This is a genomic window from Streptomyces sp. CWNU-52B (assembly GCF_047444975.1).
GTDB lineage: Bacteria > Actinomycetota > Actinomycetes > Streptomycetales > Streptomycetaceae > Streptomyces.
Genome location: NZ_JBLFJV010000020.1, coordinates 55,882 through 112,760, shown reverse-complemented (window position 1 = coordinate 112,760; position 56,879 = coordinate 55,882). Strand labels below are relative to the sequence as shown.

Below are 56,879 nucleotides of genomic sequence, written 5' to 3'. Positions count from 1 at the left end.
CGTGGACCTCCGCAGGGACACGAGGTCGGACAGGTCACGGTCGGTCAGTTCCGTCAGGGACGCCTCGCCGGAGCCGAGGATCGCGTCCGCCAGGGCCCGCTTGGAGGCGAGCATCTCCGCGATGCGGTCCTCGACGGTGCCCTCGGTGATGAGGCGGTGGACCTGGACGGGCTGGGTCTGGCCGATGCGGTAGGCGCGGTCGGTGGCCTGCTCCTCCACGGCGGGGTTCCACCAGCGGTCGAAGTGGATGACATGGCCCGCGCGCGTGAGGTTGAGTCCGGTGCCCGCCGCCTTCAGCGAGAGGATCAGGATCGGCGTCGACCCGCTCTGGAAGCGGTCCACCATGTGTTCGCGCTCCGGCACCGGTGTGCCCCCGTGGAGCAGTTCGACGGGGACCGCGCGGGCCGCGAGGTGACTGGTGATCAGCCGGGCCATCCCCACGTACTGGGTGAAGACGAGCGCCGAACCGTCCTCGGCGAGCAGCGTGTCCAGCAGCTCGTCGAGCAGGGCCAGTTTGCCGGAACGGGCGGCCTGGCGCGCCGTGCCCGAGCCGCTGGGGCGCCCGTCCGGTTCCTCCTTCAGGTACAGCGCGGGGTGGTCGCAGATCTGCTTGAGCGCGGTGAGCAGCTTGAGGACGAGGCCTCGTCTGGCGATGCCCTGGGTGGTCTCGATGGCGAGCATCGACTCGCGGACCACGGCCTCGTACAGGGAGGCCTGTTCGCGGCTGAGGGGCACCGGGTGGTCCGTCTCCGTCTTGGGCGGCAGCTCGGGGACGATGCCCGGGTCGGACTTCTTGCGCCGCAGGAGGAAGGGCCGGATCAGCCGGGCGAGGCGGGCCACGGCCTCCTCGTCCTCGCCGTTCTCCACGGCGCGCGCGTGCCGGGCGCGGAAGGACTTCAGCGGGCCGAGGAGCCCGGGGGTCGTCCAGTCGAGCAGGGCCCACAGCTCGGAGAGGTTGTTCTCCACCGGGGTGCCGCTCAGGGCGACCCTGGCCGGTGCGGAGATCGTCCGCAGGGCCTTGGCCGTCGCCGAGTACGGGTTCTTGACGTGCTGGGCCTCGTCCGCGACGACCATACCCCAGGTCTCCTGGGCGAGCAGCGGCGCCGTCGAGCGCATCGTCCCGTAGGTGGTCAGGACGAAACCGCCGGCCATGTCCGCCAGGGAGCGCTCCGGACCGTGGAAGCGGCGCACGGGCACACCGGGGGCGAACCGCTCGATCTCGCGCTGCCAGTTGCCGAGCAGTGAGGCGGGGCAGATCACGAGGGTCGGCTCGGTGCGGGCCCGCTTCAGATGGAGGGCGATGACGGTGACGGTCTTGCCGAGACCCATGTCGTCGGCGAGGCAGCCGCCGAGACCGAGCGAGGTCATGAGGTCGAGCCAGGCGAGCCCGCGGAGCTGGTAGTCGCGGAGGGTCGCGGCCAGGCCCGGGGGCGGTTCGGCGGGCCGCGGTCCGGCCGTCAGGCGGTCGCGCAGGGCGGCGAGCGCTCCGACCGGCACCGCCTCGACACTCTCCCCGTCGACCTCCACGCTGCCGGAGAGCGCCGCGGAGAGGGCGTCGACCGGGTCGAGCAGGCCCAGTTCGCGCTTGCGGGCCTTGCGGACGAGGGCCGGGTCGACGAGCACCCACTGGTCCCGCAGCCGGACGACGGGACGGTGCGCCTCGGCGAGGGCGTCCATCTCCGCCTCGCTGAGCGGGTCACCGCCCAGGGCCAACTGCCAGCGGAACTGGAGCAGTTCCTCGCTCTCGAAGAAGCCGGTGCCGTCCGTGGCCGAGCCCGGCGCGGGACGGACCACCGCCGCCGCGCTCAGGTCCTGGGCGAGGTCACGCGGCCAGTGCACGGCGACCCCGGCCGCGCCGAGGCGGTTCGCCGCGACCCCGAGCAGGTCCGACAGCTCGTCCTCGGACAGGGCCAGTACGTCCGGCACGTCCTGTGCGGAGAGCCGGTCCAGGGGCGGCCACACGCGGGCCGCGCGGCGCACGGCCAGCGCGGCGTCGACACGGGCGCGCGAGCCGAACGTGGCGTCCGCGGTGCCCGCCCACAGGGCCGCCGCGTCGGCGACGAGCGTGGGGTCGGCGAGGCTGTGCACCTGGACCACGGCGGCGCCCGCCCGCCGCGCGTCCTCGCTGTCGTCGAAGAGCTCGTACGCGGACAGGTCCAGGCGCAGGGAGATCCGGACCCCCGCGTCCATGCCCGCGGCGACCTCCGCCGCCCAGTCCTCGGCGCCCGGCAGCCGCTGGGCGCCGCTCGCCGCGAAGGGTCGCCCGGCGGCGTACGGAGCGGCCGGGGTGCGGGGCAGGGCGTCGGCGACCGCGTCCAGGAAGGCGCGCGTCAGCGCGTGTGGATCGGGCAGCCGGAGCGGGCCGCGGCCGGGCAGGGGGACGGCGTGGCCCTCGTACGGGAGGGCCGCGGAGACGGCTCTCAGGTGGGCGATGTCGTCCGGGTCCAGGGGGCCGGCCCGCCACGCGTCGAATCCGTCGGGCGTCAGACCGGGAAGCAGTCGGCCGCGCGCCACGAGCCGCAGCGCGTGCAGGGCGGCGGCGCCCCAGCAGGCCGTGGCGGGGTGCGCGGTGGGGTCCCGCCTGGCCCGCACCAGCAGCGGCAGGGCGTCGACGACCGGCAGGGTGAGCGCGGGGACCGTCAGCCGTCGTGGCCCCGTCCCCGTCCTGCCGCTCCCCGTCGCGTGCGGCTCTTCCGCCCCCTCAGGCGTCCGGTCGGGCGTCCCGTGCGGCCGGACGACCGTGAGCTCGGTGTCCGGCGCGGGGATCGGGATCCCGCCGTCCGGGTCCCAGAAGGCGAACCGTCCGCCGCGGGGCAGCGCGGCGGGCAGGAACACCGCGGCCAGCCGGACGGACACCTCGGGTGCCCCGGGCGCGGTGGCCGGATCGGCACGCGTCTCCCCCGCACTCGTGCTCGGGCTCACAGCCACCTCCCTCGCCTTGTCCCGCCTCGGCCGGATCGATCGTCTTCGACTCTACGGGCCGGGTCTGACAACGCGGCTCGACGTCGGGACGGGCGGGGCCGGCTGGGCGGGTCGGTGCGGGTCAGGGCGTCGTTCTGGAGACCACGTAGACCATGGGATGGCCGGGCTTCGACCAGTCCACGACGATGTGATGGGTGGGCGCCGGGTTCTTCCGGTTGTGGCTGAGGCCCGACCAGGGGCCCGGTCCGGTGAACTCCCAGCCGACGACCTTCTGGTCGCGGGCGCCCACCGTGAAGTCGTCCTTCTTCAGGGCGTCCCGGCTGCTCCCGATGGTCTTGAGGAACTTGTCGAGGCCCTCGTCGCTGGTGAGGAACTGGACGTAGAGACGGCTGGTCTTCCAGTTGTTCGTCTCGTAGTACGCGACCTCGGCGGAGTAGCCCGGGATGGGCACCTTGTACAGGCGGCGCTGGACACGGGAGGGCCAGCCCGGGGTGAGTCCGGTCGCCGAGTACTTCGCCTCCTTGTCCTTGCCGCTGTCGCGGCTCTGGTTGGCGGAGATCACCAGATAGCCGGCCGGGACCCCGATGAGCAGCACGATGATCAGCAGGGTCAGGGCGCGCCGCCTGATCCGGTGACCGCGGTCCTCGGGGGGCGGCGGCGGTGGCTCGTCCGGGGGCGAGGCCTGCCGCGGCAGTGAGGCCGTCATCGGGTCTCCTGTGCCTCACGGCGCGACTCGGCATAGCGCTCGTAGCGTTCGTACCGCTCGACCCGGCGCCGGTTGGCGCGCCGGAAGCGGCGGGCGACCAGCCGGGCGAGGTCCGCGGCGCCGACCATGCCGGCCTCGGGGCCGAGCTGGGCGCGGGCGATCCGGGCCTCGGGGCGGTAGCCGCGTCCGGTCAGCTGGCGTCGGAAGGCGTCCCGCGCGGGGCCGATCAGCAGGTCGTCGGCCGCGCTGACGCCGCCGCCGATGACGAAGCAGGAGGGGTCGAGGGCGGCCGCGAGGTTGGCGATGCCGACGCCGAGCCACTGGCCGATGTCCTGGAGCAGCTCGATGCACATCGCGTCGCCCTCACGGGCCAGCTCGGTGATCATCGGGCCGGTGATCTCGGCGATGTTGCCCTTGACGTGCTCGATGATGCCGTAGGCCACCGGGGAGTCGGCGGCGGCGAGTTCGCGGGCCTCGCGGACCAGGGCGTTGCCCGAGCTGTACTGCTCCCAGCAGCCGCGGTTGCCGCACGGGCAGCGGTGGCCGCCGGGCACGACCTGCATATGGCCGAACTCGCCCGCGACGCCGAACTTGCCGCGCTTGACCTGCCCGTCCTCCAGGATGGCGCCGCCGATGCCGGTGCCGAGCGTGATCATGACGAGGTGGTCCTCGCCGCGGCCGGCGCCGAAGCGCCACTCCGCCCAGGCGGCGGCGTTGGCGTCGTTGTCCACCAGGACGGGGACGGCGAGGCGGCCCGCGAGGCGGTCCCGCAGCGGCTCGTTGCGCCAGGAGAGGTGGGGTGCGAACAGGACGCGGTTGCGCTCCGCGTCGACCCAGCCGGCCGCGCCGATGCCGACCGCGTGCACGTCGTGGCGGTCGGAGAGGTCCAGGACCAGTTCGAGGATGGTGTCCTCGACGACCCGGGGGCTCTTGGACTTGTCGGGGGTCTCGGTACGGATCTTCTCCAGGATGTTGCCGTCCGCGTCGACGACGCCCGCCATCACCTTCGTGCCGCCGATGTCGATGCCGACGGTGGGGACGCGCGGCGCCGTCAGGTGGGAACGGCGCTCACGGGTGCCCACGGTGCGCAGGGCGGTGGCACGGCGGGAGCCGATGGGGGCGCCCGCGGCTCTGGCGGAGCCGAGCGCCCTGGGCAGGGCGAGGTCGCGGTAGGTGCTCATCGCGCCGATTCTGCCGCACGGTGCCGCTCGGGCGCACGGCGGCGTACCCGCTCCGCTCGGCGCGCGCGTCAAATGTACCGGTCCGTCGTCGAGTGCGGGGCCGTCGTGGCTGGTCGCGCCGTTCCCCTCGCCCTTGAAAGAATCGTGGCCGGTCTGAGCCCGCGCGGCGGAGCCGCAGCCCCGCGCGTCGAAGGCGCGGTCGGGGCCCCGCGGTGAAGGAGTCGCCGGGTCAGGGGCGTACCAGGAGTTGGAATTCGAAGGAGTAACGCGAGGCTCGGTAGGTGTGGGAGCCGAATTCGACGGCTCGGCCCGTGTCGTCGAAGGTGGTGCGCTGCATGGTGAGCAGCGGGGCGCCGGTGGCCTCGTCGAGCCGTTCGGCCTCCAGGGCCGTGGCGGCGCGGGCTCCGACGGACTGGCGGGCGCTGTGCAGGGTGATGCCCGCGCCGCGCATCAGCCGGTACAGACCGGTGGCCTCCAGCTGTGTGCTGTCGAGGTCGAGCAGGCCGGGCGGCAGATGGTTGCAGAGGTACGCCATCGGCTCGCCGTGGGCCAGCCGCAGCCGCTCCACGCGGTGCACCTCGCTGCCCTCCGCCACCGACAGCGAGGCCGCCACCTCCGCCGTCGCCGGGACGACGGTGTTGACGAGGACGTGGGTCCCGGGTCGCTGGCCGGCCGCCTCCAGGTCGTCGTAGAGGCTGCTGAGTTCCAGGGGCCGTTTGACCTGGCTGTGCACGACCTGGGTGCCGACGCCCCGACGGCGTACGAGGAGGCCCTTGTCCACGAGGGACTGGATGGCCTGGCGGACCGTGGGCCGGGAAAGACCCAGGCGTCCCGCGAGTTCGATCTCGTTGCCCAGCAGGCTGCCCGGGGTCAGGGCACCGCGCTCGATCGCCGCTTCGAGCTGCTGGGCCAGCTGGAAATACAGCGGCACAGGGCTGTTCCGGTCGACGCTGAGCTGGAGCGGCGCGGTCGGGTCCACATCTGGTTTGGGCACGGGGCCGAGCGTAACTCCGGCGCATGATGACGGGAAGTTGTGAGGTTCGATTGTCCGGACAAAGCGTTGACAGGGTGTAGGGTCCGCCCTCAGTTTGGTCCCATGCGCATCGGACTCATCGGGACGGGTCGTATCGGTACATTTCATGCGACCGCCCTCAGCCGCCACCGCGAGGTGGGCGGCTCCCTCATCGTCACGGACGCGGATCCCGCACGGGCACGCCGGCTCGCGGACCGTTTAGGTGCCACCGCGGCACCCGGCGTGGACGAGATCTTCACCTGGGGTGTGGACGCCGTGGTCATCACGGCGGCCACCTCGGCACACGGCGAACTGATCGGTCGGGCAGCACGGGCCGGACTGCCCGTGTTCTGCGAGAAGCCCATAGCTCTCGACCTCGCGGGCACCCTGACGGCCATCGCGGAGGTCGAAGCGGCCGGAACCATCCTTCAGATGGGCTTCCAGCGTCGCTTCGACTCCGGCTACACGGCAGCGCGCGAGGCGGTGCGTTCGGGCCGGCTCGGCCGGCTGCACACCGTACGGGCGATGACCTCCGACCAGGAACCGCCGTCGCCCTCGTTCCTGCCGCTCTCCGGCGGGCTGTACCGGGACACGCTGGTGCACGACTTCGACATGCTGCGGTGGGTGACCGGACAGGAGATCACCGAGGTCTACGCGATGGGGTCGGACGCCGGGCCCGCGATGTTCCGCGACGCGGGCGACATCGACACTGCGGCCGCCGTCCTCACGCTGGACGACGGCACGCTCGCCACGGCCACGGCGACCCGGCTGAACGGCGCCGGGTACGACGTCCGTATGGAGCTGGCCGGGGAGCTGGACCAGATCGGGGTCGGGCTCGACGACCGTACGCCGATCGCCTCCACGGAACCGGCGGGGCCGCCCGCCGCGACCAAGCCGTGGACGGGCTTCCTGGAGCGGTTCGGGCCCGCGTACGAGGCCGAGCTGCACGCGTTCGTCGAGGTGGTGCGCGGTGAGCGGGCCAACCCGTGCGACGGGCGCGAGGCGCTGCACGCGCTGCGGATCGCGGAGGCCTGCGAGCTGTCCCGGCGGGGGCGGCGGTCGGTCCCGCTGTCGGAGATCCCCGGCGGGCGGGAGTGACACCTCTGACACCTCTGAAGGTGTGTCCGTAGCTGCGGCGCCGTCGTGGCTGGTCGCGCCCACGCGGCGGAGCCGCGGATCGGCACAGCCCCGTGCCCCTGAGAGCCGGGGCTGTGCTCCGGCTCTCGCCTTTCAGCGGTCGTTCTCCTCCACGAGGCCCGCGTCGTACGCCAGCAGCGCGATCTGCACACGGTTGTTGAGGTCGAGTTTGGCCAGGATACGGGAGACGTGCGTCTTGACGGTGGCCACGCTCATGAACAGTCCGGTCGCGATCTCCGCGTTCGAACGGCCCCGGCCGACGGCCACGGCGACCTCGCGTTCGCGCTCGTTGAGCTCGGCCACGCGCGTACGGGCCCGCGCGTGCCGGGTGTCGGGCGCGGCGCCCGCGGCGTGTTCCATCAGCTGCCGGGTCACGGCGGGCGACAGCACGGGATCACCGGCCGCGACCCGGCGCACGGCGTGCAGGATCTCCGTGGGCGGGGTGTCCTTGAGGACGAATCCCGCGGCGCCCGCGCGCAGCGCGCGCAGCACCTGCTCGTCGGCGTGGAAGGTGGTCAGGACGATGACCTGGGGGGCGTCCGGGCGGCCCCTGAGCCGTTCCGTGGCGACCAGTCCGTCCACCGTCGGCATCCTGATGTCCATGAGGACGACGTCGGGGCGGGTGCGGTCGACGAGCGCCTCGACCTCGCTGCCGTCGGCCGCCTCGCCCACGATCTCCAGGTCCTCGGCGCCGCCCAGCATGAGGGAGAGGCCGGCCCTGACCAGCGGGTCGTCGTCGACGAGGAGCAGACGGATCGGAGTCATACGCCTACCGTAATGACGACCGGCTCAGCACTCAGCCCCAGGGCAGCGACGCGTGGACGAGGAATCCGCCGTTCCGCTCCGGCCCGTGGATCAGGTGGCCGCCCGCGAGCGTGGCCCGTTCGGTGAGACCGATGAGGCCCTGGCCCGAACCCGGGACAGGGGGGACGTCTCCGGGTGGCGGCGGGTTGCGTACGGAGACGGTCAGGCCGGCGCCCGGCGCCCCGGCCACGGTGACCGTGACCTCCGCGCCCGGGGCGTGCTTACGGGCGTTGGTCAGACCCTCCTGGGCGATGCGGTAGGTGGTGCGGCCCACCGAGGCGGGGACGTCCGCCGCGTCGGGAACCCGGTTGTCGAGGACGACCTTCATGCCCGCCTCGCGGCTCTCGGAGACCAGCCCCTCCAGGGCGTCGAGCGTCGGCTGCGGTCGCCCCGTGTCGTCGCCGTCGTCGTCCCCCGCCGCCCTGAGCACACCGATGATCTCCCGTAGGTCCTGCAGGGCTTCGTGCGCGCTCTCGCGGATCACTCCGGCGGCCCGTGCCACCTGCGCGTGCGGGGCGTCCGGCCGGATCTCCAGCGCTCCGGCGTGCACGCTGAGCAGCGTCAGCCGGTGGGCGAGGACGTCGTGCATCTCGCGCGCGATCGCCTCCCTGGCCAGCCGCTGCGCCTGCTCCGCCCGCAGCGCGGCCTCGGTCTCCGCCCGCCGCGCCCGGTCGCGCAGGCTCAGCATGAGCTGCCGCTTGGAGCGCGCGAGCATGCCCCAGCCGATCACCGCCGAGGTCAGCAGCGCGCCGAGGCCCACGGCCACGACGTACGGGACGCCGGGTTCGGGACGCAGCCAGGAGAAGACGGGGAGCAACACGAAACTGGCACCGCCCGCCCAGGCGACGTATCTGAAGGGTCTGTGCACGGCGAGCGCGAACAGGGCGACCAGGCCCGCGCCGGCCGCGGTGTTCGAGACGAACGAGACCGGGATCAGAGCCACGGCGAGGCCGACCGGCCAGCGCCGCCGCAGCCAGACGGCCGCGATGGCGAACGCGCCGAGCCACATGTCGAGGACCTCCAGCCACCGCGGGAGGTTCGGGTCGCCGTCCACCTGGTCCGCGCCGAGCGCGCCCACCCCGACGGCGATCAGGAAGAGGGCGAGGTCGACGGCCCAGTCCCGTGCGGTGCGCCGGGGGCGGCCCTTGCGGTCGGTGTGCTCCGGGTCCAGTTCCGAGGTGACGGCCGACGGCAGGAACCACCGGCGTACCGGGGGGTTCGGGGACTTCGGCGACGGCGCGGTCTGGCTCACAGTCGTCAACGCTACGCACCGGCGGCCGCCCGTACCGCCCCGGTGGCCCGATCGCCTACCAAAGTCGCAGGCACTCCAGACTTTCGGCGTGCCCCGCGCGCCCTACGCGCCCTGGGACGGCTCCTGCGGGAGCTCGTACGTGCCGTACTCCGGGCGGCCCGCCAGGTCGTACGTGTGGATGGCCACGCCCTTGCCGGTGACGCGTGCCGCGGTGTGCCGGAACGCGGTCGGTACGGCGCCCTCGGCGAAGAGACGGCGGCCCGTGCCGAGGACGACGGGGAACGACAGGAGGTGCACGGTGTCGATGAGGCCGAGCGCCAGCAGGGACTGCGCGAGGACGGCGCTGCCGTGGATCTGCACCTCCCCCTGCGTCCTCTCCTTGATCTCGCCGACCTCCTTGGCCAGGTCGCCGCCGATCACGGTGGTGCCGGCCCACTCGGGCTCCTTGAGGCTCGACGAGGCGACGTACTTGGGCAGGGAGTTGAGCTTCCCCGCGACCGGGTCGGCCGGGTCGGTCACCTTGGGCCAGTACCCGGCGAAGATCTCGTAGGTGCGGCGGCCGAGCAGGAAGGCGCCCACGCCGGCGAAGACCTCGTCGACGAACCGCCCGAAGTCCTCGTCGCCGTACGGGACGGTCCAGCCACCGTGCGTGAAGCCGCCGCCGCGGTCCTCGTCGGGGCCGCCCGGGGCCTGGTGGACGCCGTCGAGCGTGACGAACGCGGTGAGGGTGAGCTTGCCCATGACGGGTTCCTTCCATCGGGACCGCAGGACCAGGTGTCCTGCCATCAGCTCAGACTCTCCGCGCGCCCGGAACTCATCGCCCCGCGCCCCCTCAGATGTCCGCGGCCAGATGGCGCGGGGGACGCCGGTGGCGGCCCTCGGGCTCCGGTGCGAGCGCGATGCTGACGCGGGGAACGCGCCGGGTGATCAGCGACACCGACATCGCGCGGGACGCCGTCATCACCAGGACGACCACGAGGACGACCGCCGTCACCGCCGCCCCGCCCAGCGCGATGGCCGTACGAGGGCCCCACGTCTGCGCCACCCAGCTCGCGCCCAGGGTGCCGAGGAACCAGCCCGCGCGGTACACGAGCTGGAAGATCGCCACCACCCGGCCGCGGAACTCCGGCATCGTCTGGAGCTGCGCCAGGCTGAGCAGACCCGCCCGCAGGACGAGGGAGACCGCTCCGACCGGGAGCAGCACCGTGCCGAGCGTGAGCAGCGACGGCATGGCCGCGGTGGCGAGTTCGAGCATCCCGAGCAGCACGCTGCCCACCAGCACCGTGCCCAGCACGACGTCGGCGCGCCAGGTCAGCCAGCCCCCGACGAGGGAGCCGACGGAGATGACGCCGAGCAGGACGCCGTACGCCCCGGCCCGCTCCGGGAACTCATCGGCCGTCAGCAGGAGCAGCAGCGAGGGGAGACTCGTACCGAAGAGGCCGACGGTGCCGATGACGAGCAGCAGGAGCGTGAGGCCGGGGCTGTGCCGTACGTACCCCCAGGCGCCGAGCACCCGGGGGCGCCCGGCCACCCGCCGGGGACGGGTGTGCAGCTGCGCCGGGCGGACCAGGACGAGTGCGGTGAACATCGTCAGGTAGGAGAGCCCGTTCAGCAGGACCACCCCGCCCAGGCCCAGCGCTCCCAGGAGCGGGAGCGCCACGGCGGAGCCGACGACCAACGACAGGTTGAGGATGACGTTGTTCAGGGTGACCGCCCGCCGGAGCAGGGCGTCGCCCGCCATCTCCGAGACGAAGACCTGCTCCGTCGGCAGACCGATCGCGTTGATGCTGCCGACGCAGAGCGCGCTGACCACGAGGTGCCACACCTCCAGCGAGCCGCTGTACGCCAGCAGTCCCAGCAGCAGGGCCGACAGGGCGAGCAGGGAGTGGCTGCACAGCAGCACCCGGCGCGGCCGGAAGCGGTCGGCGGCCAGCCCTCCCACCTGGCTGAACAACAGCATCGTGAAGATCGGTGCCGCGGTGACGACACCGAGCACGAGGGCGTCGTGGCTGAGTTGGTACGTGTACCAGCCCAGTGCCACGAGCTGTGTGTTGGTGCCGGTCTGGGAGACGATCAGCCCGGTGTAGTAGAGCCGTGCGTTGCGGAACGAGAGAAGCCCCGGCGCCGGCTGGTCGGTCGGCTCGTCCGTCGGCTCGTCGGTTGACTCGTTCGTCATCCGGTGACCTGGGCGTACAGGTCGGACACGCTCTCCAGGAAGGCGTCGGCCGACAGCCGTTCCTCCGCCAGCGCTCGCACATGGCTCCGGTCACTGCCCAGCGCCTCACGGATGTCCGGCATCACGAGGGACGGATCGCGGTCGCTGACGGCGCCGGTGAGGTTGTACCGCATGAGGGAGGTCATGTTGTCCGCCGTGATGGGGCCGGCGTAGTGGTGGCCCGCGCAGAGGGTCGGGATACCCGTCGCCATGGCCTCCATCGCACCCCTCCCGAGGGAGATGACCACGTCCATCTCCCCGAGCAGCTGGGGTATCGACTGGCACGGCACATGGTTGATCAGGACGATCTCGCTGCCGAACCGGTCGCTCATGTCCCAGAACCCGGGGCCGTCGCCCACCACGTGCACGAGGACTTCCTCGCGGTCGATGTTCTCGACGATCCGGCCGAGGAACGCCTCGCGCCCGGAGTCCAGCCGGCAGTAGAGCAGCACCCGCGGTCGCCGCGCGCCGCTCCCGGCGAGGACGGCGGGGAAGCGTTCCATGTCCACGCCCTGGTGGACGAGGACGGCGCGGTCCGGGGGCAGGTATCCGCGTTGCAGCGACAGCGCGTTCTCCGTCATGCACAGGAAGCGTTCGCAGCGCGAGACGAGGTAGTCGGACGAGCGGCGGCCCGCGTGGTGCACGATCCTGAACGCCGGTACGTGCTCGTCGAACCGCGTCAGCATCTCGTCGGGCACCTCGTCGACCAGGATCAGGTCGGTCTTGCCCGACGGGTCGACCTCCTCCGTCACCGTGACGGAGTCCAGGCCGCGGAACGTCGAGGTCAGGGCGAAGCTGGAGAGGGAGTCGACGACGAGCCGCACGGCATGGCCCGCTCTGCTCATGGTCCTGATCAGGTCGAGGACGAAGCTCTGCTGACCGTAGGTCTGGTAGCGGCCGCCCCGGCTGTACTTTCCGTCGTAGATCGCGTTGCTGCCGGTGGCGAGCAGGTAGGTGATGTGCACGCTTCCTCATCGGGTCGCTGGGTGGGGGGCCAGGCGGCCGGACCGTCAGACGGACTTCGGGTACTGCTCGAAGCCGAACCGCCGGTCGAACTCGGCCTGGCGGTCCTTGTCGAAGAAGCGCACCATCTTGACCATCGGTCCCCAGCGCTCGTCCAGGCTCATGCCCTCGATGCTGAATCCGTGCTTCAGCTGGAAGATCATCGCCGTGCGGTTGCTCGGGTGGTGCTCGGACGTCACCCGCTCGTATCCGAGCGCCTCCAGGTACTCCAGCAGCTTGACGTAGCAGAGGGCGGCGACGCGCTGCGCGCGGTACTCGGGCAGCATTCCGCTCGTGCCCAGGTAGAAGGTGTCGGGGTCGGCCATCCGGCCCTTGAGCCACCCCATCAGCTTTCCGTCACCGTCCTCGATGAGGATCCGCTCCTGATGGAGTGTCCGGTACTGCGCGGTCAGCTCTTCCGACTTGGGGCGGTACGGGTAGGCGTCCCGCTCGGGGAAGACGGAGGCGTAGATCTCGCCGACCGCCTCCCGGAACGTCGCCTCGTCGACACACCGGCCGACTCCGTCGCTCACGCCCGGGAGGCGCACGGGAAAGAAGCGGGAGCGTATGTCGTCGATGGTGTCCGCAGTGCCGGGGATGCCGGGGGTTTCGAGGGTGTCGGACGAAGGCATGAGTCAGTTCACCTGGGTCTGTTCTGTGTCAGGTACGGATAGGACCGTGGCCGCGACGGACAGGGGAGGCCGGACGCGCGAGGGTCCCAGCGGTCAGCTGTTCGGACGTTCGGCGGTCGGGGATCTTCGCTGCGCGTGTCTGCGGCATCCGGTCCGCCGCTCGTGCCGCTGCCGGGTCGACGTGTCGTCGTGCAACTCGTCAACTCCCCGCCGCCGGCTGATGTCCCGTTCCGTTTTTCGCGTCACAAGATCTGATGGCCGATGCGACGGAACGGTTCCCCGCCGGGCCCAACAGTCCCGTTCGTCTCACCTGTTGGCTCCGCTGACTCAATGGCGGGCAGACAGAGGTGAAGGACACACCTCAGGAACGTGAACTCCCGTGGACCGCAAGGAACTTGACGCGCCCCCGCCCAGGCGGAGCCGGAGGCTCGGCGAGGGCGAGGGGTAAGGAGTTAAGGGGTGAGGAGTAAGGGGTGAGGAGTAAGGGGTGAGGCCGGCTGGGGCGGCAGGGGGGGCGGAGAAGGGCTCTCCGCCCCGCGTCCGTTCTCAGTCCCCGAGTTCCCGGTGCCGGGCCCTCATGTGTGCCGCGCCGTCCTCCGTCAGCGCGCCGAACAGCCGCAGCCGCGAGATCCCGCCGTCCGGGAAGATGTCCACGCGCGCGTGGGTGCCCACGGCAGGCTCCCCGAGGACGAACCGGTGGTTCGTGTCGGGCTGGAGACGGGTCCGCGGCAGGACCTCCGCCCACTCGCCGGACGAGCCGTCCCGCACACAAACGGACGCCCAGCCCGCCGAGTTGCCCTTCAGGTACGCCGTGTCGATCTCGATCGCACGGATCTCGGACCGCGCAAGCAGCCGGTAGCGGATCCAGTCGTTGCCCTGGTCACGGCGCCGCCGTGTCTCCCAGCCGTCGTCCATCTTGCGGGAACGGCCGGGCTGGACGGTGTTGGAGGCCGGTGAGTAGAAGCGGTCGGACGCGTCCTCGACCTGGCCGCCGTTCTCCAGGGCCACCACGTCGAAGGTGCCGAGGGCCGACAGCCACCGCGGGTCCGGTACGACCTCGCCGTGCACCCGAAGACGCGCGATGCCGCCGTCGGGGTGCTGCTTGACTCGGACATGGGTGATGCGCTGCTCGACGTCGACGGCGAACCCGTTGGCCGCGTGGCCGCCGACCTCCGTACGGGGGACGAGAGTTGTCCACTTGACGTCGTCGGCGAGGAGTTCCTCCGGGGACGGGAAGCCGGGGACCGAGGTCCCCTCGACGGACACCGCCTGCGGGTAGTTGCCGCGGAAGTGGGCGGTGTCGACGACGATGCCGCGTACGACACCGGGGGCGCCGAGGCGTACGAGGGCCCAGTCGTGGTCGTCGGCGGTGGGCCACGGATGCCCGGCGGAGGCACCGCGCCTGCGCCGTGTCTCCCAGCCGTCCATGATCTTGCCCTTGTGCCCGAAGTGCTCGGGGTCGAACTCGGCCCGTCCGGGCAGCAGCAGGTTCTCACGCTGGGCGAAGAACTCGTCGTTGGCGGCGATGACCCCGGCGCCGAGTTGCCGGCCCGCGAGGTCGGCGTACCGGGTGAAGGGGAAGTCGGCGGTGCGGTGGTCCGCGTACGGGTCGCCGCCCCCGTAGGGCTTCGCGTCGCCGGTGAAGCGGGTCGAGGCGGGTCGCTGCTGCTCCGTCACGGTGATCAGGTCTTCCTTTCGGGGTCGGCCGCCGCGCGGACGTTCGTGCCCGCGCGGATACGCACTACGCCTGGCGGGAGAGGAGTCGCCCGCTCGGTTCGGTGAACTCGCCCTCGGCCGCGACGCGTTCACCGCGCAGCCAGGTGGACCTGACGACGCCGTGCAGGGTGCGGCCCGCGTACGCGGTGATCCGGTTGCGGTGCTGGAGCGCCGCCGGGTCGACGGTGAAGGTCTCCTCGGGTGCGAGAACCGCGAAGTCGGCGTCGCGGCCGGCCTCGATCGCACCCTTGCGGTCGTCGAGGCCGACCAGCCGGGCCGTGCTCGCCGACATCCAGCGGACCACGTCCTCCAGGCCGTGTCCGCGCCTGCGGGCCTCGGTCCATACGGCCGACAGGCTGAGCTGGAGCCCGGAGATGCCGCCCCACGCGGTCGCGAAGTCGTCGGTCTTCAGGTCGGCCGTCGACGGCGAGTGGTCGGTGACCACGCAGTCGATCGTGCCGTCGGCCAGCGCCTGCCACAGCAGGTCCTGGTTGGCGGCCTCACGGATGGGCGGGCAGCACTTGAACTCGCTCGCCCCGTCCGGGACCTCCTCGGCGGTGAGGGTCAGGTAGTGCGGACAGGTCTCCGCCGTGACCCGTACCCCCTCGCGCTTGGCGGCCGCGATGAGCGGGAGCGCGTCGCTGGACGACAGATGCAGGACATGGACGCGGGCGTCGAGGAGCTTCGCCTGGGCGAGGAGGTTCGCGATGGCGGTGTTCTCGGCGTCACGTGGCCGCGAGGCCAGGAAGTCGGCGTACTTCCGGCCGCTCCTCTGCGGGGCCGCCGCGAGGTGGTGCGGGTCCTCGGCGTGCACGATCAGCAGTCCGTCGAATCCGGCGATCTCCGCGAGGGAACGGGCGAGTTGGTCCTGGTCCAGTTCGGGGAACTCGTCGACCCCGGAGGGCGACAGGAACGCCTTGAAGCCGAAGACTCCCGCGTCGTGCAGGGGGCGCAGGTCCTTGACGTTGCCGGGCAGGGCGCCGCCCCAGAACCCGACGTCGATGTGTGCCTTGGCGCGGGCGACGTCCTTCTTGGTGCGGAGGTGGCCGGCCGTCGTGGTCGGCGGGAGGGAGTTGAGGGGCATGTCGACCAGCGTCGTGATGCCGCCGGCCGCCGCGGCGCGCGTGGCGGTCCAGAAGCCCTCCCACTCCGTGCGGCCCGGATCGTTGACGTGCACGTGGGTGTCGACGAGACCGGGCAGCAGGACGTCGTCGCCGAGGTCCTCCAGGCGGGCCCCGGCGGGCACCTCGGCGTCGTGCGCGAGTACGGCCGTGATCCTTCCCGCGGCCACGGCGACCGAGGCCGCGCGTGTCCCTTCGGGGGTGATGACGCGCGTCGAGCGCAGAACCAGTTCGACCAAGCCGCCACCGGACACCGGGACCCCTTTCGCCGTTTACGTCCACGTAACGGAATTCAACGTTCTGTTGAAGGAGTCTTCACTCCGCGCCGCACGCCGTCAAGAGTCACTTCCTCCCGCCGCAACCCGACCGGCGATCACTGGACGTTTCCACTCACCGGAAATACACTTCCGCACGGCAGAATTTAACCACGGGAGGCCATGCGGTCAATCAACTGCCGGGTAGGCTTCCCACCTGCCTGCCCGCCTGAAAGGACCCGCACCCGTGCCGACGTCCAGCGCCAGCGACGCCCCTGCCGATGCCGCCGCCAAGCCGGCCGTCGGCGGTGGCGTCCAGTCCCTCGAGCGCGCCTTCGACCTGCTGGAGAGGATGGCGGACGCGGGCGGCGAGGTCGGGCTGAGTGAGCTGTCCGCGAGCAGCGGGCTGCCGCTGCCCACCATCCACCGCCTGATGCGCACACTCGTGGCCTGCGGTTACGTCCGTCAGCAGACCAACCGGCGGTACGCGCTCGGCCCGCGGCTGATCCGGCTCGGCGAGTCGGCGTCCCGGCTGCTCGGCACCTGGGCCCGCCCCTATCTGGCCCGCCTGGTCGAGGAGACCGGCGAGACGGCGAACATGGCGCTGCTCGACGGCGACGAGATCGTGTACGTGGCACAGGTGCCGTCCAAGCACTCCATGCGGATGTTCACCGAGGTGGGCCGCCGGGTGCTGCCGCACTCCACCGGCGTCGGCAAGGCCCTGCTCGCCCACGTCCCCGACGACGAGGTGCGCGCGCTGCTGTCCCGCACGGGCATGCCGGCCGCGACGGACAAGACCATCACGACACCCGACGGGTTCCTCAGCGCCCTCGAAGAGGTGCGCCGCGCCGGTTACGCGGTGGACGACAACGAGCAGGAGATCGGGGTCCGTTGTCTCGCCGTCTCCGTGCCCGACTCCCCCACCGCCGCGGCGATCTCGATCTCCGGGCCGGCCGGACGCGTCACGGAGACGGTCACGCAACGGATCGTGCCGGTGCTCCAGCAGGTCGCGGTGGAGCTGTCGCAGGCGCTGGCGAGTTCGGGCCCGGCCGCCTGAGCGGCCTCGCCCGACGTTCGCCCCGACGACTCAGCGGCGCGGCGACTCTCCGAAGAGCTCGATCGCGCCGCGTACGGCGGCGAGACCGGCGGCCAGCGCGCTGACCGAGCCGATGGAACCGGCGACCAGCAGCAGCGAGCGACGCAGACGCGGTATCTCGGGGGCACCGCCGCCCGCCATCGCGGCGAGCGCCGCGAGTTCGTCCTCCGCGATACCGCGGTCCGGGAACTCGACCGGATGCGCGGCGAGTTCACGGCGCAGCCTGGACACGGCGGCCCGCAGCTCCGCCACTCTCGGATCCTCGTCGCCGCCGGTCACTGACCTCTGCCCCAAGTGTCCCAAGCCCCGCAACACAGCTCTCCCCCTCGCGCGCCCTGGCGCGCACGACATCGCCTTCTCCCGCCCCGGCCGTCCCGTGGCGCTGGTCGGACGCCGGGGACGCGGGCCAGTAAACGCCACGCGGTGCGGTGGGCGCCACTCCGCGGACCGAAATTCAGACCCCGGACATCCCGTTCTCCCGTGCCGGTCAGGTATGCAGGAGGAATGACGGACAACCACGGCCACGTAGCCGGACTGCTGCTCGCCGCGGGCGGCGGGCGGCGCCTCGGCGGACACCCCAAGGCCCTTCTCGAACACCGGGGGCGCCCGCTGGTGGAGTACGCGGCAGGGGTACTGCTCGCGGCGGGGTGCACCCGCGTCCACGTGGTCCTGGGGGCGCGGGCCGACGCCGTACGGGACCGGGCCGAGCTGCCCCCCGGATGCGTACTGGTGGACAACCCGGACTGGGCGGAGGGCATGGGCTCCTCGCTGCGTGCCGGACTGGAGTCGCTGCGGGGCTCGGGGGCACGGGCGGCGCTGGTGTCGCTGGTCGACCAGCCCGGCATCGGCCCCGAGGCGGCGGCCCGGCTGCGCACCGCCTACCGCTCCCCCGCGACGCTGGCCTGCGCCTCGTACGAGGGCAGGCGCGGCCATCCGGTCCTGCTGGGCGCGGACCACTGGGCGGGCGTCGCCGCGAGCGCGACCGGCGACCAGGGAGCGCGCTCCTACCTCAAGGCGCACACGGACGCGATCACACTCGTCGAGTGCGCGGACGTGGCGCGGCCGTACGACATCGACACGCCGGCGGACCTCGCCCACCTCGAGTGACATGTCAGGTGGCAGCAGCCCGGTGGCACTGAGCGCCACCTTCGCTCGATCCTGAGAGTCTCGACGTCAACAAATTATTGAACTTCCACTATGAGGAAACTAGTATCCACTGTTCAGAAGCGCCCGACCTCTCCACGGGCATCCACCGCCGTATCCGGTCGACCGGCACCCGGTGCCACGTTCGCTGAAGGAAGTGACCGCTCATGTCCGCACCAGCGCCGTCCCCGCTGGCCGTCGTCGGCGCCGAGCCCCTGCCCCGGCAGGAGGAGGTGCTCACCGACGAGGCCCTCGCCTTCGTCGCCGAGTTGCACCGGCGGTTCTCGCCCCGCCGTGACGAGCTGCTCGCCCGCCGCGCCGAGCGCCGAGCCGAGATCGCCCGTACCTCCACGCTCGACTTCCTCCCGGAGACCGCCGCCGTCCGCGCGGACGACTCCTGGCAGGTGGCCCCGTCGCCCGCGGCGCTGAACGACCGCCGGGTGGAGATCACCGGGCCCACCGACCGCAAGATGACCATCAACGCGCTCAACTCGGGTGCCAGGGTGTGGCTCGCGGACTTCGAGGACGCCTCCGCGCCGACCTGGGAGAACGTGGTTCTCGGCCAGGTCAACCTGATCGACGCCTACACCCGCCGCATCGACTTCACGGACGAGCGCACCGGCAAGTCGTACGCCCTCAAGGCCCCGGAGGAACTGGCGACGGTCGTGACCCGCCCACGCGGCTGGCACCTGAACGAGCGCCACCTCGTCGACGCCGACGGCACCCCGGTCCCCGGCGCCCTCGTCGACTTCGGGCTGTACTTCTTCCACAACGCCCAGCGCCTCCTCGACCTCGGCAAGGGCCCGTACTTCTACCTCCCCAAGACGGAGTCGTACCTGGAGGCCCGCCTCTGGAACGAGGTGTTCGTCTTCGCGCAGGACTATGTCGGCATCCCGCAGGGCACCGTCCGCGCGACCGTCCTGATCGAGACGATCACGGCGGCGTACGAGATGGAGGAGATCCTCTACGAACTGCGCGACCACGCCTCGGGGTTGAACGCGGGCCGCTGGGACTACCTCTTCTCCATCGTCAAGAACTTCCGTGACGGCGGCCGGAAGTTCGTCCTCCCGGACCGCAACGCGGTGACGATGACGGCCCCGTTCATGCGCGCCTACACCGAACTCCTCGTCCGTACCTGCCACAAGCGCGGGGCGCACGCGATCGGCGGCATGGCGGCGTTCATCCCCTCGCGGCGCGACGAGGAGGTCAACAAGATCGCGTTCGAGAAGGTCAAGGCCGACAAGGACCGTGAGGCGGGCGACGGCTTCGACGGCTCCTGGGTCGCGCACCCGGACCTGGTCCCCATCGCGATGGCCTCGTTCGACGCGGTCCTCGGCGACAGCCCGAACCAGAAGGTCAGGCTGCGTGAGGAGGTCGACGTGAAGGCCGCCGACCTCATCGCCGTCGACTCACTCGACGCCAGTCCCACGTACGACGGGCTGGTCAACGCCGTGCAGGTCGGCATCCGCTACATCGAGGCGTGGCTGCGGGGGCTCGGCGCCGTCGCGATCTTCAACCTGATGGAGGACGCGGCCACCGCGGAGATCTCCCGCTCACAGATCTGGCAGTGGATCAACGCGGGCGTCGAGTTCGAGCACGCCGGGAACACCGTGAAGGCCACCCCCGAACTGGCCCGTGAGATCGCGGACCGGGAGCTGGCCGACATCCGCGCCGAGATCGGCGAGGAGGCCTTCGCGGCCGGGCGCTGGCAGCAGGCCCACGACCTGCTGCTGACGGTCGCGCTCGACGAGGACTACGCGGACTTCCTGACGCTGCCTGCGTACGAGCAGCTGACCGGCTGACCGGTCCGTCACCGCGCGCCTCGTCCTACCGCTCCGAGTGGCCCAGGGATCTCTCCGGGGCCACTCGGTCGCGTACCAGGCGCTTCACGGCCGTCGGCTCGGGGAAACCCTGCTCACGGCGGTCCCAGACCACCTCGTCGTCGACGCGTACGACGAAGACGCCCCCGCTGCCGGGCTTGAGCGCGAGCTCGGTCAGCTCCTGCTCGAAGGTGGTGAGGAGTTCCTGGGCGAGCCAGGCGGCGCGGGGCAGCCAGCGGCACTGGGTGCAGTACTCGATCTGCACGCGGTGCGGCTGCCCGGCCGTGGTCGCGGAGGGCGTGTCGTCCGTGGTCGCCGAGGGTGTGTCGTCCGTGGTCATCCGAGGTGTACCGCCCCATCCTGTTCCACCTGTGGTCTGCCGTGCAGGTCGGGGACCTGCTTGAGCCAGTTCGGCCGGCCCTGCCGGGTCTTCGCGGCCCGGAGGGCGTCCTCGTCGGCGAGCTGCGCACGGGTGGGGAAGTCCGTCGGAAGCCAGACCGCGGAGGCCCGGACCCGGGCCAGCAGGTAACCGACGTAGGCCTCGCGGACCTCGTCGGGGGTCGCGAAGCCCGGCTCGTCGGCGAGCCAGGCGTCGGGCACCTCGGCCGTGATCGCGCGCAGCAGTTCCTCCGTCACCCTGGGCGCGAGGTCGGTGTCCGCCGCGCGGGTGTCCGGGGTGTGGCCACCGAGCGCGTGCCGCCGGAAGTCGTAGACCTTGTCCGGTGACGAGGCGTCCCAGCGGTGGTGGAAGACCAGCGCGGCGCCGTGGTCGATCAGCCACAGCCTCGGGGGCGCGACACCGAGCGTGGGCCAGATCATCAGGTTCGAACTGTGCGTCGTACGGTCCACGTTGGCCGTGAGGGCGTCCAGCCAGATGATCCGGCCCGCCTCCAGGGGGTCGACGTCGAACGCCTGGGCGACCTCGGGTGTGAAGTCCCGGGCGCCCGACAGATAGTCCATGCCGAGGTTGATCCCGGCGCTGGCCCGGAGCAGGTCCTGGATCTCCTGGTGGGGTTCGTCCCCGGCGACCTCCGGGTCGAAGTGCACCAGCACCAGCTCGGGGAAGCGCAGTCCCAGAGCGCGCGCCAGCTCGCCCACGATCACCTCGGCGACCAGCGCCTTGCGGCCCTGCGCGGAGCCCGTGAACTTGACGACGTACGTCCCCAGGTCGTCCGCCTCGACGACCCCCGGCAGCGAGCCGCCCTCACGCAGGGGCGTGACGTAGCGAGTGCCGATCACTTCTCTGAGCATTTTCCCAGGCTATCCGAGCGATTCCCCGGTCCGCGCGCGTGTTTTCCCGGGGGCCGCCGCTCGGGCGAACGGTGCCGAGCCGTGTCAGGAGAACCGGTTCCGGTACTCGGCGGGCAGGATCCGCAGAACGCGCAGGAACGCCTTGCGCATGGTGGCCTCCGTGCCGAAACCGGCGTCACGTGCGATCGCTTCGGGACCGCGGGCGGTCTCCGTCAGCATGCGGGCCGCGGCGGCCACCCGGGCACGCTCCACGTACTCCCGCGCCGACATGCCGACCTGGGCGCGGAACAGGCGGGTGAACTGCCGCTCCGAGAGGCCCGCGTGGCCGGCCAGCGCCCGGAGCGTCAGGTCTCCACCGGGACGCGAGGAGATCAGGTTCTGCACCTCGCGCAGCGCGGGGGTCCGCGCGTCACGGGCTCGTAGGGCACCGAACTGCGCCTGGCCACCCGGTCTGCTCACATAGGTGACGAGGGAGCGGGCGACGAGCTGGGAGACCTCGCGGCCCAGGTCCTCCGCCACCAGCGAGAGCGCCAGGTCGATGCCGGACGCTCCGCCCCCGGCCGTGGTGATGTGGCCGTCCCGCACCACCGTGTCGCGGGAGTCGACGTGCAGGCCCGGATGGCGACGGGCCAGTTCCGCGGAGAACTCCCAGTGGGTGGCGGCTCTGCGGTGGTCGAGGATCCCGGTCCCGGCCAGGGCGAACGCCCCCGTGCCCACCGACGCGACCCGCCGGGCGCGCCTCACCAGTGTGCCGAGCGCGTCAGTGGTCCGCCGGTCGAGCGCGGGAACTCCCTCGGCGCCCGGCACGATCACCGTATCGACCTCGGCCACGTCGCCGACGGCGCGGTGCGCCAGCACGGTGAGCCCGCTGGACGTGCGCACCGGGGCCCCGTCCGGGGACACTGTCAGAACCTCGTACCGGAACCCCGCGACGGCCGCCGCGTCGGACGCGTTCGCGGCCGAGAGGACGTCCGCGGGACCTGAGACGCCGATGCTCTGCACGCCCTCGAAGAGCGGCACGACCACCGTGTGCCCCGGGCCCGGTTCACACCGACTCTCCATCGCCACCTCGCTGTCGTGTCGTCCGCGGCGGGCCGGGCGGAGCACGTGCCCCGCCCGGGTGCTACGCGGCGCCGCGCTCACCCATCGTGGCGAGCACGTCGCCGCGGTGGTAGTAGACCCGGCGGCCACTCTTGAGGCGCCGCCACTGATGGGTGTGGGCCAGCCAGTAGACGGTGCCGGACGTGATGCGCCACCCGGCGGAGATGTCCTGCGCGGTCAGTCCCGCCTCGCCTCGGCCGGAGCCTGCGGGAACCCTGTGCAGGGCGTGCCACGAGGCGGGCGACCAGGTGTGGCCGCGGTCGGCGGAGCAGGTGACGGCGGCGCGGCCGGACGGTGTGGCGGCACCGATGTCCGCGACCAGCGTCCCCCGGCAGCCGGTGCGGACGCACGGGCCCATCACCCTGTTCCGGTCCGTGCGGCCGGACAGCACGGTCCACGCCGCCTTCACGAGGGCGTCGGTCTCGGCGACGAGGTCTCCCGCCGACTCGTGGCCGGCCAGCCAGCCGGCGTGGTGGGTGAGGAAGGCCAGCAGTGCGACGGTGTTCCGGGTCGGGGCCTGGACCCGCTGTTCCGCGCGGACCACCCCGGCCCAGCTCGCCAGGATCGCGCGTATCTCGTCCCGGATGTCCAGGGCGGGGGTGCTGAGCGCGATGCCGGACGTGCCACGCCTGCGTACCCCCACCCGCTCGGCCGTCCCGCCGGAGGGCCGGGACGGCGTGAGCGAGTGGGTCAGTTCGTTGTACAGCTCCCCGAGGGCCATCAGGTTCTCGGTGATCCGCCGGCGGGTCGCCGGCGGGCCCGGGTCGTAGGAAGGAACGGAGGCACTCTGCATCTGCGACACCCTCTGCGATCGAATATGACGACAGCACTGACGAGCATGAGGGCCGGGCCTACCAGGTCGATACCGGACCGTTCCCGCCTCCGTCGGCCGAGGGGCCGTCAGAGCCGTACGGCGCCGGAGTTGAGGCAGGCGAGCAGGGTGCGTGCCTGGACGTTGACGTAATGTCCGTGCGCGGTCAGGGAGTTGAGCTGCCCGGCCGTCGCCCAGTGGTAGCCGGGGGGCGCGTCGAGGGGGGCCGAGTCGTCGTCGGCCGCCACGAACAGGTAGCGGATCCGCGCGTCCAGGAACCGGCCGCCCTCCTCGGAGTGCACGGCCCCGTAGTGCGCGCCGTGCCCCTCGGCGGCCGCCAGGACCAGGTCGAGGAACGGCGGCCGGTCCTCGGCGCGTTCGGGGGCCCAGTTGTCGGGGACGCACTGCACGGTCGGTGCCAGTTCGGCCGTGCCGAGGTGTCCTGCCTCCACCTTCGCGTGGACGAGGAGGTGCGGCACGCCGTCGAGGCGGCGGAACACGAACGCCGCCACTCCGGTGCCGCTCGGCTCGATCAGCGGCTGCGACCAGCCGGTGACCTCGCGGTTCCCCGCCTCGACGGTGACGCCGGCGACCCGGAAGAAGCGGCCGTCCGGGCGCCCGATGCCGTCCGCGTCGCGGGTCCAGCCGTCGACCTGGTCCAGGGCCATCAGCCGGGTGTCGACGTCGTGGCGGGCCCGCTCGGCGGTGAGCCAGGAGAGCAGCTCGGTGTCGGAGTGCAGGGCCCCCGGCTCCGGCGCCGGCATCGGGAAACAGGACAGGACCGTACGGGTGTCCATGTTGACCACGGTGTCCAGGCGCAGCAGTTCACCGATCTGGCCCAGGGTCAGCCAGCAGAAACCGGCGGCCCGGGTCACCTCCCGGTCGGTGGCCTCGACCAGCATGTTCCGGTTCGCCTTGCGGTAGAACCAGGAGCCGTGTTCCGACTGGAGCGAGTCGGCCAGCACTCGTCCGCGGGCCGGGTCCGTGAAGTGCTCCAGGTACCGCACCGCGGCGCCTTCGTGGACCCGCTGGTAGTTGCTGCGGGTGGCCTGGACGGTGGGCGACAGCTGGAGCAGGTTGGGGTTGCCGGGTTCCATCTTCGCCTGCAGCAGGAAGTGCAGGACACCGTCGAACTCCTTGGCGAGCAGGCCGAGGATGCCGATCTCCGGCTGGTGGATGATGGGCTGCTGCCAGGCGCGGTGCGGGCCCTCGCCGACCGTGACGGCCAGGCCCCGCACGGAGAAGAACCGGCCGCTGCGGTGCACGATGTCACCGGTGCCGGGTGCGACGGACCAGCCGTCGAGCCGGTCCAGCGGCACCCTCCGTACGGTGAAGCGGTGGGCACGGGCCCGGTCGGCGAGCCAGCCGGTGACGTCCTCGGTGCGCAGCTGGTGGCCCTGCCCGGTCGCGGCGGCGGACCTGGCCAGCCGCGCGGGCAGGCCCTCGGCGACCCGGGGGCGCAGCAGCGCGGCCGTGCTCACCGTCGGCCTCCCACGCCGCCCCGGTCGCGGCCGGCCGTGTCCGCGAGGTGGTCCACCGTACGGCGCAGCGCCTCGGTGAACGGGGTGCGGGGCGCCCAGCCGGTGGCGGAGCGGAACGCGGAGGCATCGATGGTGACGCTGCTGAAGTCCCCGGCCTCCGCGTGCGCGGGGGGCTCCACCGAGAGCACCGGCACGGGCGGCTCCCCCGTGCGCTCCGCGACCAGGGCGGCGACCTGTTCGAAGACCTGCCCCAGGGGCCTGCCCTCGCCGGTGCCGAGCAGCCAGTGGCGGTCGGCCAGGGCCTCGGTGCGGTCGACGCCGGCGGCGACGGCACGGGCCAGGTCGTCCACGTACAGCAGGTCGCGGCGGACCGTTCCGTCGTGCCACATCGTGATGGGGTCGCCGGCCAGGGCGCGGCGGGCCATCGCCGAGACGATGCCCCGGTCGCGGGCCGTGGATCCGTGGGCGTGTCCGAAGACGGTGGGCAGCCGCAGCGACACCCCGCGCAGTACGCCGCGGGCGCTCGCGTCGAGCAGGAGCCGTTCGGCGGCCAGCTTCTGACGGTCGTACTCACCCTTCGGACGGTCCGGTTCGGTGCCGTCGAGGACGTCCTTGCCGGTCGGGCCCGCCTGCGAGGCGGCTCCGGTGAACACGACGCCCGGCGGCGGCCCGGCCGGCCGTGCGGCGAGGGCGTCGACCAGGTCGCGGGCCAGGCCGACGTTGACGCGCTCGGCTGCCGTGTCACCGTCCTCGATGCGCCAGGTGGAGGTGGCCGCGCTGTAGAGCGTGGCGAGGACGATCACATCGGCGTCCGCCACGGCGGCGGCCAGTAGGCCCGGCTCGGTGAGGTCGGCCTGCCGTACCTCGATGTCGGCCGCGGCTCCGGGCGGGACGGCCGCGGGGCGCCGGGCGACCGCCCTGATGCGTACGGGCCGGGCGGCCAGTTCGCGCAGCACGGCCGAACCGATGAATCCGGTGGCGCCGAGCAGCGCGATCCTCGGTGTCCGGGTCACTTCCACAGCGCGGCCTCCACCTTCCGGCAGGTCTCGTACTCGGGCAGCAGCCCCTTCTTCCGTGCCTCGGCGAGCGTGGGCGCGACGGCGTCCCGTTCGGACTGCGCGAGGCCGTACCCCTCGGGGACGGGCAGCCCCAGTTCCGGGTCCAGGGGGGAGACGGCGAGTTCGTTCTCGGGGACGTACCCCCGCGACATCACGTAGACGATGACCGAGTCGTCCCGCAGGGACATGAAGGCGTGGCCCACTCCGACCGGGATGTACAGCGCCTGGCAGCTGTCGCCGTCGAGTTCCGTGGATTGCCACCGTGCGAACGTCGGTGAGCCGACGCGCAGGTCGACGAGGTAGTCCCGTACCCGCCCGTGGGGGCAGTAGACGTATTTGGCCCGGCCGGGCGGTGTGCTCGTGTAGTGGATGCCGCGCAGCACGCCGCGCGCGGAGAGGTTGTGACTGATGTCCCGTACCGGGAACAGCGGCCTGCCCCGGGCACCGGTGAACGGCTCGTCCTGGTACGGCGAGGTGAACAGACCCCGGTCGTCCCGGTGAACGGGGGGTACGAACGCGAACGCGCCCTCGATGTCCAGCTGGTGCACCCGCATGGCACTCACTCGCCTTCCAGGGTGACGAGCACCTCGCGCAGGGCGCTGACGACCTTGTCCTGCAGCTCTACGGGGAGGGACGGATACATCGGGAGGGAGAAGATCTCGCCGGCCAGTCGCTCGGTCACCGGCAGGCTGCCCTCGGGGTATCCGAGGTACTGGAAACCGGACATGGTGTGCACCGGCCACGGATAGCTGATGTTCAGCCGGATGTCGTACGCCTTGAGGGCTTCGATGATCTCGTCGCGCCGGGGGTGGCGGACGACGTACACGTAGTAGACGTGGGTGTTGCCGGGGCCGGTGACGGGCAGTTGGAGCCGGCCCCGGCCGGTGAGGTCGCCCAGTTGCTCCTCGTAGCGGCGGGCGACGGCGTTGCGCCCGGCGACGTACGCGTCGAGGCGGCCGAGTTTGCGGCGCAGGATCTCCGCCTGCACCTCGTCGAGCCGGGCGTTGTGGCCGGGGGTCCGTACGACGTGGTACTGCTCCCCCATTCCGTAGTAGCGCAGTTGGCGCAGCGCGCCGTCGGTCTCCCGGTCGCGGGTGAGCACCGCGCCGCCGTCGCCGTAGGCGCCCAGCACCTTGGTCGGGTAGAAGGAGTACGCCGCGGCGTCGCCCATGGTCCCGGCGAGCCTGCCGTGCCGGCGGGCGCCGTGCGCCTGCGCGCAGTCCTCCAGGATCTTCAGCCCGTGCCGGTCGGCGATCGCGCGCAGCGGCTCCATGTCGGCGCACTGCCCGTACAGGTGGACCGGCAGCAGCACCTTGGTGCGCTCGGTGACGGCGGCCTCGACCTTGTCGGGGTCGATGAGGAAGTCCTCCTCGCCGACGTCCACGAACACGGGTGTCGCGCCCGTCGAGACGATGGCGACGACCGTGGGCGCCGCCGTGTTGGAGACGGTGATCACCTCGTCGCCGGGGCCGACCCCCATCGCCTCGAGAGCCAGCTTCAGGGCGTTGGTGCCGTTGTCGACCCCCGTGCACCAGCCTCCGCCGTGGTGGGCGGCGAACTCCTCCTCGAAGCCCTGGACGCTCTCGCCGAGCACCAGGCGGCCCGAGGCGAAGACCTTCCCGACGGCGTCGAGGATGTCGTCCTTCTCCTTCTCGTACTCGGGCAGATAGTCCCAGACGTACGTGGTCATGGTTCTCCTCAGAGACTCGGAGACGCAGCGTCGGTCGGTCAGGGGGAGGACCGGTCACATGGGGACCGGTCAGGTGGGGAGCGGTCAGGTGGGGAGCGGTCAGGTGGGGAGCGGGGCGCGCACGGCCTTCCACCACGCGGAGTTGGCGCGGTACCAGTCGACGGTCGCGGCGAGGCCGTCGTCGAAGGAGTGCCGTGGCGCGTATCCGAGTTCGTCACGGATCTTGCGGTCGTTGATCGAGTAGCGCAGGTCGTGGCCCTTGCGGTCGGGCACGTGCCGGATCATCGAGGCGTCGGCACCGCACAGGCCGAGGAGCCGTCCGGTCAGTTCGAGGTTGGTCAGCTCCTCGCCGCCGCCGACGTGGTAGATCTCCCCCGCCCTGCCCCGGGTGAGGACCAGATGGACGGCCCGGCAGTGGTCGTCGACATGCAGCCACTCGCGTCGGTTGCGCCCGTCCCCGTACACGGGCACAGGCTCGCCCTCCAGCAGCCGGGTGACGAACCGCGGGATGAGCTTCTCCGGATGCTGGCGGGGCCCGTAGTTGTTGGAGCAGCGGGTGACGGAGACGTTCAGGCCGTGGGTGCGCCAGTGGGCGCGCGCGACCAGGTCGGACCCCGCCTTCGAGGCGGCGTAGGGGGAGTTGGGGAGGAGTGGCGACTCCTCCGTCCACGCCCCGCGGTCGATCGACCCGTACACCTCGTCGGTGGAGACGTGCACGAAGCGCTCCACGCGGGCGGCGACCGCCGCGTCGCAGAGGATCTGCGTGCCCAGGACGTTGGTCCGGGTGAAGTCCGCTCCCCCGTCGATGGACCGGTCGACGTGCGACTCCGCGGCGAAGTGCACCACGGCGTCGTGTCCGGGCATCAGCTCGGCGAGGAGCCGGGCGTCGCAGATGTCGCCGGGTACGAAGGTCAGGCTGTCGTGGGCGGCCGGCAGGTTGTCGCGGTCGCCCGCGTAGGTGAGCTTGTCGAGGACCGTCACGGTGTGCGCGGCCCCGGGCTCGTACGTCCTCGACAGCAGCGCCCGTACGTAGTGGGAGCCGATGAACCCGGCGCCGCCGGTCACCAGGATCCTCATGACGCCTCCTCGTACCGCGGGTCGCTGGTGATCTCCATCAGGTACTGGCCGTAGGGCGACTTGGCCAGGGCGAGGCCGAGCCGGTGACAGGTGTCCCGGTCGATGTAGCCCATCCGCCAGGCGATCTCCTCGATGCAGGCGATACGGACGCCCTGGCGGTGGAAGAGGATCTGCACGTACTGCCCCGCCTCGGTGAGCGTGTTGTGGGTCCCCGTGTCGAGCCATACGAAGCCCCGGCCCAACTGGACGCACGTGGCCTTGCCGCGCTCCAGGTAGATCCGGTTGACGTCGGTGATCTCCAGTTCGCCGCGTTCGGAAGGGTTCAGCCGGCGGGCGATGTCCACCACGTCGTTGTCGTAGAAGTACAGGCCGGTGATGGCCAGGTCGGAGCGGGGTACGGCGGGCTTCTCCTCCAGCCGGACGAGCCGGCCCGACGCGTCGACCTCGCCGACCCCGTACCGCTCGGGGTCGCTCACCGGGTAGCCGAACAGGACACAGCCGTCGACGTCCCGGGCGCCGGTGCGCAGGATCTCGCCGAACCCGGGTCCGTGGAAGAGGTTGTCGCCCAGGATGAGCGCGACGGAGTCGTCCCCGATGTGCTCGGCGCCGACGAGGAAGGCGTCGGCGAGGCCCCGGGGCTTGTCCTGCTCGGCGTAGGTCAGGGTGATGCCGAGGGCGGCCCCGTCACCGAGCAGCCGCCGGAAGTCCGGGACGCTGTCCGGGGACGCGATGATCTGGATCTCGGTGATGCCGGCGAGCATCAGCACGGACAGCGGGTAATAGATCATGGGTTTGTCGTAGACCGGCAGCAACTGCTTCGAGACCCCCAAGGTGATGGGGTGCAGCCTGGTTCCGTTGCCGCCGGCCAGGATGATTCCCTTCATCCCGGGTCCTTCCCGGTGTCGGAGATGGTCATGGACGTCCGGCCGACGGGGCCGGCGGTACCGCTCGGCGCGCGCTGCTCCACCGCCAGCACCCGGTGCCTGCGCAGGTCCTCCTCCGCCGTCTGCTCGACCCGGTTCATGGCGAAGCGCAGCAGAGGCGGAGCCATCAGGGACGTCAGGACGGCGACCAGGACGACGATGCTGTACATCTCGACGGTCAACAGCCCCAGGCGGACGCCGGCCAGGGCGATGATGACCTCGATGACGCCGCGCGCGTTCATCCCGGCGCCGAGGGCCATGGACTCCCAGCGGTTCATACGGCAGGTGAGTCCGCCGACGAACGCGCCGAGGAACTTGCCGAACACGGCGATCGCGAATACCGCGAACCCCCACAGGGCGATACGCGGGTCGGCGAGGGCGGTGAGGTCCATGCGCAGCCCGGCGGTCGCGAAGAACAGCGGGGCCAGGACCGACATCACCGTGGTGTTCAGCGGGACCAGCGCCGACGGGTCGAAGTCCTTGGCGCTGCCTATGAGGATGCCGCACAGGAACGCCCCGAACACCGCCTCCAGACCGAGGGCGTGGCTCCCGGCGGCGGAGAGGGTCATCAGGACGACCGTGGTGATCACGGGCAGCCCGGAGTCGCCGCGGCGGGCGGAGGCCCGCATCGCGGCGCCGACGACCAGCCGGCCGACGGTCATGGTGACGAGCAGCAGCAGGGCGACCTTGCCGAGGGTGAGGAACACCCCGCCCGCCGCCAGACCGGCGGTGGCCATGGAGGCGATCACGGAGAGGAGCACCCAGCCGACGGTGTCGTCCACGGTGCCGGCCACCAGGATCATCTGGCCCACGTCCCGGTGGATGAGCTTCATGTCGATGAGTGTGCGAGCGATGACCGGGATGGCGCTGACACACATCGCCACGCCCACGAACAGCGCGAACACCGTCGGGTCGGCACCGGGAGCGTGCAGGCTCGTCGGCAGCAGGAACCCGAGGCCGACACCGAGGGCGAGCGGCAGCACCAGCCCGGCGGCGCTCACCCCCGCCGCTCGGCCTCCCTGTCTGCGCACGAGCTTGAGATCGACGTGGATGCCGGTGAACCCGACGAGGAGGATGACGCCCAACTGCCCGACGGCGTCGAGCAGATGCATGGACTCGGCGTTCTGCGGGAAGAGCCAGTGGCCCGCCCTCGGTGCCGCCGCGGCCAGCAGGGACGGCCCGAGCAGCACTCCGGCCGACAGCTCCCCCACGATGGCGGGCATCCCCAGTCGCTGGGCGAGCCGGCCGAGGAGCAGTGCTGTCAGCAGGAGCACACCGACCTGCAACAGCAGCACCAGCAAGGTGTGGCTGGCGAGAGGCGCGATCACTGTGGCCGCCATGAACATGGAAGCTCCTTTTCCCTACGTCTCGGACTGGTTTCCCACGACTTCCCGGATCAGCTCGGTTCAGGTCCGCTGCCCGGAACGGCTCGGATCAGGTCGGATCGGATGCGGATCGGATGCGGGTGAGGGTCGGGGTCGGGGTCGGGGTCAGGCAGCGTGCTGGGCGTCGTCCTCGATCGACTCGAAGTGGCTCGGCCGTCCGTCCCGGTGCACTTCGCGGCCCCGCTTCTGCGCCTCGTGGCGGTGCAGGAGCTCCCAAGTGCCGTCGCTGCGGCGGAGGGTGACGGAATGCCACGGCGTCAGCCACGCGTTCGCGGCGTCGAGGAGGCGGATGCCGAATTTGCTCTCGCCCCGGTTCTGCGGGTGGATGGAGAGCCGCACGTTGCGCGGATAGCACTCGGCGATCAGTTCGCTCCAGGCCCGGCTGCGGAGGATGACCTCGTACGCCCGTCGGCGGCACTCCCGCTGGAGCGCCGAGCGGGAGCCCTCCCACTCCGACGTGTCCTCCACCAGGAACCTCGTGATGCCGCGGTACATGGACAGTGTGGATTCGTTGTTGCGCACCTCCGCCTTCAGCTCCTCGATGGAGGGCCCCAGGTTCTCGGCGGCGGCCCGGCGCTTCTCGTCGTACGAAAGACGCGGCCCGTACACGTCCCGGAGGTCGAACGTGGAGAGGTGGTCGGAGAGCCCTTCGGCCTCGATCATGGCCCGCAGTTCGTCGCCGTACGCGTCTATGTGCTCGTCCGGGACGCCTATGACGTCACCGAAGATATGGCCGTCGGAGCAGATCAGAATCCTCGCACCGGGAGCATAGACCTTCTCGATCTCCAGGCACAGGGCGTGCAGGGACCGCAGGGCGAGCCGTTCTCCCTGGTCCGGGAGGTGGTTGAAGACCTTGGCCGGGTTGGGTGACTTGCAGGGGAAGCCGGGCACGCTGAAGATCACCTGCTGGTTGTCGCGGATGAAGTCTCCCAACTGTTTGAGCTGCTCCGGAAAGGCGTCCGTGGTGTCGAGATGCGGGTCGCGCTCGACGGTGCGCCGGTGCGGGAGGAGGAGGGCCAGGATCCGGTGGGCGGTGTGCTCGGCGTCGGGCGTCGGAGTGGATACGGTGCAGGGCTGGGACATGTCTGTTCTGCTCGTTTCCGTGAGTCGCGTAACTGAACGTTGTGGGTCGATCGGTGTGCGGGACCGGGTACGGGCGGCGGCTGCGCGTCTGCACGGCTGTCGCCACTCGGGCCGGTCGGTGCTGCGGACCGGTGCTGTGGATCGGTACTGCGGTGAGTGCCGCGGTCAGTGCCGTACGGGGCAGCCGCGGGGCGGCGCGGTGTCCGACGGGCCGTAGGCCACGGGCAGTTCGTTGACGCCTCGGGCGAGGACAGCGCTGATCCAGACGAGGTCCTCGTCGTCGACGGCGAGGCGCAGTCCGGGCAGCCGGGTGAGCAGCGCGCGCAGGGCGATCTGCAGTTCCGTGCGCGCGAGCGCGGCACCCGGGCAGAAGTGGATTCCGTGGCCGAACGCCAGGTGCGGATTGGGCGTGCGGTCGAGGTCGAGCGTGTCGGCGTCGGGGAACCGCTCCGGATCGCGGTTGGCGGCGCTCAGCGACACGATGACCGAGTCGCCGGCCGGGATCCGGGTGCCGAACAGATCGGCGTCCTCGGCGAAGAACCGCCAGGTGGTGAGCTCGAAGGCGCCGTCGTACCGGAGCAGTTCCTCCACGGCCCGTGCCGGCAGTCCCGGGTCCCGGTCACCACCGTCGTCGCTCATGGCCTCCTGGAGGCGTCGGAGCTGGGCGGGGTGGCGCAGGAGGGCGATGAGGGCCGTGGTGATCTGGTTGGTCACCGGCTCCTGTCCGGCGACGAGGAGCTGGAAGACGATGGAGTCCCGCTCCTCCTTGGTGACGGTGCCTTCCTCGCACGCCGTGACGAGTTTGGTGAGGAGGTCGTCGCCCGGGTGGCGGCGCTTGTCCTCGGTGACTTCCGCTATGTAGTCCTGGAGGCCGCGCAACCGTCCCTCGTAGAGGGGCCGCCCCGGGTCGGAGGGGCCGACGGGCTGTACGACCTTTCCCCAGTCGCGGTCGAAGCGTGCCGCCAGGGCGGCCGGCAGACCGATCACCTCGGCGAGGACGCGGAAGGGGTAGTGCGCGGCGAAGGCGCCGACCACGTCCACCACACCGCTCGGACCCCGGCCCTCGTCCCTGCTCCCGTCCCTGCTTCCGTCCGGGCCCTTGTCCTGACCGTCGTCCCGGCTCTCGCTCGCGGTCGCGCCGAGTGCCGCGTCGAGCAGTTCCTCGGCGATCTCCTCGAACCGGGAGCGTGCCTGCTCGACGTTGCGGGGCGAGAACGCCTCGGTGACGATCTTCCGCATCACGGTGTGCTTCGGCGGGTCCTGGTGCAGCAGATGCGCCTGGAGCTGCGCGTGCTGCGGCTCCGGCATGATGGCCGCGCGTTCCCGCCAGGCGGCGTTGCCGAGGTCGTGGTTCTTGCCCAGCCGATCATCGTTCAGAGCGCTGTGCGCCGCCTCGTACCCGGTGACGAGCCAGGCGTTGACCCCGCTGGGGAAGGCGACCCGGTGGACGGGGCCCTCCTCCCGGAGCTTTTGGTACAGCGGGAAGGGATCGGTTTTGTACGCCTTTCCATAAAGAGGAATCGGTTCGGAATGCGGCATGGCGCCTTCCTTCCTGGTGAGCAGCCTGTTTCCCGGAAAGGGGAACGGCGGTTCGCGGAGTTCCGCACACGGTTCGGCCCGGCGCGGTGCACGACGGCGCACGGACAGTGCGTGAGCGTGAAGTGATGAGCAGGTGCTTGTGGAAGTGCGGCGCGATGTGCGGGGCGACCTGCGAACGGGATGTCCGTGGTGATTCCCGTGGACCGGATCCACCGTGTCCTGAGGTCGCCTACAGTGCGCTGCGCTTCCGCTCGGACGACGACTCGTCCGAACCGTCAACGCGTACAAGTCACCAACGGTGAGCGAGTCTTCTTGGCCACAGGCCGACATGTCAACGCGCATGCGTTCATTTCGAATTGACGTTCATCACTGAACGCAATCCGCCGACACCCGGTCAAAACCCTTCGCCCACCGCCTGGTTCGTCCCATAGAGTGATTTCCATGGTGGCCTCACGGGGGAGCGCTGTCCGGTTCGAACTTCTGGGCACGTTGGTTATTTCGGTCGGAGGAAAACAACTCCACTTGCGCAGTCCGCATGCTCGCGCGGTACTGATCGCATTACTGCTCGAGGCGAATCGCCTCGTTCCGATTTCCCAGCTGGTGGAAGCAGTGTGGGAACAGAATCCGCCGGCCACGGCGGAACATCAGGTCCGCAAGATCGTGGCCGCCCTGCGTACCCGCATCCCTGATCTCCAGGAAATCCTGGTGACGGACGGGCCGGGCTATCGCATCGCCGTCGGTGACGACCAACTGGACCTGATCGCCTTCGACAGAGCGCTGGACGCGGCACGGCGGTGCGACACCGTGGACGACGAGGCCGCCGCGCTGGAGGCGGCGCTCGGCCTGTACCGGGGACGAGTCCTCCCCGACAGCCGCAGCTGGGTACTGGCCTCCGCCGCGGCCGCCCTGGAGGACCGCTGCCTGAGCACCCGGGAGCGGCTCCTGGAGCTCTGGTTGGCACAGGGCCGCGCCCAGGACGCGGTGGGCGAGCTGATCCCGCTCGCCGCCGAACACCCTTTACGGGAGTCCGTGAGCGCGCTGCTGATGGCCGCGCTGTACCGGGTGGGCCGAACCGCCGACGCGCTGCACGTCTACCACGACCTGCGGAAGCAGCTCGCCGAGCAGCTCGGCATCGATCCGAGCGACGTCGTCAACTCCCGCTACCAGCAGATCCTCCGCAACGAGATCGGCTCCGACCACGAGCCCGTGGCGGGACCCGGCCGGCCCACGGCCCCGGCGCTCCCCGCCGGGCCGCCGCGCTCGCTGCCGCACGACCTTCCCGACTTCACCGGCCGCGAGGCCGAGCTGGACCGCCTGCTGTCCCGGGTCACCGCAGACACCACAGACACCGCCGACACCTCCGCCGACACCGTCGACACGTCAGACACCTCAGGCGCCGCCAACCGCCGGTCCGTACGGATCGTCACGGTCGACGGAATGGCGGGCAGCGGCAAGACCGCCCTGGCCGTGCACGCCGCCCACCGGCTCGCCGAGCGGTACCCCGACGGACAGGTCTTCCTCGACCTCCACGGCTTCAGCTCGTACGGCGCCCCCGTCGGACCGCGGGACGCTCTGGGCACGCTGCTGCGGACGGTCGAGGTGCCCGACGAGCACATCCCGGTCCACCTGGCCGACCGGGAGAGCCTGTGGCGGAGCCTGACCGCGGAGCGCCGCATGCTGCTGCTCTTCGACAACGTTCTCTCCTCTGACCAGGTCCGCCCGCTGATCCCTTCCGGACCGGGCTGCCTGGTGCTCGTCACCGGCCGCCCCCGTCTCGCCGAGCTGGACGGTGCGACACCGCTGCCCCTGCCGCTGCTCTCGCCCGCCGGAGGGCTGGCGCTGCTGCGCCGCCTCCTCGGCGGGCGGCGCGTCGACGCCGAGCCGGGGGCCGCGGCCGAGTTGGTCGCGCTGTGCGGACGGCTTCCGCTGGCCCTTCGTATAGTCGCCGCGCGGCTGGCGAACCGCCCTCACTGGACGCTCGCGTACCTGGCCGGCCGCCTCCGCGACGACACGGCCCGCCTCGACGAGCTGGCCGTGGAGCAGCGCAGTGTCCGCACCGCCCTGGACCTGTCCTACGCGGCGGTGCCCCGACGGCATCAGGAGCTGTTCCGACTGCTGGGCGCACACCCCGGTCCGGACTTCGACGGACCCGCTGTCGCCGCGCTGGCCGGGCTCTCCCCGCAGAGAGCGGAGAGCCTGCTGGAGGATCTGCTCGACGCCCGGCTGCTCGTCCAGCACACGTCCGGTCGCTACGCATTCCACAGCCTGGTCCGCGACCTGGCCCGGGAGAGCGCCGCTCGCGATCCGTACCCGGCCCACGGGGCGGGGCACCGGCTGCTCGACTTCTGTCTGCCGGTCGCCGACGGGGCCGCCCGGAGGGACGGCCTCGCGGCGGGCGACCACGAGCCGCGACGCTGCGCCACGCCTCTCGGGTGACCCCACCCCACGCCGGGGCCGGGGCTCACCCCGGCCCCGGCTCAGCGGAGCGGCGCGAGGACCTCACCGGTCGCGGCCGCGCGTACAGTGATCGCCTCCATGGGGCAGGTCTCCGCCGCGTCCATCACCCCGTCGTCCGGGCCGATCAACTCGTCCACCGGACGGGCCCGGCCGCCCTCCAGCCGCATTCGGCCGAGCGCGGTTCCGAGGCACAACCCGGTACCGGCGCACGCGAGCCGGTCGACTTCGATCCGCCACTGAACAGGATCCTGGTCCATCTCCTCGTTTCCTTTCACCGTCACCGAATTACCGAGTTACCGAATCGCCGTCACCGAACGGCAGGGCGGCAGGGCGGCGGGGGGCGCGCCTGCCGGGGCCGCCCCCTCTCCCTGTGCCCTACCGGGCCACCAGTTCTTCCAGGCGGGCGGTGATGTCGAGCGGCGTCGGCATGGCCTTGATCTCCGCGCGGACCTCCGCCGCCGCCGTCCGTATCTCCTTGTCCGCGATGACGGACTCCAGCAGCTCCGGCCCGATCTCGTCGGGCCGCACGATCCTGCCCACACCCCGGTCGGCGATCACCTGGGCGACCTCGGGCCGGCCAAGTCCCTTGAAGGCGGGCACCACCTGGGGAAGGCCGTGCACCATCGCGCCCAGCGCCGTGCCCGGACCGGCGTGGTGGATGACCGCCGCACACCGCGACACCAGCGCGCCGTAGGGCACCCAGTCGAAGGCCCGCACATTGTCCGGCAGCGGCCCGAACGGCTCCAGGTCCACCCGGGGAAGGGCCACGACGAACTCGGCCTGCGTCTTGGGCGCCGTCGCCAGAAGCTGTTCCAGGATGACCGCGGCCTCCCCCGGCACCGGCCCGCTGCCGAGGCTGACGGCGATCCGGGGCACGTCGGGCGTGGAGTTGAGGAGGTCGTACAGCGGCTTCGGCAGCGGACCGCTGCCGTTGTAGGGCACGTACCCCATCGACCACGCGCCGGCCTGGGCGGGCAGAACGCTCGGCGGGGTGATGTCGATGGTGGCCCGCACCTCGGGCAGGTCCACGCCGTGCTCTTCGAAGAGGTCCGCGTGGAGTTCGCGCATCATCTCGGCGGACGGGTTCACGAACCCGAAACCGTGCTGCACCGCGGGTACGCCCAGCTTGGCCGCCGCGACGAGGCCGGGCGTCAGCAGCGGCGAGTGCACGACGACGTCCGGCCGCCACTCCTCGGCCGTTCGGATGATCGCGTCGACCATCTCCGGCTGGAGCCGCAGCGCCGACGCGACCGCGCCGCCCACCACTTCCAGGTATCCGACCCCCGCCTCCTCCTGGAACAGCCGTCCCGCCACCTCCGGATGGTGTTGCGCCAGCTTGCCCAGCATCTGCTCCAGGGACAGGCCGGGCGCCACGTCCACGGTGCGCGCGCCGGCCTCGCCCAGGGCAAGACCGGGCCCGCTGGAGGCGACCAGGACCTCGTGGCCGGCCAGTTGCAGCGCCCAGGTGAGCGGCACCACTGGGTAGGTGTGTCCCGTACCCGGGGTGATCGTCATCAGTACACGCATAGCTGTGAGTTCTCCGTTCAGGAAGCAGGGAGCAGGGAGTAGGGAAACGAAGGTGGAAACCGAAGGTGGACGTCCGTACAGGGATCAAGCCGGTGGAGACGGCTTCAGCGCAGCGACTTGACCGGGTGCTCCGGGCGCAGCCCGATGGCCATGGCCCGTGCCGGTATCCCTTGCAGCACGGGCAGCCGCTTCAGGATCCGCAGCAGCACCGGTGTGGTGGACTTCCCCTCGCCGCGGATCCACGGTTCGAGGAATCGAGTCTGGAGAAACCGCTGCATCCGCTGGATGGCCATCGTCGGCGGCATACGGCGGCGCTGCACCCGCACGAGGTGCCCGTCGTCGAGTGTGCCGTCGCTCAGCGGTTCGGCCAGGATGTTCGCGGCGGCGACGGCGTCCTGCACGGCGAGGTTGATGCCGACGCCCATGATGGGCGACATGGTGTGGGCGGCGTCCCCGATGCACAGCAGGCCGGGCCGCCACCACTGGCGCAGTCGGTCGATCTGCACGTCGAGCACCTTGACGTCGTCCCAGGTCCGCACCTCGTGCACACGGTCGGCCAGGAACGGCTTGAGCGTGACCAGCGTCTCCCGGAACCGGTCCAGGCCCTGGGCCCGCATCTCGTCGTAACCACCCTTGCGCACGGCCATGGCGGCCTGCCAGTGGCTCTGCCGTTCGATGCGCACCAGGAGCTGGCCGTCGGAGAGCCGCCCGACCATGCCCCCCGGATCGGCCTCCCGCTTCGAGAGCTTGAACCACAGGATGTCTATCGCGGAGCCGAAGACCTGGGACGTCAGTCCGGCGGACTCGCGCACGATCGACCGCCGGCCGTCGGCGGCGACCGTGAGGTCCGCCTGGATCTCGTGCTCCTCCCCGTCGCCGTCCCGGTAGCGGAGGCCGGTGACGCGTCCCTGGTCCGTGGTCACCGCGACGACCTCGCTGTTCCGCAGGAGCCGGAAGTTGCTGAAGCGGTTGGCCTCCTCCAGAAGGAAGGTGAGGAAGTCGGACTGCGGCAGGAAGGTGATGTGTTTGAACCTCCCGGGCAGCCGCCGGAAGTCCGCGAGGGTGTACGTCCCGTCGTCGGTCAGGATCTGGAGGTCGTGAATCTGCTGGTGGGCCAGCTTCTGGAATGTGTCCTCAAGGCCCAGTTCGCCCATCAGACGGAGGGTGGAGGCGTGGACCGTGTCCCCCCGGAAGTCACGCAGGAAGTCGTCGTGCTTCTCCAGCACCACCGTGTCCACCCCAGCTCTGGCGAGCAGCATGCCGAACATCAGTCCGGCAGGCCCCGCACCGGCGATGACGCACCTGGTGTGGCTCAGTCCCATGGTCTCCCCCATCAGTTCTCAAGCAGTTCCCAAGTCCAAGTGGTTCTCAAGTGGTTCTCACATGGCTCTCGAAGTCGTTCTCACCGTCGTTCTCAAGGCAGACGCGCCGCGGACCGTGCGGCACCGGTGGACGGACATGACGGATGTCCCGCGGTCACCAGGTGACGGGCAGGGCGGCCGGGGCCCGCGCGATGAGACCGGGCTTCCACGGCACGTCCTCCGCCAGGCCGGTCAGGCGCAGGGTGGGAAACCTGGTGATGAGCCCTTCCAGAGCCACTTTCAGCTCGGCGCGGGCCAGGCTCGCGCCGAGGCAGAAGTGCATGCCGTGGCCGAAACCGAGGTGGGGATTGGTCTCCCGGTCGAAGCGGATGGTGTCCGGTGTCTCGAAGACCCGCTCGTCGCGGTCGCCCGCGGCCCGTTGGAAGATCACCGTCTCGCCCCGGCGGATGAGCACTCCGCCGATCTCGACGTCCTCGGTGGCCCGGCGCGGGAAGCTGCCCACCGAGCGGAGCGGAATGATGCGCAGCATCTCCTCGATGGCCGGGTCCAGCAGCGCGTGGTCCTGGAGCAGTTGCTCGTACAGATCACGCTGGGCCAGCAGCAGGAAGGAGACGTTCGAGATCATGCTGAGCGAGGTCTCGTGGCCGGCCATGAGGACGCCGATGCCGGTCCGTACGGCCTCTGTCTCGGACAACTGCCCGGCGTCCAGCGCCTCGATGAGTACGGACAGGAGGTCGTCGGAGAGGTTGCCGCGGCGCTTGGCGATCAGCTTGCGCAGAAACGCCTCCAGCCCGTCCCTGGCCTCGTCTATCTCCTCCTTGGTGTGCGCGGAGGTGGCGACGAAGACGTCGGAGTACCGGCGGAACTCCGCGCGCTCCTCGTACGGGACGCCGAACAGCTCCACGATCATGCGGACCGGGAGCGGTATCGCCAGGCGCTGTACGAGGTCGCCGGGCGGCCCGGCCTCCTCCATGGCGTCGAGCTCGGCGGTGACGAGAGCCCGCATACGGTCCGCGAGTTGGGAGACGATGCGCGGCCGGAACGCGTGCGCGACGACCTTGCGGATCCTGCCGTGGTCCGGCGGATCCATGCTGAGCAGATTTCCCGGGCGCAGCGGCAGGGGCGTCACCCGGGCGGTGTCCTGGGCGGTCGCGGCGTGCGAACTGAACCGGGGGTCGGAGAGGAACTGCTTGATCTCCGGGTAGCCGGTGATCAGCCAGGCTTCACCGCCGTAGGGCATGGTCACTCGGGACACCGGCTCGTTGCGGCACAGCTCCAGATAGCGCTCGTGCAGATCGAGCCGGACAACGGTGCCGAAGGGGTACTTCGGCGGTGCGGCCACGTCTTTGACATTCATGATTTCCACCTTCTGCGATTCGTTCGTCGCGGATGACGAAGAAACCCGAGAGGCGCAGCTCTTTCGGGCGGGAATGATCATTGGTCGGGCGGCGGCGAATCGGACGCAGGCCGCATCACGCCCTCGCATGGGAATCCTCTCACGAGGGCCGTACGCTAATGCCGTGTTCGACGGCCCGTCCTCTTCCCTGAAAATGCGACGGGATACGGAAAAGGACCGTCGGGGAATTGATGATGGGTGACAATGGAGCCCGAAGCCCGTGGTCCGTGGTCCGTGGTCCGATGCCCAAAGACCGTGGTCGGGACCGGGCGTACTGCTGACGGCCGCCGACCGGAGGTCGGCGGCCGAACAGAAGGGGTTTTCCGGATGCTCTCGTTCAGCCGGAGGCCGGCACGAGACCCGTCTCAGACGCTCACGCCGGAGCTCTCCCTGGCCCTGGCTTCCCGCTCCACGTTGTCGGCGAACCGGATCCATCTCTCCGCGCACGCCCGAGCCAGTGCGGCGACCCCGCCGGCGCTGTGCGGAGGGATCGTGGTGGCCAGCCTCGTCCATGCGGACGGATCGACGTCGTGGACGGCGAAGCAGCGCAGCAGGAAGCGGCCGGCCTGGGAGAGCCGTAGAGCAGGGTCCTTGCGCAGCCGGTCAAGCAGGTCGGTGGGCTCGCGGACCAGTCGCCCGTCGACCGCCGCCCGCTGCGGCGCCTGTTGCTGCGGTGGCAGCTGCGGCGACGACAACGACGGCGACCGCGACGGCCGGACGGCCGCCCGCCCCTCGGACCGGCCGGAGCGCGCGCTCCGGCCCTCCGGCACAGGATCCCGTCCGAGTGCGATGCGCTTCTTCACGTCGTGCGCGGTGCCGAGCGAGATCCCGGCGGCCTGGGCGATCTCGCGCAGACTCGCGCCGGGGCGCCGCAGCATCAACTCGCCCGCGTACTGCCGGCCGCTGGCAACGCTGTCCATGTCCGCGCGGCGCTGTTTTCCGTCCAGCCCGACCCGGGTGTTCAAATGCGTAACCTCCACAGTTGAACGCCTCACCCGCGAGACGGTGCGCGGCGACAGCGCGGTGACGGACGCGACGTACCGGTCCGAGAGCGCCGGGTTCTCCTTCAGGATGCGGACGGCCGCCGCGAGCCGGTCGCTGTGGGTCAGAGGCTTGCCGTGGGAGGTGTTCAGGCTCACCGCCACGGTGAACAGGCTCCGCTCAGGCACCTCCAGGAGGTATGCGCTGATGGTCCGGTCGCCGCGCGCCCGGGCGGCGGCAAGCCTGTGCATTCCGTCGACCACCCGCCCGGTGGGCCGGTGCACGACAATAGGTGGAAGTTCTTCGTCCAGTACGCCGAGCGTGTCGACGTACTCCTGATCTAGACCCTTGATGCGTGGCGAGTCTCCCGGTAATAACGAGTCGACCGGTACTTCCACGCGCGTCGCCGTACTCAGGACCGGCGAAAAGGGCACCTTGATATCACCGCTGCTCATCGAGTCCCCGCGTTCCCCCGTAGTGCTTCGATGGTGACCTCAGCACGCTAACAACCCGATCCAGGGCAGGCAAGGAGAACACAGAGTGAGATTATCAGCGGTAAAGGAAGGAATGCATTCCGCTCATGCTGCTGGACAGACAATAGGATAGGCGAAAGCGGTTGCAATTGACCACGGGAGCCGATCGCCGTCGGCGCCGATCATGTGCGCCGGTAGAGCCTCATGGTGATGAAGCCGAAGACCGCGATCAGAGCAGCCGACCAGCCCAGCGTCCAGAGTACGTCGGCGCCGCGCGGACTGTCTTCCATCAGACCGCGCACGGCTGAAGCCACATGCGTGATCGGGTTGTTCTCGACCAGTGTCCGCAGCCAGCCCGGCATGGTCGCCGGGTCGACGAAGATGTCGCTGAGGAAGTTCAGCGGGAAGATCACTGTCATCGAGGCACCGATCACCGTTCTCTCGTCGCGCACGAGCAGACCGAACATGGTCCCCACCCACGAGAAGGCGAAGGCGAACACGATGAGGAGCAGGACACCCAGGACGACACCCAGCACACCTCCCTCCGGCCGGAAGCCGATGAGCAGTCCGGCCGCGAGCATCACCGCCGACGCGATCGAGTAGCGCAGCACATCGCCCAGGAGATGGCCGACCAGCGTCGACGCCCCCCAGACGGGCAGCATGCGGAAGCGGTCGAGGACGCCCTTGTCGATGTCGTTCCTGATCGCGATGCCCGTGTACATGGTGGTCATCACGACCGACATCACCAGCACACCCGGCAGCAGGTACTGGATGTACTCACGCGGCGAGCCCGCCAGCGCACCGCCGAAGAGATAGGTGAACATCAGGACCAGCATCACCGGAAGCACGGTGACGTCGGCGAGTTGCTCCGGGATGTGCTTGATCTTCAGCATGGACCGCCAGCCGAAGGCGAGCGAGGCCGAGAGCGGACCGGGCGGGGTCGGCCGCTCCACGGCGAGGAGCTCCACGAGTGACCTGGTGGAGACGGGAGGCAGTTCGTCGTCGCGCCCGGCGCCGGCGATGTCGCCGGATGTCGTGGTACTCACGCCGCGGCCTCCTTCCCGGCGGTCCGCGATCCCGCGGAGGCCCGGTCCGTCCGATGGTCGGTGAGGGCGAGGAAGACCTCGTCCAGGCTCGGCTGGCCGAGCGAGAAGCTGTCGACGGTGATGCCGCGGCGGGCCAGTTCCGCCAGGGCACGGGCCGCCCGCTCGGCGGCTCCCCCCTCGCCGCCGCCGTCGGCGTTGCCGAGGCGGGCGGTCAGCGCCAGCGGATCGGGCTCCCGCTGCACCTCGGCTCCGAGGGCCAGGACGAGGACCTGCTCGGCCTCCGCCCGCTGCACCGCGTCGCGCAGCCTCAGGTGCACGGTCCCGGCGCCGACGGACGCCTTCAACTCACCCTTGGTCCCCTCGGCGATGACCTTTCCCCGGTCGATGACCGCGATACGGGACGCCAGTTGGTCGACCTCGTCCAGATACTGCGTGGTCAGCAGTACGGTCCTGCCCTGGCCGACGATCGCCCGGACGATCTCCCACACCTGATTGCGGCTGCGCGGGTCGAGACCGGTGGTCGGCTCGTCCAGGAAGAGCAGATCAGGCGTGTTGAGCAGGGAGGCGGCGATGTCGAGGCGGCGGCGCATACCGCCCGAGTAGTCCTTGACCTGGCGGCCGGCGGCGGCGACCAGTTCGAAGGTCTCCAGCAGGTGACCCGCCCGGCGCCTCGCGCCCTTCTTCGTGTGTCCGGTCAGCCTGCCGAGCAGGACCAGGTTCTCCGTGCCCGTCAGGTCCTGGTCCAGGGAGGCGTACTGACCGGTGAGGCCGACCCGGCGGCGGACGGCGTCCGACTCCCGTACGACATCGTGGCCGAAGATCCGGGCCTCGCCGCCGTCGGGACGCAACAGGCCCGCGAGCATCCTCACGCTCGTCGTCTTGCCTGCCCCGTTCGGGCCGAGGACGCCGTAGACCGTGCCCTGGCGGACGGTCAGGTCGACCCCGTCGACGGCCCGGTTGGCGCCGAAGGTCTTCACCAGGCCGACGGCGTGGACGGCCAGGTCCGAGGCGGCGCGGTCCGTCATGTCCGGCCCTCCTCACGCACCGCGTCCCGGCCGGGCGCCCTGGCCGCTTCGGGACGGCGCCGGAGCCGCTGAAGCACGAGCATCCCGCCGACGCCGGGCACGAACGACCGCCATCGCGTTCCCGCGGAGGCACCTGCGACCGTGGCGGAGAACGTCGTCGCGATGACGACCAGGTAGGCGGTGCCGTGCACCGGGCCGCCGAGCGAGGTGACCGGCCGGGCGTGGACGGTGAACACGTTGACGAGCAGGATCAGGAGAGAGGCGGCCTCGACGGCGGCCGCGGCGCGCAGTGTCTTCACTCCGGTCACGCCCCCGTCGTGGAGCCGGGGCGGACGATCATCAGGACCACGACGACCGACCACAGCAGGTTGAAGATCCCGGTGAGCATCGTCAGCCGGGAGGCGGCCACGTCCAGCCCCTCCGTCTCGGCGCTCTGACGGGGCAGGGCGAGCAGCCGCTGCTGGCTGGGCAGGATCAGCGCCGCCAGCATGAGGGCGGCGATCACCGTCAGGATCATCGACACGATCAGCCAGGTGTCGGTGAGGACTCCGAGCTGGGCACCGGTCGCGAGCCCGAAGACGGGCACGACGAACCCGGCGACGGCATAACCGCGGCAGATCCGGTGCAGGAGCGACGCGATGCCGGCCGCGTGCCCACTCGCCTCCCCCTCGTCCGTCACCGCCTGCTTCGCGTAGCGCGGGAAGAGTGAGGCCGCCACAGCGATCGACCCGACGGCCAGGATGGCGCCGAGCACGTGCGCGGACAGCAGAACCTTGGTCACAACAGATGCCTCCGGGTGACAGAAGCGGATCTCGATAGATTGGCTACCAATAGATAGCACACCTACACCCAGGGCAGACAGATCACCTGCTCAGGGACACCGACCCGCTGAGCGGCCGTCAGGACCGGTTGCGCCAACCGCGATCGCGCCGCCGTCCGGGCGCGGGTACACGGTCACCGGCCGCGCCGCAGCGGAGCCCGCCCGGACCGCGCACGGACTTGTACAGCGTGCCGTTCATCTTGGCGGCCCCTCATGGACCGAAGGCCGCGCCCCGCGTACGGTCGTGGCGTTGCCCCAAGAAGGGGCGCGCGACGGGGGGTCGCATCATGGCTCGTGAGGATCTGGTCCGGAGGGCGGCACACGGCGACGGCGTACGCGCGGGCGGTCACTGCCCCCGACGCTCCACCCAGGGTTCCCACGCCGCCCGGCTCTGCATACCCGGCGCCCACATCCCACCGCCCCGGTAGGGGCCCGCGCCGACCCCGACCGCCGCTCGGCCGCACCTCACATGTCCGCGCCCCGACGGGCGGGACAGACACACAGCAGTCACCGACGGCGAGCCGCCGAGCCTGACTTGCCGTATCGCCATCGGAGCGCCGGCACGGCCTCCGGTGCGCAGGACGTCCGGCGGGACACGGCCGGACGCGCGTCCCGCGTCAGGGCCCGAGCCTTCCCAGCCCGGCGCCCCGCTCCATGACGCCTGGAAAAAACACCTGAAACTGGCGAACATCCGACGAAAAACCTACGAAAGGTTCACACATCGTGCGGGAATACTACGACGTCGTCATCATGGGCGGTGGCCCGGCCGGCTCCACCCTCGGCGCCCTGCTCGCTCAGCGCACCGGCCTGCGCACGGCGATCTTCGACAAGGAGGTCTTCCCCCGCGAGCACATAGGTGAGTCCTTCGCCCACCCTGTCGTCCCTGCCCTGCAGGAGAGCGGTGCGCTGGCCAAGGTCCTCGCCAGCCCCTGCTGGGTGAAGAAGTTCGGCGGTGTCTACGCCTGGGACCCGAAGCAGCCCAGTGTCGCCCTCTTCGACCAGGGGCCGTTCGAGCAGGACGGCGTGCACCGCTGGACGATGCACGTCGACCGGGCCGAGTTCGACCACATCCTGCTGAACCACGCCGCCGACGTCGGTGTGGAGGTCTTCCAGGGCGTCGCCGTCACCGCCTACGAGCCCGACTCCCTGGGCGGCGTGGTCCGCCTCGCCGACGGCACCGAGGTGCGCGCCGCGTACTTCGTCGACGCCTCGGGACGGCAGAGCAACGTCTCCAGTGCGCGCAACAAGCGCGGCTGGCTCTCCAACTTCAAGAACATCGCCATCTGGCAGCACTTCACGAACTGCGACCAGACCCAGAACCTCGACACCGACTGGAACATCTTCACCGCGGACAACCTTTCACCCATCGGCTGCTTCGCCTTCCGCGACGGCTGGTGCTGGTACATCCCCGTACCGAAAGTCATCAACGGCAAGCGTGTCCTCACCCACTCCATCGGCATCGTCACCAACCCGGCCGTCCTCAAGGAGACCGGGCACGACTTCACCGACCAGAAGACCTTCCTCGACACCGTGCGCCAGGTCCCCTACCTGAAGGACCTGATCACCGACGCCGTGCCCGTGGCCGACGGCATGCTCACCGCCACCAACTACTCGCGCGTCAGCGAGGAGTTCGCGGACTACGGCGAGCGGCACCTCCTGGTGGGCGACGCCGCCTTCTTCGTCGACCCGCTCTTCTCGTCCGGGGTCGCCGTCGCCCTCACCCAGGCCTCGGCCGCAGCGTTGCTGCTGCAGAAGACGGCCGAGGGCAGCCTCAGCGAGACCGACCAGCGCCACTTGTGGAAGGACTACAACGACAAGTGGCACGGCACCGCCGAGACGTTCGCCCTGATGATCGACCAGTGGTACCACGCCATCGCGAAGAACAACCCCGACAGCACCTACTGGAACACCCGCGGTACCGGAGCCGACCTCGGCATCCGCGAGCAGACCTTCGACGCCCTGCTCAACACCGCTTTCCAGCCCGCCCTGCTGGAGGTCATGACACACGGCAGCCGCAAGGTCGAGGACCTGGACGCGGCCGGCCCCTACCTGGCCGCCACCGCGCTGGCCGACCCGGCGGACCTCACCGACTCGGCCGTCATCACACTGGCTCCCACCACGGCGGTCCGCGACAGCGTCACCCTGCTCGTGCCGGGCTTCAAGGCCACCAACCCACCCGCGAACGTCCAGCTCCCTCCCGTCGTCCTGGCGGGCATGACGGACTACTGGCGCAACCCCCTCACCAACAGCAGCTCGGCGCCGTCACCGCTGCGCGCCACGATGCCGTGCAAGAGGATCTACTCCACGGACGACCCGCACGGCACGACCATCGACGCCGATGTCCGCAGGGACGGCGTGGACGAACTGTGGGAGCTGCTGCAGAGCGGTCCTCTCAAGTTCGGGGAGATCGCCGGCCGTCTCACCCCGGCCCAGACCCGCCTCGTCAAGCGCATGTGTGTGGGCGGCTTCCTCCAGGTGACCGCCGACGCCGCCGCCGGCAACGACGACGCCACGGTCTGAGCCCCGGTCACGCCACCGCCCCGGTGCCCGAACTCCCGGGCACCGGGGCCCTCCCACGCCCGGCCGACATGACACGGCTCGTGGAACCGAACGTGCCGCCACCGGTCGACGGGTGCGGTGAGCAGGTGCCGCGACAGGTACCGACGGGCTCCGACTGGTTTCGCATGTCGCCGAAGGAGTGCCTGGACGGTCCGGCCGAACCGTCCAGGCGTGTGGTCGCCTCGTGGGTGACCCCCGCCGGCAGACCCGGCCCAGCAGCCGTCAGCGATCCGCCCAACGGGCCGCTTCGACCGCCCAGTAGGTGAGGATCAGGTCGGCACCGGCCCGGCGGACGGACGTGAGCGACTCCCTGATGGCCCGCTCCCTGTCGATCCAGCCGTGCGCCGCGGCGGCCTCGACCATCGCGTACTCCCCCGAGACCTGATAGGCGGCCACCGGGACTCCGGCGTGGTCGGCCAGGGTCCGTACGACGTCGAGGTAGGACATCGCCGGTTTCACCATGACCATGTCCGCGCCCTGCTCCTCGTCCAGGGCCAGCGCCCGGAGCGCTCCGGTGCGGTCACGCGGGTCCATCTGGTAGGTGTTGCGGTCGCCGCCGTGCAGATCGCACTCCACCGCGTCGCGGAACGGGCCGTAGAAGGCCGAGGCGTACTTGGCGGTGTACGCCAGGATCGCCACCTCGCTGTGTCCCGCGTCGTCCAACGCCGCGCGGATCGCGCCCACCTGGCCGTCCATCATTCCGCTCGGGCCGACACAGTGGACGCCCGCCTGCGCGTGCGACACCGCCATGGCCGCGTAGCGCCGCACCGTCGCGTCGTTGTCGACCCGGCCGTCGGCGGTGAGGAGGCCGCAGTGGCCGTGGTCGGTGAACTCGTCGAGGCACACGTCGCTCATCACGACCGCACCGTCACCGACTTCGCCGACCGTTTCACGGATCGCACGCTGGAGGATGCCGTTCGGGTCCAGCGCCTTCGACCCGACAGGGTCCTTGTGCTCGGGGACGGCGAAGAGCATCAGGCCGCCCACCCCGGCGTCCACCGCCTCCCGAGCCGCCTTGCGCAGTGACGGCAGCGTGTGCTGGACCACGCCGGGCATCGACTCGATCGGCCGGGGTTCGGCGATGCCCTCTCTGACGAACAGCGGAAGGATCAACTGCCCGGGATGCCACCGGGTCTCCGCGACGAGATCGCGCAGAGCCGCGGTGCGGCGCAGCCGGCGGGGCCGGACCGTGCGGCCGGCCGAGGTGACGTCCGTGGCGTCCGATGTCGCCGGATTCCTGTTCATCGCTCGGCGTCCTTGCCCTCGTGGCCCTCTTCGGACGGTTCCTCCGCGAACAGATCTTCTGCGGACGGTTCTTCCGTGGACGATTCCTCCGCGGACTCGTGCTCCCTGCGCAGCGCCACGGCCAGCTCCCGGCCCGCGACGGCGGCGCCGTACGGTTCGGCGGGCGCCGTACCGGCGCGGAAGGTGCGCCGGCGGGCGGTGGCCGAGGTGATCACGGCACACAGCGTGAGACTCGGCCTGGCCGGTGAGCCGGTGAGCCGGGCGTGGGCGCCGACGGGCGCACTGCACCCGGCGTCGAGCTCCGCCAGCACCGCCCGCTCGGCCGCGACGGCCGCCCTGCTCACCGGGTCGTCCAACGTGCCGAGCAGCCACGCGAGTCCCGTGTCCGCCGACCGGCACTCCACGGCGAGCGCACCCTGCGCGGGAGCCGGTACGAACCGGTCGGGGGCGAACAGCTCCGCCGCCTCGTCGAGCCGCCCGAGCCGTGCAAGACCCGCGGCGGCGAGCACCACACCGTCCAGCTCACCGCTGCGCACCTTGCCCAGCCGGGTGTCCACGTTGCCCCGCAGGGCCACGACCTCCAGATCGGGGCGCAACGCGGCCAACTGGCCCGCCCTGCGAGGGGATCCGGTCCCGATGCGGGCCCCGACGGCCAGCCGGTCCAGGGTGCTCCCGTCGGCCGTGACCAGGGCGTCGCGCGGGTCCTCTCGAACCGGCACGGCGGCGATCACGATGCCGTCGGGCGGCGCGGTCGGCAGATCCTTGTAGGAGTGGACGGCGAAGTCGATCTCCTTGGCGAGCAACGCGGCCCGTACCGCCTGTACGAAGACACCGGTGCTGCCCATCTCCGTGACGGCCGCGGTGCTGGTGTCGCCGTCCGTGGTGATGCCGACCGTCTCGGACACGGCGCCGGTCACCCGGCTGAGGGACCGTGCGAAGGAGGCCGACTGGGCCAGGGCGAGGGCGCTGCGCCGGGTTCCCATGCGCAGCGCCCGGACGGGGACACCGACCGCGGTCGCGGTGCCCGAAGTCACCGAGGGCCTGGGGGTCATTGCGCGCCACCTCCGTTCTTGGGCTCCTGCAGCGCCGGCGGTTCCGGCGCGCCGAACAGGTCGTGCAGGACGGCGACGTAGGCGTGTCCGCCCGGTTCGGAGACCATCTCCCGCACCCGCACCGTGGGGCGGTGGATGAGCTTCTCGGCGATACGGCGGGCGGTCTGCTCGACCTCGCCCCGGACCCGTTCGGTCAGTGCCGGGGCCCGTCCGAGCAGCCGGTCGACCTCCGCGTCCGCGACGGACAGCGCGTTCTCACGCATCGCCACGATGAGCGGAGTCACCCGGTCCACCCGTCGGCCGGCCAGGAACGCCGCGGTCTCCTCGGCCACGACGCGGTGCGCCTCCTCCACCGGCACCTGGGCCGAGGCCTCCTTCAGCCGAGCCTCCAGGCCGGCCAGGTCGATCAGGTGGACACCCGGTCGCCGCGACACCGCCGGGTCGATGTTGCGGGGCAGCGACAGGTCCACGAGGACGGCCGGGCCGCCGGGCCGCTCGCCCCGGGCCGCCGTGACCAGTTCCCCGGTGATGACCGCTTCCCTGGCGCCGGTGGCCGCGATGACGATGCCGGCCCGGGAGAGCAGCGCGGGCAGCTCGTCGAGGGCCGCCGCCCGGACCCGGTGGCGCTCCGCGATCCTGCGGGCCGGCTCCGGGCCGCGGTTGACGACGGTGATGTCGTCGACACCGGCCCGTTTGAGCGCCGCCACGGCGAGCGCGCCGAGCGATCCGGCGCCGACGACCAGGGCCTGGCTGCCGGTGAGCGGGCCCATGACGTCCGTCGCCGCTTCCAGGGCGACGGTGACCAGGCCGGAGGCCGACCGGCCGATGCCCGTCGTGCTCTCCACCCGCTTCCCGGTGCGCAGGGCGTGCTGGAACAGGTCGTGCAGCACGGGCCCGGTGGAGCGGTGCTCGGATGCGAGGTTGTAGGCCGCGCGCACCTGTCCGCGTATCTGTGACTCGCCGACCGCCACCGAGTCCAGGCCGCAGACGACCCGGAGGAGATGGCCGACCGCGTCGCCGCCCTGCCGGGTGTACAGCACGCCGCGTACGTCGTCCGTGAGGGTGCCGGTGACCGCGCTCAGCGCTTCGACGGCCTCCTCGACGGCGGGGCCCGGATGCCCGGTCTCCAGGTAGACCTCGGTGCGGTTGCAGGTCGCCAGTACGACGGTCTCGGTGGTGGTCGCGGACCGGGCCAGCCGGTCGAGCAGCCCTGCGGCCTCAGGCGACGTCAGCACGAACCGTTCCAGCACCGGATGTGCGGCCGTGCGGTGGCTCACCCCCAGAACCAGTGTGGTCATCGTCCGGCCTCGACAGGTTCGGCGGCCAGCCAGTCGCGCGGCCGCAGGAACTCCGCGAGCCGTTCCTCCTCGCTGTCCGGTTCCGGCCTGAAGTCGAAGCTCCACGACGCCAGTGGGGGCAGCGACATCAAGATGGCCTCGGTGTTCCCGCGGGTCTGCAGCCCGAACTGGGTGCCGCGGTCGTGGATGAGGTTGAACTCCACATAGCGTCCGCGGCGCAGCAGTTGCCAGTGTCGCTCGCGCTCGCCGTACGGGGTGTGCGCGCGCCGCCGCACGATCGGCAGGTAGCCGGTCACCAGGGAGTTCAGGCCGCGCTCCACGAGAGCGAAGGCACGGTCCCAGCCGCCCGGTCCGTCGGGATGCAGATGGTCGAAGAAGATGCCGCCCACGCCCCGGGTCTCCTGCCGGTGCGGCAGGAAGAAGTACTCGTCGCAGGTCTTCTTCGCCTGCGGGTAGAAGGCGGGGTCGAAGCCGTCGCAGCATTCCTTGAGTGTCCGGTGCAGGTGCCGGGCGTCCTCCTCGAATCCGTACGAGGGCGTCATGTCCGCGCCGCCGCCGAACCACCAGGTGCGGCCCTCGTCGACCTCGAAGTAGCGGAAGTTCGCGTGGAAGGCGGGCACCCACGGGTTGAACGGGTGCAGGACGGTGGACAGGCCGGTGGCGAAGAAGCCGGTGTCAGGGTCGATGTCGTGCTTCTTGCTGATCGCCGGGGGGATCCTGGTACCCCGTACGGCGGAGACGTTGACCCCCGCCCGTTCGAACACGGCCCCGTCTTCGAGGATGCGGGCCCAGCCACCGCCGCCCCCGGGTCGCTCCCAGTCGTGGGGGCGGAAGCGGGCCGCGCCGTCACAGGCCGCGAAGGCCGTGGTGAGTTCGGCCTGGGCGCGCCGCATCAGCGTCAGCACCTTGTCGCGATACGTCATTCGGACACCTTCTTGTCGCTTTCCCTGTCACCTTCCGCGTGCCGGTCGAAGGCGTGCACGGTCTCGATGAGGCGCTGGACGTGGTCCACGGGTGTGTCCGGGCGGATCCCGTGGCCGAGGTTGAAGACGTGGGCTCCGCCGAGTCCCTGCCGCAGGACCTCCTGAGCCCGGACCAGCATGGCCTCGGGCCGGGTACCGAGCGCGGCGGGGTCGAGATTCCCCTGGAGCGTCCTGCCGGGCAGCGCGGCGCGGGCCGCGGACAGCGGCGTGCGCCAGTCGACGCCGATGACTTCGGCCGGCAGGCCGGCGATCGAGCCGAGCAGATGGTGGGAGCCGACCGCGAAGTAGACGCGCGGCACCGTGAGGTCCGCCAGGCCGGTCAGCACCCGCCGCACGTACGGCAGCCCGAACTCGTCGTAGACCTCGGGCGCGTGCAGTCCGGCCCAGGTGTCGAACAGTTGCACCGTCTGCACACCGGCCGTGATCTGCATCCGCAGGTAGTCGACGGTGACCTCGGTGAGCCGGTCGAGCAGCAGGTGGGCGGCTGCGGGCTGATCGTGCAGCCAGGCCCGGAAGCCGTGGTGGCCGTCGCCGGAGCCGCCGCCGTCGACCAGGTAGGTGGCCAGTGTCAGCGGTGCCCCCGCGAACCCGATCAGCGGGACCGGGCACTGCTCGCGGACAGCGCGGACGGCGGCGGCGACGAAGGGTGCGGTGCCGTCCGGTCCCGGCACCCGCAGACGCTGCACGTCGGCGACGGTCCGTACCGGTTGTGCGACGACCGGTCCCGGGGCGAATTCGATCTCCACGCCCATGTCCGCGAGGGGCGTCATGATATCGCTGAATAAGATCGCCGCGTCCAGCGGAAAGCGCCGGATGGGCAGCATGGTGATCTCGGCCGCGACTTCGGGATTGCGGCACATCTCCCAGAACCCGTACCGCTTCTTGATGGCGATGTATTCAGGGAGATATCTGCCCGCTTGGCGCATGATCCAGATTGGCGCTCGATGGGTGTCCTTGCCATGTACAGCGTCTAGAAAAACACTCATGCCGGGCCCCCGACCCTCATGAATTGATCGACGATATATCGACCTTAGACAGTCTGTAAGGGGGCTTGTTTGGTGTCAAGGGCGAGCCTAGGATCATGCCGATTGGGGGTGGAACGTAAATGGAGGAAGAGAATCCAAATCCAACCGGAATCGTGATGTTGAATCTCGGGGGACCGCGTTCTCCACATGAGGTCGGCCCGTTTCTTCACAAGCTCTTCGCAGATCGGGAGATCATTCAGCTCCCGCTGCAGAGCGCCCTCGGACCGCTGATCGCGCGCATGCGCACACCACGACTGAAAAAGGTGTACGCGGAGATCGGCGGCGGCTCACCGCTGTACGACTGGACCGTCCGACAGGGCGACGGCATGGTCAAACGGCTCGACACACTGTGCCCCGAGACCGCACCACACCGCTTCTACCTGGGCTTTCGCTATACCGAGCCCACGAGCGAACAGGCCCTGACGCAGATGGCCGCGGACGGGGTGCGGCGCGCCGTCGCCTTCTCGCAGTACCCGCAGTACTCCTGCTCGACGACCGGTTCGAGCCTGCACGACTTGTGGGCCGCCACCCGGCGGCTGAATCTGTCGGACGCTTTCCAATGGAGCGTGATCGACCGCTGGTCGGATCATCCGGCATTCGTGCAGGCCATGGCGTCAAAAGTACGCGAGGGGCTGGCTGATTTCCCGGAGTCGGAGCGCGATAACGTGGTCCTGCTCTTCAGCGCGCACTCCCTCCCACAACGCGTGATCAATAGGGGCGACCCCTATCTCCAGGAAGTGGCGGGCACGATCCGCGATATCGTACGCGAGCTGGGGGAAACCCACGAATACGCCCTTTCCTTCCAGGCGGACGTCGGCCCTGTCGCATGGCAGGGGCCAAATACGGAGTCCATGATTCAGGCCCTGGGGAAACAGGGTCGCCACAATGTCCTGATAGTGGGAATCGTTTTCACTACGGACCATCTCGATACGCTGTCGGAGATAGACATCGAGTTCGCGCGGACCGCGCGAAAGGCCGGCGTCTCCCGCTTCCGGCGAGCCCCGGCGCCCAACGACGACCCACTCTTCCTGGACGCTCTCGCGCGGGTCGTCGCCGATCACCTGCGCTCCGGCAGGGACTGCGGCCGGCAGTTCACGCTCCCCTGCGCCGGCTGTACCGACCGGGCGTGCCGCGAGATCCTCAATCCCGTCCACGGCTATCGGCAGCCGACGCTGCCCGAGGTGCCGTGACCGGCGGACGCCCGCACGTCGCCGTCATCGGCGGCGGCGTCACCGGGCTGACCACCGCCTTCGAACTGCTCGCCGGGCGGCCCGCGTTGGACGTCACCGTGTTCGAGGCCGCCTCCTCGGCGGGCGGGAAGATCGCCTCTCACCGGGCACACGGCTACACCGTCGACCTCGGCCCCAACGGCTTCGTCGACAACGGCACCGACACCCGCACCCTCGCCGAGGCCGTGGGTCTCGGCGACCGCCTCCTGCCCGCGTCGGACAGCGCCAGGGAGCGCTTCGTCCTGCGCGGCGGACGGCTGGTGCCGTTGCCGCACGGCCCGGCGTCGTTCCTCACGACGCCGCTTCTCACGCCGGTCGCCAAGGCCAGAGTGCTCGCCGAACCACTGCTCGGCCGGGCGTCCGGCGAGGAGAGCGTGCACGGGTTCCTGACCCGGCGGTTCGGGCGGGGGGCCGCCGCGGCACTGGCGGCACCACTGGTGCACGGCGTCACCGGCGGCGATCCACGGGCCATCAGTCTGGATGCCGCCTTTCCCAGGATCAGGGCGCTCGAACGTCAGCAGCGCAGCCTGCTGCTGACGCTGCTGCGCAACCAGTGGCGCGTCGCCACCGGACGCGCCGCCTCGACGCGGCCCCGGCTGACCAGCTTCTCGGACGGCGGGATGCGGGTGCTGGTGGACGGCCTCGTGCGCGCCCTCGGCGAGCACCTGCGCACCGGGCAGCGCGTCACCGGTCTGGAGCGGGACCCGGCGTCCGGCGGCGGCTGGCTGCTCGGCACTGCGCCGGGCGGCCCGGTCCGTGCCGACCAGGTCGTGGTGGCCGTTCCCGCCCCGGCCGCGGCCCGGCTCCTGAGGCCGCACCTGCCGGGCGCGGCCGCCGCCCTGGACTCCGTACGGCATGCTCCGGTACGCGTCCTCTCGCTCGGTTACCGGCGCCGCGATCTGGCCACCGTGCCCCACGGGTTCGGCCATCTGCGGCTCGCGGCCGAACCCACCCGGATCCTGGGAGCGGTCCACAGCTCGGCCGTCTTCCCCGACAGCGCACCGCGGGACGGTGTCCTGCTCCGGGCCTTCGCGGGCGGTGCCGAGGACCCGGACTTCACCTCCTTGTCCACCGCCGACGCCATCCGGGCGGCCCACCACCTCTTCACGACGCTGTTCGGTCCGGCCGGAGAGCCGGAGTTCCACCACGACCACGTCTGGGGTGAGGGCATCCCGCAGTACGGCATCGGCCATCAGGCCCGTATGCGTGAGGTGTTGGACGGGGCAGCCGAACTGCCGGGCCTGCACGTGGCGGGCAGCTCCTACCACGGCATCGCGGTCAACGACTGCGTACGCGATGCCCGCCGCGCGGCGGCCGCGGTGCTCGCCGCGGCCGGCATGGCACCCGGGCCGTCCGTCCGTACGACCTCTGGAGATGTTGCATGACAGGAGAGAGCGCGCCACGCGGCCCTGAGGCCGCCGGCACCGTCACCGACAAGGACAAGGACGACAACAGCGCGGGCAAGGACCAGGACAAGCGGGAGCGGACCCGGCAGATGCTCCGGGAGCGGCTGCGGCGCTATCTCGAACTCGAGGCCGAGCGCGGTCCGGAGGAAGCGAGAGAGGTCCTGCTCGACGGCTATCCCCAGCGCCAGGCCGCCCGGATGGGACCACTGATCAGCTCATGCTCGCTGGCCGAGGGGTTCGGCAAGGCGCTGCCCCTCTTCGAGGCCATGGGCTTCCTCGAAGAGGCGGTCGACATCTCCACGGAGCGCGAGGACGTCGTCATGGAGGTGTGCCGCACCTGCATGTGCCTGGCCGCCGCACGAGAACTCGGCACCGAGCCGCGCCCCGTCCTGTGCGAGCTCGACTTCGAAGCGACCCGCCGTGCCTTCCCTGAGATGTCGGCCGAGAGTCTGCGCAGGCAGACCGACGGGCACCACGTCTGTGTGTTCCGTTACGCGCGCCCCCGCGAAGACCGCGCCTCGCCGGCCTACACCGGCCCGGACGCCGGCGCCGACGGGTCCGGCTGACACAGACCCGACTCGACCAGGAGCGACAGATCGGCGGCGAGGGTCTCCACCGGCACGTCACCCCTCAGCACCTGCTCGCGGACGCCCGCCAGCATGTACATGAGGAATGCGGCGTGCCGGTCGGGACTCACCCGCTCGTCGAAGACACCCGCGCTGCGACCGCTGTCCAGGATCTCGGAGAGCAGCACGCGCAGCCGGTCGGTGTGCGCCGTCATCTGGCTCCGGATGGCCGGGCTGATACCCAGCGCCTGGAGCTGAAGGGCCGCCGAGCGCCGCTCCGGCTGGGCGAAGTAGTCCAGGTGCGCCACGAGGAAGACCTTCAACCGGGCCCGCGGGTTTCTCGCCTGGGCCAGCCGTGCCTGCAAGTGGCCGTAGAACCGGTCGACTTCCTCGCCGACCACCGACAACAGGACGTGTTCGACGTCCTTGAAGTAGTTGTAGGCGGTGGCCCGGGACACCCCGGCCCGTTCAGCGATCTTCGACATGGTGGTGCCGGCCAGCCCGTACTCGCCCGCGATCTGGACCGCGGCCCGGCCGATGGCAGCCCGCAACCGCTCCTTGTGCTCGGCGACCACCTGGTCCCAGTCGGAGCCGGCCACACCGGGATCCCTGTCGACTCGGTCGGAGTCCATCGCACCTCTTAGACACTCTGCCCAAGGACTGTCGTCGGGTCTAACATCTTGCTTGTCCGTAGCTCGCTCAGCCTAAGCCCAAGACGGTGCGGTCGTGCGAAGAGAAGCAGATACGGGGCACCGAGCACGGCTGTCGCTCTGGCTCCGGGTGGCCGGACGGGCGCTCCTCGCCGGTGTTCTGAGTCCTCTTCAGTCCAGACGACGGACGCGCCGTGCGGGGGCTCGTCCCGGCGGACGGGTCCCCGCAGACGCGTTACGCGGCGCACTGCGCCCGCCGCCCGGTACCGACGCCCACGCAGGCAAGCAGGCAAAGGAGCTGACACCGGTCATGAGCGAGGAAGTTGTCGCACAGCGCCCCGCAGTCACGCGCACAGCCTGGATCCGGCTCGCCGTGTGCACGGCGATCGCCGCCCTGCTCCAGGCCG

Annotated in this window: 51 protein-coding genes (2 of these 51 only partly in view); 10 read left to right on the top strand and 41 right to left on the bottom strand. The window is 71.0% G+C overall.

The window, feature by feature from the left end:
• The 4 genes from ACLVWQ_RS20940 to ACLVWQ_RS20925 form a co-directional block, all read right to left on the bottom strand.
• On the bottom strand, window positions 1-2,922 hold the 5' portion of the coding sequence (locus ACLVWQ_RS20940; protein WP_414110542.1) for an SNF2-related protein. 3 nt of this gene lie to the left of the window's left edge; only the first 2,922 of its 2,925 coding nucleotides appear in the window; the start codon lies at window positions 2,920-2,922; the stop codon falls past the left edge of the window.
• A 121-nt stretch (window positions 2,923-3,043) separates the two neighbouring features.
• Window positions 3,044-3,628, bottom strand: coding sequence for a sugar kinase (locus ACLVWQ_RS20935; protein WP_414110540.1), 585 nt, complete (start codon window positions 3,626-3,628; stop codon window positions 3,044-3,046).
• On the bottom strand, window positions 3,625-4,809 hold the full coding sequence (locus ACLVWQ_RS20930) for an ROK family glucokinase (protein WP_414110539.1): 1,185 nt from the start codon (window positions 4,807-4,809) through the stop codon (window positions 3,625-3,627). Before ACLVWQ_RS20930 ends, ACLVWQ_RS20935 begins: the two co-directional genes overlap by 4 nt.
• Window positions 4,810-5,038: 229 nt before the next feature.
• Window positions 5,039-5,788, bottom strand: a complete 750-nt coding sequence (locus ACLVWQ_RS20925; RefSeq protein WP_414110568.1) for a GntR family transcriptional regulator — start codon at window positions 5,786-5,788, stop codon at window positions 5,039-5,041.
• Window positions 5,789-5,905: 117 nt separating this feature from the next.
• Here ACLVWQ_RS20925 and ACLVWQ_RS20920 point away from each other — a divergent pair, with 117 nt between their 5' ends.
• The gene (locus ACLVWQ_RS20920; protein ID WP_414110538.1) at window positions 5,906-6,919 is read left to right on the top strand and encodes a Gfo/Idh/MocA family oxidoreductase; all 1,014 of its coding nucleotides are present in this window, start codon (window positions 5,906-5,908) and stop codon (window positions 6,917-6,919) included.
• A gap of 132 nt (window positions 6,920-7,051) precedes the next feature.
• Here ACLVWQ_RS20920 and ACLVWQ_RS20915 read toward each other — a convergent pair whose 3' ends face one another.
• From ACLVWQ_RS20915 to allB, 8 genes are all read right to left on the bottom strand, one after another.
• Window positions 7,052-7,723 carry a response regulator gene (locus ACLVWQ_RS20915; protein WP_414110536.1) on the bottom strand — a complete coding sequence of 224 codons (672 nt, stop codon included), beginning with the start codon at window positions 7,721-7,723 and terminating at the stop codon, window positions 7,052-7,054.
• Window positions 7,724-7,754: 31 nt separating this feature from the next.
• Window positions 7,755-9,014: a sensor histidine kinase gene (locus ACLVWQ_RS20910; RefSeq protein WP_414110534.1), complete on the bottom strand. Its 1,260-nt coding sequence runs from the start codon at window positions 9,012-9,014 to the stop codon at window positions 7,755-7,757.
• Window positions 9,015-9,116: 102 nt separating this feature from the next.
• Window positions 9,117-9,755: a dihydrofolate reductase family protein gene (locus ACLVWQ_RS20905; protein WP_414110533.1), complete on the bottom strand. Its 639-nt coding sequence runs from the start codon at window positions 9,753-9,755 to the stop codon at window positions 9,117-9,119.
• A 91-nt stretch (window positions 9,756-9,846) separates the two neighbouring features.
• On the bottom strand, window positions 9,847-11,190 hold the full coding sequence (locus ACLVWQ_RS20900) for an MFS transporter (protein ID WP_414110532.1): 1,344 nt from the start codon (window positions 11,188-11,190) through the stop codon (window positions 9,847-9,849).
• The gene (locus ACLVWQ_RS20895) at window positions 11,187-12,194 is read right to left on the bottom strand and encodes a hypothetical protein (RefSeq protein ID WP_414110531.1); all 1,008 of its coding nucleotides are present in this window, start codon (window positions 12,192-12,194) and stop codon (window positions 11,187-11,189) included. Before ACLVWQ_RS20895 ends, ACLVWQ_RS20900 begins: the two co-directional genes overlap by 4 nt.
• A 45-nt stretch (window positions 12,195-12,239) precedes the next feature.
• Window positions 12,240-12,863, bottom strand: a complete 624-nt coding sequence (locus ACLVWQ_RS20890) for an N-acetyltransferase family protein (protein ID WP_414110529.1) — start codon at window positions 12,861-12,863, stop codon at window positions 12,240-12,242.
• A gap of 546 nt (window positions 12,864-13,409) precedes the next feature.
• Complete coding sequence (gene alc, locus ACLVWQ_RS20885; protein ID WP_414110567.1) at window positions 13,410-14,549, bottom strand: allantoicase; 1,140 nt, start codon at window positions 14,547-14,549, stop codon at window positions 13,410-13,412.
• A 55-nt stretch (window positions 14,550-14,604) separates the two neighbouring features.
• Window positions 14,605-15,939 carry an allantoinase AllB gene (gene allB, locus ACLVWQ_RS20880; RefSeq protein ID WP_414110528.1) on the bottom strand — a complete coding sequence of 445 codons (1,335 nt, stop codon included), beginning with the start codon at window positions 15,937-15,939 and terminating at the stop codon, window positions 14,605-14,607.
• Between the two features lie 262 nt (window positions 15,940-16,201).
• Between allB and ACLVWQ_RS20875 the strand changes: the two genes are divergently transcribed.
• The gene (locus tag ACLVWQ_RS20875; protein ID WP_414110526.1) at window positions 16,202-17,011 is read left to right on the top strand and encodes an IclR family transcriptional regulator; all 810 of its coding nucleotides are present in this window, start codon (window positions 16,202-16,204) and stop codon (window positions 17,009-17,011) included.
• Window positions 17,012-17,041: 30 nt separating this feature from the next.
• Here ACLVWQ_RS20875 and ACLVWQ_RS20870 read toward each other — a convergent pair whose 3' ends face one another.
• Window positions 17,042-17,329, bottom strand: coding sequence for a DUF5955 family protein (locus tag ACLVWQ_RS20870; protein WP_414110525.1), 288 nt, complete (start codon window positions 17,327-17,329; stop codon window positions 17,042-17,044).
• 225 nt (window positions 17,330-17,554) lie between these two features.
• Here ACLVWQ_RS20870 and ACLVWQ_RS20865 point away from each other — a divergent pair, with 225 nt between their 5' ends.
• Together ACLVWQ_RS20865 and aceB are read left to right on the top strand one after the other, a co-directional pair.
• The gene (locus ACLVWQ_RS20865; RefSeq protein WP_414110523.1) at window positions 17,555-18,157 is read left to right on the top strand and encodes a nucleotidyltransferase family protein; all 603 of its coding nucleotides are present in this window, start codon (window positions 17,555-17,557) and stop codon (window positions 18,155-18,157) included.
• 203 nt (window positions 18,158-18,360) lie between these two features.
• Window positions 18,361-19,995 carry a malate synthase A gene (gene aceB / locus ACLVWQ_RS20860; RefSeq protein ID WP_414110522.1) on the top strand — a complete coding sequence of 545 codons (1,635 nt, stop codon included), beginning with the start codon at window positions 18,361-18,363 and terminating at the stop codon, window positions 19,993-19,995.
• A 25-nt stretch (window positions 19,996-20,020) separates the two neighbouring features.
• Here aceB and ACLVWQ_RS20855 read toward each other — a convergent pair whose 3' ends face one another.
• The 13 genes from ACLVWQ_RS20855 to ACLVWQ_RS20795 form a co-directional block, all read right to left on the bottom strand.
• On the bottom strand, window positions 20,021-20,353 hold the full coding sequence (locus ACLVWQ_RS20855) for a SelT/SelW/SelH family protein (protein ID WP_414110521.1): 333 nt from the start codon (window positions 20,351-20,353) through the stop codon (window positions 20,021-20,023).
• Window positions 20,350-21,264 carry a HipA family kinase gene (locus ACLVWQ_RS20850; RefSeq protein WP_414110520.1) on the bottom strand — a complete coding sequence of 305 codons (915 nt, stop codon included), beginning with the start codon at window positions 21,262-21,264 and terminating at the stop codon, window positions 20,350-20,352. The genes ACLVWQ_RS20855 and ACLVWQ_RS20850 overlap by 4 nt, the downstream gene beginning before the upstream one ends.
• 84 nt (window positions 21,265-21,348) lie before the next feature.
• Window positions 21,349-22,326 carry a GlxA family transcriptional regulator gene (locus ACLVWQ_RS20845; RefSeq protein ID WP_414110519.1) on the bottom strand — a complete coding sequence of 326 codons (978 nt, stop codon included), beginning with the start codon at window positions 22,324-22,326 and terminating at the stop codon, window positions 21,349-21,351.
• Window positions 22,327-22,387: 61 nt separating this feature from the next.
• A complete protein-coding gene (locus ACLVWQ_RS20840; RefSeq protein WP_414110517.1) occupies window positions 22,388-23,158 on the bottom strand; it encodes a hypothetical protein in 771 nt (256 codons plus the stop codon).
• Between the two features lie 107 nt (window positions 23,159-23,265).
• Entirely contained in the window at window positions 23,266-24,657 is a 1,392-nt protein-coding gene (locus tag ACLVWQ_RS20835) for an NDP-hexose 2,3-dehydratase family protein (RefSeq protein ID WP_414110516.1), read from the bottom strand.
• Window positions 24,654-25,676: an NAD-dependent epimerase/dehydratase family protein gene (locus ACLVWQ_RS20830; protein WP_414110515.1), complete on the bottom strand. Its 1,023-nt coding sequence runs from the start codon at window positions 25,674-25,676 to the stop codon at window positions 24,654-24,656. Before ACLVWQ_RS20830 ends, ACLVWQ_RS20835 begins: the two co-directional genes overlap by 4 nt.
• Window positions 25,667-26,269, bottom strand: coding sequence for a dTDP-4-dehydrorhamnose 3,5-epimerase family protein (locus ACLVWQ_RS20825; protein WP_414110513.1), 603 nt, complete (start codon window positions 26,267-26,269; stop codon window positions 25,667-25,669). Before ACLVWQ_RS20825 ends, ACLVWQ_RS20830 begins: the two co-directional genes overlap by 10 nt.
• 5 nt (window positions 26,270-26,274) lie before the next feature.
• Window positions 26,275-27,405, bottom strand: coding sequence for a DegT/DnrJ/EryC1/StrS family aminotransferase (locus tag ACLVWQ_RS20820; protein ID WP_414110512.1), 1,131 nt, complete (start codon window positions 27,403-27,405; stop codon window positions 26,275-26,277).
• Window positions 27,406-27,504: 99 nt separating this feature from the next.
• Complete coding sequence (rfbB, locus tag ACLVWQ_RS20815; RefSeq protein ID WP_414110511.1) at window positions 27,505-28,482, bottom strand: dTDP-glucose 4,6-dehydratase; 978 nt, start codon at window positions 28,480-28,482, stop codon at window positions 27,505-27,507.
• Window positions 28,479-29,366 carry a glucose-1-phosphate thymidylyltransferase RfbA gene (gene rfbA, locus ACLVWQ_RS20810; RefSeq protein WP_414110510.1) on the bottom strand — a complete coding sequence of 296 codons (888 nt, stop codon included), beginning with the start codon at window positions 29,364-29,366 and terminating at the stop codon, window positions 28,479-28,481. Before rfbA ends, rfbB begins: the two co-directional genes overlap by 4 nt.
• Window positions 29,363-30,745, bottom strand: coding sequence for a cation:proton antiporter (locus ACLVWQ_RS20805; RefSeq protein ID WP_414110509.1), 1,383 nt, complete (start codon window positions 30,743-30,745; stop codon window positions 29,363-29,365). The genes rfbA and ACLVWQ_RS20805 overlap by 4 nt, the downstream gene beginning before the upstream one ends.
• A 150-nt stretch (window positions 30,746-30,895) precedes the next feature.
• The gene (locus ACLVWQ_RS20800) at window positions 30,896-31,873 is read right to left on the bottom strand and encodes an L-tyrosine/L-tryptophan isonitrile synthase family protein (RefSeq protein ID WP_414110507.1); all 978 of its coding nucleotides are present in this window, start codon (window positions 31,871-31,873) and stop codon (window positions 30,896-30,898) included.
• A 165-nt stretch (window positions 31,874-32,038) separates the two neighbouring features.
• Window positions 32,039-33,412, bottom strand: a complete 1,374-nt coding sequence (locus ACLVWQ_RS20795) for a cytochrome P450 family protein (protein WP_414110506.1) — start codon at window positions 33,410-33,412, stop codon at window positions 32,039-32,041.
• Window positions 33,413-33,853: 441 nt separating this feature from the next.
• Between ACLVWQ_RS20795 and ACLVWQ_RS20790 the strand changes: the two genes are divergently transcribed.
• Window positions 33,854-35,848, top strand: a complete 1,995-nt coding sequence (locus ACLVWQ_RS20790; protein ID WP_414110505.1) for a BTAD domain-containing putative transcriptional regulator — start codon at window positions 33,854-33,856, stop codon at window positions 35,846-35,848.
• A gap of 41 nt (window positions 35,849-35,889) precedes the next feature.
• On the opposite strand, the gene ACLVWQ_RS20785 is transcribed toward ACLVWQ_RS20790, so the two are convergent.
• From ACLVWQ_RS20785 to ACLVWQ_RS20745, 9 genes are all read right to left on the bottom strand, one after another.
• Entirely contained in the window at window positions 35,890-36,126 is a 237-nt protein-coding gene (locus tag ACLVWQ_RS20785) for a ferredoxin (RefSeq protein ID WP_414110503.1), read from the bottom strand.
• Between the two features lie 118 nt (window positions 36,127-36,244).
• Complete coding sequence (locus ACLVWQ_RS20780; RefSeq protein WP_414110502.1) at window positions 36,245-37,384, bottom strand: nucleotide disphospho-sugar-binding domain-containing protein; 1,140 nt, start codon at window positions 37,382-37,384, stop codon at window positions 36,245-36,247.
• Window positions 37,385-37,500: 116 nt separating this feature from the next.
• On the bottom strand, window positions 37,501-38,718 hold the full coding sequence (locus ACLVWQ_RS20775; protein WP_414110500.1) for an FAD-dependent oxidoreductase: 1,218 nt from the start codon (window positions 38,716-38,718) through the stop codon (window positions 37,501-37,503).
• A gap of 154 nt (window positions 38,719-38,872) precedes the next feature.
• A complete protein-coding gene (locus ACLVWQ_RS20770; protein ID WP_414110498.1) occupies window positions 38,873-40,075 on the bottom strand; it encodes a cytochrome P450 in 1,203 nt (400 codons plus the stop codon).
• 404 nt (window positions 40,076-40,479) lie between these two features.
• Window positions 40,480-41,493 (bottom strand): hypothetical protein, encoded by a 1,014-nt coding sequence (locus ACLVWQ_RS20765; protein WP_414110496.1) that lies wholly within the window; start codon window positions 41,491-41,493, stop codon window positions 40,480-40,482.
• A 257-nt stretch (window positions 41,494-41,750) separates the two neighbouring features.
• Window positions 41,751-42,614: an ABC transporter permease gene (locus tag ACLVWQ_RS20760; RefSeq protein WP_414110494.1), complete on the bottom strand. Its 864-nt coding sequence runs from the start codon at window positions 42,612-42,614 to the stop codon at window positions 41,751-41,753.
• Window positions 42,611-43,639, bottom strand: coding sequence for an ATP-binding cassette domain-containing protein (locus ACLVWQ_RS20755; RefSeq protein WP_414110493.1), 1,029 nt, complete (start codon window positions 43,637-43,639; stop codon window positions 42,611-42,613). Before ACLVWQ_RS20755 ends, ACLVWQ_RS20760 begins: the two co-directional genes overlap by 4 nt.
• Window positions 43,636-43,947, bottom strand: coding sequence for a DUF3817 domain-containing protein (locus ACLVWQ_RS20750; protein WP_414110491.1), 312 nt, complete (start codon window positions 43,945-43,947; stop codon window positions 43,636-43,638). The genes ACLVWQ_RS20755 and ACLVWQ_RS20750 overlap by 4 nt, the downstream gene beginning before the upstream one ends.
• Window positions 43,944-44,420 carry a hypothetical protein gene (locus tag ACLVWQ_RS20745; protein ID WP_414110490.1) on the bottom strand — a complete coding sequence of 159 codons (477 nt, stop codon included), beginning with the start codon at window positions 44,418-44,420 and terminating at the stop codon, window positions 43,944-43,946. Before ACLVWQ_RS20745 ends, ACLVWQ_RS20750 begins: the two co-directional genes overlap by 4 nt.
• Before the next feature lie 762 nt (window positions 44,421-45,182).
• On the opposite strand from ACLVWQ_RS20745, the gene ACLVWQ_RS20740 reads away from it, so the two are divergent.
• Window positions 45,183-46,979 (top strand): NAD(P)/FAD-dependent oxidoreductase, encoded by a 1,797-nt coding sequence (locus tag ACLVWQ_RS20740; RefSeq protein ID WP_414110488.1) that lies wholly within the window; start codon window positions 45,183-45,185, stop codon window positions 46,977-46,979.
• A 261-nt stretch (window positions 46,980-47,240) separates the two neighbouring features.
• Here ACLVWQ_RS20740 and hemB read toward each other — a convergent pair whose 3' ends face one another.
• From hemB to hemE, 5 genes are read right to left on the bottom strand one after another with little or no spacing between them, the layout of a single operon-like run.
• Window positions 47,241-48,263: a porphobilinogen synthase gene (gene hemB / locus ACLVWQ_RS20735; RefSeq protein WP_414110486.1), complete on the bottom strand. Its 1,023-nt coding sequence runs from the start codon at window positions 48,261-48,263 to the stop codon at window positions 47,241-47,243.
• Complete coding sequence (gene hemC, locus ACLVWQ_RS20730) at window positions 48,260-49,315, bottom strand: hydroxymethylbilane synthase (protein ID WP_414110484.1); 1,056 nt, start codon at window positions 49,313-49,315, stop codon at window positions 48,260-48,262. The genes hemB and hemC overlap by 4 nt, the downstream gene beginning before the upstream one ends.
• Entirely contained in the window at window positions 49,312-50,613 is a 1,302-nt protein-coding gene (gene hemA / locus ACLVWQ_RS20725) for a glutamyl-tRNA reductase (protein ID WP_414110482.1), read from the bottom strand. The genes hemC and hemA overlap by 4 nt, the downstream gene beginning before the upstream one ends.
• On the bottom strand, window positions 50,610-51,536 hold the full coding sequence (hemF, locus tag ACLVWQ_RS20720; RefSeq protein WP_414110481.1) for an oxygen-dependent coproporphyrinogen oxidase: 927 nt from the start codon (window positions 51,534-51,536) through the stop codon (window positions 50,610-50,612). Before hemF ends, hemA begins: the two co-directional genes overlap by 4 nt.
• On the bottom strand, window positions 51,533-52,582 hold the full coding sequence (hemE, locus tag ACLVWQ_RS20715) for a uroporphyrinogen decarboxylase (protein ID WP_414110480.1): 1,050 nt from the start codon (window positions 52,580-52,582) through the stop codon (window positions 51,533-51,535). The genes hemF and hemE overlap by 4 nt, the downstream gene beginning before the upstream one ends.
• 119 nt (window positions 52,583-52,701) lie before the next feature.
• On the opposite strand from hemE, the gene hemH reads away from it, so the two are divergent.
• The 3 genes from hemH to ACLVWQ_RS20700 are packed head-to-tail and all read left to right on the top strand — an operon-like array spanning window position 52,702 to window position 55,822.
• On the top strand, window positions 52,702-53,811 hold the full coding sequence (hemH, locus tag ACLVWQ_RS20710) for a ferrochelatase (protein ID WP_414110478.1): 1,110 nt from the start codon (window positions 52,702-52,704) through the stop codon (window positions 53,809-53,811).
• Window positions 53,808-55,235: a protoporphyrinogen oxidase gene (gene hemG, locus ACLVWQ_RS20705; RefSeq protein ID WP_414110477.1), complete on the top strand. Its 1,428-nt coding sequence runs from the start codon at window positions 53,808-53,810 to the stop codon at window positions 55,233-55,235. The genes hemH and hemG overlap by 4 nt, the downstream gene beginning before the upstream one ends.
• Entirely contained in the window at window positions 55,232-55,822 is a 591-nt protein-coding gene (locus ACLVWQ_RS20700) for a hypothetical protein (RefSeq protein ID WP_414110475.1), read from the top strand. The genes hemG and ACLVWQ_RS20700 overlap by 4 nt, the downstream gene beginning before the upstream one ends.
• Here the strand turns inward: ACLVWQ_RS20700 and ACLVWQ_RS20695 are convergent.
• On the bottom strand, window positions 55,783-56,454 hold the full coding sequence (locus tag ACLVWQ_RS20695; RefSeq protein ID WP_414110474.1) for a TetR/AcrR family transcriptional regulator: 672 nt from the start codon (window positions 56,452-56,454) through the stop codon (window positions 55,783-55,785). The two genes, ACLVWQ_RS20700 and ACLVWQ_RS20695, sit on opposite strands and share 40 nt — an antisense overlap.
• 328 nt (window positions 56,455-56,782) lie before the next feature.
• On the opposite strand from ACLVWQ_RS20695, the gene ACLVWQ_RS20690 reads away from it, so the two are divergent.
• Window positions 56,783-56,879: the 5' portion of an MFS transporter gene (locus tag ACLVWQ_RS20690; protein WP_414110473.1), read on the top strand. The gene runs 1,160 nt beyond the window's last position; only the first 97 of its 1,257 coding nucleotides appear in the window; the start codon lies at window positions 56,783-56,785; its stop codon lies off the right edge, out of view.

Bases quoted from the DNA above. Each gene is read 5' to 3' on its own strand.
- ACLVWQ_RS20820 (WP_414110512.1), bottom strand. From the start codon at position 27,405: ATGACCACGTACGTCTGGGACTATCTGCCCGAGTACGAGAAGGAGAAG.
- ACLVWQ_RS20920 (WP_414110538.1), top strand. From the start codon at position 5,906: ATGCGCATCGGACTCATCGGGACGGGTCGTATCGGTACATTTCATGCG.
- hemF (WP_414110481.1), bottom strand. From the start codon at position 51,536: ATGACGTATCGCGACAAGGTGCTGACGCTGATGCGGCGCGCCCAGGCC.
- ACLVWQ_RS20905 (WP_414110533.1), bottom strand. From the start codon at position 9,755: ATGGGCAAGCTCACCCTCACCGCGTTCGTCACGCTCGACGGCGTCCAC.
- hemH (WP_414110478.1), top strand. From the start codon at position 52,702: ATGGAGGAAGAGAATCCAAATCCAACCGGAATCGTGATGTTGAATCTC.
- ACLVWQ_RS20695 (WP_414110474.1), bottom strand. From the start codon at position 56,454: ATGGACTCCGACCGAGTCGACAGGGATCCCGGTGTGGCCGGCTCCGAC.
- hemA (WP_414110482.1), bottom strand. From the start codon at position 50,613: ATGACCACACTGGTTCTGGGGGTGAGCCACCGCACGGCCGCACATCCG.
- ACLVWQ_RS20790 (WP_414110505.1), top strand. From the start codon at position 33,854: ATGGTGGCCTCACGGGGGAGCGCTGTCCGGTTCGAACTTCTGGGCACG.
- ACLVWQ_RS20915 (WP_414110536.1), bottom strand. From the start codon at position 7,723: ATGACTCCGATCCGTCTGCTCCTCGTCGACGACGACCCGCTGGTCAGG.
- ACLVWQ_RS20775 (WP_414110500.1), bottom strand. From the start codon at position 38,718: ATGGGACTGAGCCACACCAGGTGCGTCATCGCCGGTGCGGGGCCTGCC.
- ACLVWQ_RS20780 (WP_414110502.1), bottom strand. From the start codon at position 37,384: ATGACGATCACCCCGGGTACGGGACACACCTACCCAGTGGTGCCGCTC.
- ACLVWQ_RS20855 (WP_414110521.1), bottom strand. From the start codon at position 20,353: ATGACCACGGACGACACACCCTCGGCGACCACGGACGACACGCCCTCC.
- ACLVWQ_RS20845 (WP_414110519.1), bottom strand. From the start codon at position 22,326: ATGGAGAGTCGGTGTGAACCGGGCCCGGGGCACACGGTGGTCGTGCCG.
- aceB (WP_414110522.1), top strand. From the start codon at position 18,361: ATGTCCGCACCAGCGCCGTCCCCGCTGGCCGTCGTCGGCGCCGAGCCC.
- ACLVWQ_RS20930 (WP_414110539.1), bottom strand. From the start codon at position 4,809: ATGAGCACCTACCGCGACCTCGCCCTGCCCAGGGCGCTCGGCTCCGCC.
- ACLVWQ_RS20770 (WP_414110498.1), bottom strand. From the start codon at position 40,075: ATGAATGTCAAAGACGTGGCCGCACCGCCGAAGTACCCCTTCGGCACC.
- ACLVWQ_RS20865 (WP_414110523.1), top strand. From the start codon at position 17,555: ATGACGGACAACCACGGCCACGTAGCCGGACTGCTGCTCGCCGCGGGC.
- hemC (WP_414110484.1), bottom strand. From the start codon at position 49,315: ATGACCCCCAGGCCCTCGGTGACTTCGGGCACCGCGACCGCGGTCGGT.
- ACLVWQ_RS20825 (WP_414110513.1), bottom strand. From the start codon at position 26,269: ATGCGGGTGCACCAGCTGGACATCGAGGGCGCGTTCGCGTTCGTACCC.
- ACLVWQ_RS20840 (WP_414110517.1), bottom strand. From the start codon at position 23,158: ATGCAGAGTGCCTCCGTTCCTTCCTACGACCCGGGCCCGCCGGCGACC.
- ACLVWQ_RS20935 (WP_414110540.1), bottom strand. From the start codon at position 3,628: ATGACGGCCTCACTGCCGCGGCAGGCCTCGCCCCCGGACGAGCCACCG.
- ACLVWQ_RS20700 (WP_414110475.1), top strand. From the start codon at position 55,232: ATGACAGGAGAGAGCGCGCCACGCGGCCCTGAGGCCGCCGGCACCGTC.
- ACLVWQ_RS20755 (WP_414110493.1), bottom strand. From the start codon at position 43,639: ATGACGGACCGCGCCGCCTCGGACCTGGCCGTCCACGCCGTCGGCCTG.
- ACLVWQ_RS20805 (WP_414110509.1), bottom strand. From the start codon at position 30,745: ATGGCGGCCACAGTGATCGCGCCTCTCGCCAGCCACACCTTGCTGGTG.
- hemB (WP_414110486.1), bottom strand. From the start codon at position 48,263: ATGAACAGGAATCCGGCGACATCGGACGCCACGGACGTCACCTCGGCC.
- rfbA (WP_414110510.1), bottom strand. From the start codon at position 29,366: ATGAAGGGAATCATCCTGGCCGGCGGCAACGGAACCAGGCTGCACCCC.
- ACLVWQ_RS20900 (WP_414110532.1), bottom strand. From the start codon at position 11,190: ATGACGAACGAGTCAACCGACGAGCCGACGGACGAGCCGACCGACCAG.
- ACLVWQ_RS20890 (WP_414110529.1), bottom strand. From the start codon at position 12,863: ATGCCTTCGTCCGACACCCTCGAAACCCCCGGCATCCCCGGCACTGCG.
- ACLVWQ_RS20800 (WP_414110507.1), bottom strand. From the start codon at position 31,873: ATGTCCCAGCCCTGCACCGTATCCACTCCGACGCCCGACGCCGAGCAC.
- ACLVWQ_RS20785 (WP_414110503.1), bottom strand. From the start codon at position 36,126: ATGGACCAGGATCCTGTTCAGTGGCGGATCGAAGTCGACCGGCTCGCG.
- ACLVWQ_RS20850 (WP_414110520.1), bottom strand. From the start codon at position 21,264: ATGCTCAGAGAAGTGATCGGCACTCGCTACGTCACGCCCCTGCGTGAG.
- ACLVWQ_RS20795 (WP_414110506.1), bottom strand. From the start codon at position 33,412: ATGCCGCATTCCGAACCGATTCCTCTTTATGGAAAGGCGTACAAAACC.
- rfbB (WP_414110511.1), bottom strand. From the start codon at position 28,482: ATGAGGATCCTGGTGACCGGCGGCGCCGGGTTCATCGGCTCCCACTAC.
- hemE (WP_414110480.1), bottom strand. From the start codon at position 52,582: ATGAGTGTTTTTCTAGACGCTGTACATGGCAAGGACACCCATCGAGCG.